This is a genomic window from Nostoc sp. CMAA1605 (assembly GCF_021596505.1).
GTDB lineage: Bacteria > Cyanobacteriota > Cyanobacteriia > Cyanobacteriales > Nostocaceae > Trichormus.
Genome location: NZ_PJIZ01000074.1, coordinates 1 through 53,142, shown reverse-complemented (window position 1 = coordinate 53,142; position 53,142 = coordinate 1). Strand labels below are relative to the sequence as shown.

Sequence of the window (53,142 nt, the reverse complement as noted above, 5' to 3'; positions counted from 1 at the left end):
CACCTAAAATTACACCCCAAGTAAATATCAATTCTCAGATACACTTAGCCTTAAAAAAAAATGCTCAAAATTTATTTGGCCGACAGATAAACCCAAACAGGAAATAGTTTTTCCTCATTTAATTAATATCTCCCATACATCGATTGCCACACTCTGGCTGATGTTACCAACTCCAGCAATTCAAAAACGTCTACATCCTCAAATACATAACCGATTTATCTTTCTTTCATCACCCCATCCGATGCTGTTGTGGGTGACACTACTTTACACTCCAGAAATAGAACCTAAGTGGCTACCCTGCTATTTAGATATGCAAAGTTCTCACAATCGTCAGATAGTGACATCCCTAGTCAACAATAAAAGCTATCCCCTCATTATTTTCACTTTAGAACCACCCCATTCTTGCATTCACATCCTCAATAGTGAGATTGATCCTAATCAACAACAAAAGCTGAAATTATCTGTAGAACAAAGCCAAAAATTACCCCTATGAATCAAGCACATTTAAGTAAAAATTTGCTGAAGCAACAATATAAACAATTGCAGTCACAAATCCTCAAAGAAATAGCCTCCATGTCACATATTGTTGCTTCAGCTAATCTTAAACATAATCAAGCTTGCTAAATCAGGGAACAAGGAACGGGGAACAGGTTCATTTCCTAAACCCCTACACCCCTATACCCTCATACCCCTACACCCATTTTTACGCGCCTTCCCGTAATTTATCCAAAACGCTTCTATCTTCTAGTGTGGAAGTATCACCAGTCACATCTTGTCCGGCGGCGAGATTTCGCAGCAACCGCCGCATGATTTTACCTGATCGCGTTTTGGGTAATGCGTCAGTAAAGCGAATTTCACCAGGACGGGCGATCGCACCAATTTCTGCGACTACGTGCTTTTTCAGTTCTTTACTCAAGTCTTCACTAGCTTGATAAGTCCCTTCTAAAGTGACAAAAGCTACCACTTCCTCACCTTTGAGTTCATCGGGCTTACCAACTACCGCCGCCTCAGCTACGGCTGGGTGAGACACTAAGGCTGATTCAATTTCCATTGTTCCCAGGCGGTGTCCTGAAACATTCAGCACATCATCTACACGTCCCATTACCCAAAAATAACCGTCTTCGTCTTTTCTCGCCCCATCACCAGCAAAATAAGTATACTGCCCATCTTTGGGGGGGATATGTTCCCAGTAGGTGCGGCGGAAGCGTTCAGGATCACCGTAGACAGTCCGCATCATTCCCGGCCAAGGATGGCGTACTGCTAAGTAACCGCCTGCATTTTCACCAACGGAGTTACCATCCAAATCGACGATATCAGCAAAAATTCCAGGGAAAGGTAAAGTTGCTGACCCTGGTTTAGTGGGAATTGCCCCAGGAAGGGGTGTAATCATAATTCCGCCGGTTTCAGTTTGCCACCAAGTATCAACAATCGGGCAACGTTCCCCGCCAATTACACGGTAATACCACATCCAAGCTTCGGGGTTAATGGGTTCACCCACAGTTCCCAACAGGCGCAAGGAAGACAAATTACGGGATTTGGGATGGTGTTCACCCATTTTGATGAATGCCCGAATTGCTGTAGGTGCAGTGTAGAAAATATTTACACCGTATTTTTCAATTACATCCCAAAAACAACCAGGATTAGAAGCACGGGGCGCGCCTTCATACATTAATGTTGTGGCACCATTGGATAAAGGCCCGTAGACAATGTAGCTGTGTCCAGTAATCCAACCCACATCGGCAGTACACCAATAGACATCTGTATCTTGTAAATCGAAAATCCATTTGGTGGTCATATGGCTGTATAAGTTGTAACCGCCAGTAGTATGAACTACACCCTTGGGTTTGCCCGTACTGCCGGAAGTGTACAGAACAAACAGCATATCCTCACTGTCCATCGGTTCGGCGGGACAATCTGCCGATACGCCTTTTTGTAAATCGTGCCACCAATGGTCACGTCCGGGTTCCATGTGAGTTTTTTGTCCGGTGCGTTGTACTACCAAAACATGGTTGACACTGGGAACAAGACCATTAGTAATAGCTTTGTCTACCTGTTCCTTGAGGGGAACGATCGCATCTTTACGCCAACCCCCATCGGCGGTAATCACTAACTTCGCTTCGGCATCATTTAAGCGATCGCGCAACGCCTCAGCACTAAAACCACCAAATACTACACTATGGGGTGCGCCAATTCTGGCACAAGCCAACATAGCGATCGCCGCTTCTGGAATCATCGGCATATAAATGCCCACGCGATCGCCTTTTTGTACACCCAGTTGCTTCAACACATTGGCAAACTGACAGACTTCCCGATGGAGTTGGGCATAGGTAAGGGTACGGGAATCCCCTGGTTCACCTTCCCAAATCAAAGCGGCTTTATTTTTGCGCCAAGTAGTCAAATGTCTGTCAAGACAGTTGTAAGAAATATTGATTTTTCCGCCCACAAACCACTTTGCAAAAGGTGGTTGCCAATCTAGGACTGTGTGCCATTTTTCAAACCAATGCAATTCTGATTCCGCCAAATCTGCCCAAAATTTTTGCGGATCAGCCTTAGCTTGGTCATAAAGACGCTGATAATCCTCCAAACTTTTGATATGTGCCGTCTGCGAAAATTCGCCAGGCGGATGAAATAAACGCCTCTCTTGTAAGATTGATTCTATGGTTGATTCAGACATAATGATTGCTGGTAATAACATTGTGACTGACAACTATTCTGTACTCAAAGTTAGACAAAATTGCTTTGATTTTTCTTAAGCAAATTTTAGGAGGGTGGGGGTATAGGGGTATAGGGGTGTAAGGGTGTGGGGGTGTAAGGGTTTAGGAGTGTAAGAGTGTGGGGTTTAGGAGTGTAAGGGTGTGGGGGTGAGAAAGATTAGCCGTAAGGAAATCTACGTATAGAAAAAAGAACCTAAATAATGACGCTGCCCCTATATGCCTTCTGGAATATCACCCTAGTAGGATGATGTTGTTTAAAACACTTTTATAAGTTTATAGAACAATACAGTTCAGATCATCCAATTTTTGCTGTTCCCAATCCCCAGTCCCCAATCCCCAGTCCCCAGTCCCCAATCCCCAATCCCAATTCAGCCTTTTCCCCGTTTCCGTTCTGTGTTCTGTGCTGTATAACATTTGATACATATTCACCCTAGCGATCGCCAGAGGGTGGATGATGGGTTCGTTATTTTCCGATTCAGTATGTCTAACCATCCCCGGCCGCGTGTGAGAGTGAAATTAATTAGAAAACAGTTTTTGACTCATCCCCTGAATCTATTTATAGAGATAACTTTGTCGATTTTGCCTTTTGGCTTCTGGCTTCTTCAACCAGCCCAAGCACAAGTCACGGAATATTGTCGCATTTCACCAACTGCGGTCAAAACTAAAGAAAACTTGCGCTTATTAGCCCTCAAAGGCGATAAAGACGCTAACAGACGCTATCAGCAATTAATTCAAAAACACGCCAAAGAAGTCCAGCAATGTCGTAACCGCACTTGGCCGCAAGTCCAGGCTGTGTGGTTACGTTTATACGCTTGTGATCTCAGGTCAGGGGCTATAGATCAGATTATGGATCGAGTGATTAATGATGGCTATAACCAAGTTTATCTAGAAGCATTTTATGATGGACGCGTCTTGTTACCCGCAGCCAATAACCCGACAGTTTGGCCTTCAGTAATTCGCAATCCTGGCGCAGAAAAAGCCGATTTACTCGCTACAGCCATTAAAAAAGGCAAACAAAGGGGATTGAAAGTTTATACTTGGCTGTATACTGCCAACTTCGGCTATAGCTACGCACTCAGAAAAGATCGAGAAAGTGCGATCGCCCGTAACGGTAAGGGTCAAACTAGCTTATATGTTGTCAATGATGGCAATCAAGTATTTATCGACCCCTACAACGAACAAGCCAAACGCGACTATTACCGCATGGTGCAAGAAATCCTCCGCCGTCGTCCCGATGGAGTGTTGTTTGACTACATCCGCTATCCCCGTCAAGCTGGTAGTGATTCCATTGCCACCAAAGTCACAGATTTATGGTTATTTACTAAAGCAACTCAAGAAGCTTTGTTTCGTCGCGCCCAAAATAATAAAGGACTAGAGTTAATTCGGCGTTTTTTAGGCAAAGGATACATCACAGCCGGAGATATTAGCGAAGTTGATCAACTCTATCCCCAAGAAAGTGAACCGTTATGGCAAGGACGCACTCCCCCAACCCAAGAAAAATCACTCCTGTCAGCCAACGAAAGACAACCCCTACTGCAAACAGAATTGTGGTTATTGACTGTAGCCCATGCCATGCAAGGCATTATAGATTTTGTCACCTTAGCTAGTCTCCCAGCCAAACAACTCGGTATTCCCTCCGGTGCGGTATTTTTTCCAGAAGGTAATCAAGTTGTAGGACAAGGCTATGACTCCCGCTTGCAACCCTGGGATCAGTTTCCTAGTTCCTTACAGTGGCATCCCATGTCCTATGCAAACTGCGGTAACGTTAACTGTATTGTGGAACAAGTGCAACGGGTAATCAGTTTCGCCAAGCCAGGAACACAGATTATTCCAGCGTTAGCAGGTAAATGGGGAGAACCAATCAGTAATCGTCCCTCATTAGAAGACCAAATGCAAGCATTGCAGCAATTAGCCCCCAAACTCAAGGGAGTGAGTCACTTTGCCTATTCTTGGCAGTATCCTGATCATGATAGCGATCGTAAGTTCTGCCGTTAGGGACTTCCAGATAAAAAATCTCCAAACTGTAGGGTGCGTCAGTATGAATAATCTCTTGGTATAGTCAGGTTTTCTCGCACTGGCGCACCCTACTAAGCTACTAAGCTACTAAGCTAACTCACTTCTTGCACCTGGAAAAATGGATGTCAAAACCATGACTACGTGCAAGTGGAGCTAGCCGTTCAATATTAAGTAAAAGTAGATACACAACTATATGAGGAAAAATAGACTCAAGGGCAGTTTGTGCAGCCTGACCCCAATCAGGTGGCGATGCAGACGTGATATGGAGATAAGTCCAATGGGCAATGAGATAAGCAGTCAGCGAAAGGATAAGCCAGCGATACACACCCAAAAGAGTTCCTTGCCCAAAGCGATGCAAACCAAAACGATGCTTCGCGGTTTTGAACCATCCCTCAATCTGCCATCGACGCTTGCCCCACCCTTCGGGTTCGGCAGTCGCTCATGGGGGAAACCCCCAAGACCGCGCTGCCTCACCACTTAAGAGTAGAAGCTTTAATTGGACGAGTAGACAAAACAAAGCGTTTTTCTAGTTTGCCATTATCGCGTTTTAAGTAATACCAAGAAACTGTAACAGGGAAATTTAAACCGAATAAATAAACTTGTTGACCCTGTTGATGTAAACGTCTTAAAAGTCTACCATCAGCTAATTTGCGACTAATAGCTACACCTGTAACAGCATGATATTTAAGCTGACGTATACCCTCCAGAAATTCGACACTACCAAAAGCTGTATCAGCTAAAATAATTGTCTGGAAGTGTTGAGTTAAAGATTGCGGTAAACGTTTCACTAGTTTTAATCCGAGTTGTGGAGGGGAGGGCGTTCCCTTACCTCTCCAAACGCGAAAATTCCAAGGAATACGACATCTTCCAATTACTAAATAAACTACGACTAGATGCAGACCACGCTTACCATTGTAAACTCTGATTAAATCACTAAACTCTTGGAATTTACCCCGTTTCTCCAAAGTTGTCAGGTCAATGATTACTTGTAAAAATGGTTTTCGTCCTTTGCCAGATGACTCTAATACCTTAAAAACCGTTTGTAATGCCCAAGAGCGAACCATCCGAATCATCTCCCTGGTTGACCAAGGATTGACATTCAAAAATCGGCTAATTGCACTTGGGGATTTTGTTTGACTGTGTTCGGGTAATGGGTGTCCTTGTGCCTCTAAAAATAACGCTAACATCGCATCTAGGTTATCTTTTTGGTACTGTGTCGGCATCAACGCTTTCAGGCTGTAAACTAATTCTTGGGCGTGGGCAAGCATTTTTCTTGCTTTATAACAATTCAATCTTTCACGCCTTTTCTCTCATGTTTTGAAAGACAAATGCAATTATATCTATGCCTTTTGTTCAACAGCCTCTGCATTCAGTTATCTCGCATTTTCTGTATTAATCGCCGTGTTTAAGTGATTTTTGAAACTAAAGTTACTAAGTAACTTCTATCCTTCTGTTGTTACATTTGAACACTCTCTTATCTGACCTGTACGGGTGAATACGGTTGGTGCAAGAAATGAGCTAACCCTCCCCTTGTTCATGGGCTACGGTGTACACACAAGTGATCAAATCACTATCAGTCCTCTGTTTACCCCACCCTAACCCTCTTTTAAGGGTAGGGGTTTAAAAATCAGGCAGTAGAGAGAGTGATTTTCAAGACATGAAGTTGTGGAGTCAAGTTAGGCCAAGGTTGAGGGAAAAAGCTACCGATGGGTAAAGGTTCTCGATTAAGAACAGCAGCTTTAATGACTAAAAATCCACGCCGAAAACAACTCAAGCAACGATGGAAAACACTATGTTTGAAATTGCGTCGAGCAACATGAGTGGGTGGTAGCTCATCTAAACTACTAATGGGTAGATTGGCATCAACTTCTCCACCGACGCTAACTTGCCACAGAGTAGCAACAGCCATCGCCAACCAATGCCTCTCGGCGCGTTTGGGGTGAGTAATTTTGGTGCGATGCCAACCAAAACCGCCGCGTTTGCCATCTTTAAACAGACACTCAATCCAACAGCGCATGGTATACCAGCAAGCATCCGCAATTTCCGGTGGTAAATCGGTGAGAATTAACCAAGGGTCAGCATAACCCTCATCATGGCGAGCTACCAAAGTACATTTGACAGAGTTAGTTTTGAAACAAGTAACTAAACCAGAGAACGACTGACCAACTTCCGAGACCAAAGTATTTAAAGGTTGCCAAGATTCAGTTCCTTGAGGTTTGAACTGTCCAATTTGGTTAATTCGCATAAATGGATGCCAACCCAGGGATTGAATTTGTTGATATAGCCAGTCGGCATACAGTCCACGGTCTGTTGTCACTATGACAAACCAATCTGCTGGTACAGTCTCACTGATGTCGCTTAATAATTTTTGCCAGTGCGGTTTCCAACTTCCTGGTTTAGTTGCCTCCACTATTTTCCAGGCTATGGGAATTCCACAACCCCTATAAACAACACTAATCGCTAAGACTGTAAATCTATCACTCAATGTTGTGGCATCAGCTGCTAATGCCAACCGTTTTTCCTCTTGTGGCCACAGACTCAGAATCCATAACAACAAAGGTCTAAAACACAATGTCACATCTAGTGTTGCCCGTCCTGTTGTTGCTTTTGTTTTATCTTCCCCATCTCTTAACCATTCTCTGAGTTGCTGACGTACTGTATTTTCCTTTTTTCCCAATAACTCTGCTAAGAACACTGACACTGTTGTCAGTCCACATGATTGGGTCATCACTATCCCAAAACTCCACATTGCTAGTATCAATGCTTGCGACTTGGACAGATGGGGCATCTTTTCTATCACTGTTCTAGTCCATTGCCTTAATTCCTCATTTTTTCCTAACAGCATTCTCCCTGACACCCTCAATTCTTCGCTTTATCTGACTTGCGGATTTTTGCGGTTTGATAACAGTTGTATATTTTACCTGCTTTTCTGCCCCTTTCTTAAACCCCTACCCTTGAAAGACCCTAACCCTCCCCTTGTTCATGGGCTACGGTGTACGCTCAAACATCCGTCCGGCAATTTCGTCCTCCTTGAGACGTTTCCACTCGCTCTCAATCGGATTCATCTGGGAACAATATTTGGCTAGGTAAAAGATGTATAGCCCTTGGGCTTCCCATTCGGCTAATTTGGCTTGTACGGCACGACTGGTGTGAATGGAACTACAATCTTGAGCAATGACTCGAATTCGTCCAGTCAACTCCAAAGTTTGTGCTGCTTGTTGAGCTGGTGCATCCATCAACTGAATATAACTCTGACTGGTAAACCCACCTACGGCTAATCCAAAATAGTAAAAGTGGTTGGATAATGAGACGTAGATTATTTAAAGTATTCTTCCATCCAGATTCGTGGTTCCATTGTGGATGATTAGAAAAATCAACATCCTTATTTTCTGGTGTCTCAGTTTCAAATTGACAAGGTTTATGTAAACCTAAGAAGGCTGGAGAATTTAAACTAATCATCGTATAAACACTAAAAATAATCTCCCACCATCTCTCAATATGTTGAAAATTAGTGAAACGGTAATCTGTCCAGCCTAGTTCCTGCTTACACTGTCGAAACCCATATTCAACCCAGGTTCTTAATCCATATAAATCGCCTAAAGTCTTCTTCAAATTCCCTTGAAGGTTAGTCATCACGAAGGAGGTAGAATTTTCTGGCATGGTTTCTGGGTCAGTAGTTATTTCCCAGTAAGTTATAGCTCTTTTTTTACCATAGATTATTTCTCTAATGTATCCAGTCTCTGATTTTTGATTGCTAAATGTTCTTTTAAATTTACACCACTTATTCGCTCTAACGCTTTGCCATGAAGGCAACCAGACTCCATGATTACTTCTAATTGATACTACATAGCCTAAGTTATATTCAGCTATTTTTCTAATAAATTGGCTACTTTCACCATACAAACTATCAGCCAATACTAATTCAATATTGAAGCCTGATTCCATTAATTCTGTAATTATTTCTGATGCTAACTCTATTTTAGTTTTATATTTATCTGACTCCTTTAGTGTTCCTTTTGGTTTAAATACTTTAAATATTAAGGGAAAAGTTATGTTAGCGTAAACTCCATAGGCGTTCACTGAAACTATCCCATTATCTACTTTCCCCACGCTTCCTAAATATTGTCTAGCTACATAATCTGTCTTTTTACCTTTTTTTCTGTCTCCTGTTTCATCTATTACTACCGTAATTGCTTTACCATTTAATTCTCTTTTTATTTTCTCTAATCTTCGCCTCTTCAACTCATTTACTGACCAGTCTGAATTGGCTATAAAATGATGTAATGATTGGGTTGAGTTTATACTTACTACTTTCGCTATCTCTGGTAATGATTTTCTTTTAATAGGAGAAATTATCCCTAAGTGTAAATATTTAAAACATTCATAATTTCTTACTTCTTTGAACAGGCCTTTGTACTCTGCACAATATTCATCTACGAGCGTAACTGTGGGCTGTGCATCTCTTGCCAAATGTTTCAGGATTTGTAATTCTACATCCATTGCCCTGCTTACCTGAAGAGAGTTTTTTCTTTTAATCCTTTTATTTAGATTACTCGGAAAGTGACATAAGAGGGATATTCTGCTTTCACTTCATCGAGTAATTCTTTCTCAGGATCACTTAAATCTGGTAAATCCTGCTGCCACTCTAGGAAAAATTCTTTTTCCTGTGCAAGTTCTAGCCCAAATTCATCAATCAATTGGGCTAGGGTAATATCTTTTCCTTGAACAACCTGAACCATTTGCCCATCCCTTTTAGTCAAATAGTAATTGAAAATCCAGGCTTTGCGCTTGCACCGTTAACTTTATACGTTCCTCAAAAAGTCGTAACTTTTATCACTATTATTTTAAAATTTGTCCTGAATAACACCAAATTGTTTCGTTAAAAGAAATAACGGTGTTAGTCAAACGATATACAATGAGTGACATAAGTCTACTGATGGCTGGTGTGTTGACTGGCAAGCCACCATCTTTGACTGATCAAGTACCTGCACAGTCTCCAGTTCAGTCAAATCAAGTAGAGCAGAAATCAACCCAGGAATCATCTCAGGGATTTTCCGCAACTGACATCACACCACCTGAATTTTTACAGGTGGAACATAGTATTATTACTCAATCTTTAGGCGATAAACCAAAGTATCAAAATAAACTGATTAAGCAAGTAAACGGAGAGCAGGAAAAAAGAACTTTAGAATCTCAAACTAACGCAAACACACATCAGCAAAATGTAGAAGAAACATTTTTTTCTTCCCTACACCCCCACACCCTAGATCCAGAAACATCAGATATCAAAGTAGAATTCTCTCCTTATCCTGCTATCGCTCAATCCCCAGAGGTAGCTGCGCCTGAATCAGATGAGGCGATGACTCAAGTTCTTCCTGTATCACAATTGGATGATGTGCAGCCAACAGATTGGGCTTTTGATGCTTTGCAATCTATCGGGGAGCGTTACGGTTGTACTGATTATCCTGGGAAAACGTATGATGGCGATCGCCCTATTAGTCGTTATGAATTTGCCGTTGGTTTAGAAACTTGTCTCCAGCAAATTGAAGAGTTACTGACTAGCAATCGAGATAACACTATTGAGCAAGAAGACTTAATCATATTGCAACGTTTGCAATATGAGGTCAAGGAAGAGTTAGCGCAATTACAACAACGTGTAGATTTAGGCGATCGCAAAACTAACAATATCGCAGCACAGCAATTTTCCACAACTACTAAGTTATTTGGCCAAGCCATTTTCAGCATCCAAGGAACAAATACTAACGACATAGATTTATTTCCCAGGGATGGCGTACCAGAACGTCAAGGTAAAGCCCATCTAACTTTCAGTAACAGTGTGCAGTTAACGTTAGCAACTTCGTTTACTGGTAGAGATTTATTACTAACGGGACTAGCGGCGGGAAATTTGGGTTCTAGTGCGCCATCTGTATTTACGAATATGGGACGTTTGGGTTTTGAATCCAGCACAGATAATAATTTATCAATTAACGATTTATCCTATCGATTTTTACTAGGGGATAACTTAGGGGTGGTGGTGGGAACAGCAGGTGTTAACCCGATTAACACCTTTCGCGGGATCAATCCCTTAGAAGGTTCTGGTGATGGTGCAATTTCTCTTTTCGGTCAGCGTAACCCGATTTTAGCGATTGGTAATGGTGTGGGTGGTATAGGATTTGATTGGCAAATTAGCGATCGCATCAGTCTACAAGGAGTATACAGCAGTGAAATCCCTGGTTTTCCTGGGGATAGCAACGCAGGTGGACTGTTCGGCGGTAGATTCACCACAGGCGCGCAGCTAACTTTAGCACCTACCGACAATCTTGATATCGGCTTACATTATCTTTATTCTCACTCTCCCGATGATTTATTGGGAACAGGTATCGGTGATGCTCAATTAATGTCACCCTTTGCTGATAGCACCCCTTTTAATACCCATGCTATGGGTGCAACTGTAGCTTGGCGTGTCAATCCAGATTTTCAATTGGGTGCTTGGGGTGGTTACTCTATCTCTAACCCAGAAAATCTGTCAGGAAGTGTGGAAATTAGCAACTGGATGGCGTTTGCCGCCTTTCCTAATCTCCTACGTCCTGGGAATTTGGGGGGAATTCTAGTCGGACAGCCACCCAAAATTACATCCAGCACTTTACCCGATGGGTTTAACTTTCCTAACTTCTCCGATGGTGGGACACCAGGGGGACGGCGTGATACATCAATTCATGTAGAAATGTTTTATCGCGCACAAGTAAATGAGCATTTATCTATTACACCTGGTTTCTTTGTAGTTTTCCATCCCGATCATAATGCTGCCAATGAGACATTATTTGTTGGCACATTGCGAGCTACTTTCCGGTTTTAATTTTAATTACCTGTAAATGTAATTACTAAGTGGTTTTGAGCTACTTAGGGTTGTAATTCTGTTGAAGTTTGAGAAACAACTAGCGTGTAATCTACCATCGCAGGGATAAATCAGCTTAAAAAACTACATTTAACCTCATGGCAGTTACATCTCCCACGTTTAATCACGCATGAGACGAGTTTCCTGAATCTCGTCTGTGCGTGTTTTTTCATTGAACTATTAACCAGGAGCAAATTTACTATGCGATCGCGCTCATCAACTACTAAATTGGGTTATGGGATTCTTAGCAGTAGCAGTTTAGCAGTGATGTTGTTAGGAATGGGGGGGAACAGTGCTTCAGCACAATTAACAATTCAAAGCACTGGAACCTTATCAGGAAATATTCAACTTCCCAACTTTAACCCCAACTTCAACAATCGAGTGACGCGGATTGATACTGACTCTAATGGTACTTACTACCGCAATGGTAATCCCATTTATCAGTCTAATTATGTGAAGATGGAAACAGCCGCAGATGGAAGTTTGCGCTATTTTGTGGACTTTAAAGGTATCCCTGTAATTTCCTTAGATGGTGTCCTCAGTTCACCTGTACTTTCCAAGGGTGAATTGACTGGTTTCACCTACCAAGGAAAAATCGCAGATACAAAATTTCAAGGTGTAGTTCAAGATGAATTCGGATTAACTAAAGCTTTTTACACTGGCATTGTTACCGATCCTAGCACTGGTAAACAGTACCAAGGAACATTTCAAGTTAGTGGACAAGGCCCAAGATACAGCGATCGCAACGGCGGCGAAAGTCCCACAGTTTTTGACTTCAAATCCGATCTACCAGGTCAGCCAACTGTGACATCATTGCAGATGAAAAATTCACCTTTGGTGAGATTAACCATCACAGTTCCGGCTGATGCTACTTTAGTCACTCCCAACACTAACACTAATACAACAAATCCTACCCCCAACACCAGCACCACAAATTCAACTCCCAACACTAACACCAGCACATCTCAACCCAGCACCAACGTCAGTACACCCACGCCTATTACTAGTGTCACCAATTCCCAACCCAGCACCAACGTTAATACATCCACGCTTATTACTAGCGTCACTAATTCCCAACCCAGCACCAACGTTAATACATCCCAACAACCCAGTCAAAATATCACAACTACTAACCTAGCTTCCAATGTTGATATTGGAACACCCAATATCATCTCCAGTGATGCTCAATTTAGCGCAACAGGATCACCAGGATTAGTCACACCTACGCCTTTTGCAGAAGCCAATATAGAATTCAGCAGTGGTAATCCCTCTGTCTCTGCTTTAGAAACTGTGACTCCTCAATCTCAAGTTAAAATCGGGCCTCGCAGTCGAATCATGGTGCGCTAACCATTAGACAATTTTTAATTAATTCGCTGTGAAATAATTCAGGAATCGCAACTAGGCAAATTGTAGTTTATTTCAGAGCTAGGACAAGAGCGAGATTCAGGTGTATAAACTTACCTCAAGTTCTTAGTAGTTGTTTTTACTGCTACTGAGAACTTGTTTTTGTCAACTGATAAAAGATGAAAACCAAATTTTCAACTACATACATAAGTTTAAAAAATCCTGTAATTCTCACAAAATTCATGAGGATGAATGATGTTTTATATGTGATTTTATGTATATACTAGCTACTTAGAGTCAACTCGGTTAAATAATGTAATTTGTTTGATTTAGTTGCAGTGATGCACAATTAATATATTTATCCCCAACAATCGGCTAGTTAATATTACAAATCTCATCTAATTCAATTAATATTTTGTGAGTGAAAGCTATGCCAGAAAAATTAATAGTGAATATCTTACAGGTTTTAAGCATAAATATGCGGTGGATGACTTGGAATTTATTCCTAGCCTTTATTCCTGTAGTATTAAGTATTTGGTTATTTCGCCATAAAAAGGGGCGTTCTTGGGTTTGGTGGTTAGGATTTTTAGTTTTCTATGCCTTTTTACCAAATGCGCCTTATTTATTAACTGATATTATTCACTTAATTCATGACATTCGTACAATTCAATCAGTATGGATGATTATATTGGTACTCATTCCTGTTTATTTTGTAGTCATCTTCGCTGGTTTTGAAGCGTATGTTATTTCCTTAATTAACCTCGGTTATTATCTCCACCGCGTCGGTAAAAGCCAATGGATTTTAGGGATGGAGTTGATTACTCATGCTCTTTGTGCGGTAGGTGTTTACTGGGGGCGGTTTTTACGTTTTAATAGTTGGGATTTTGTGACTCAACCCGATGCTTTATTAACTAAAGGAGTTGAGGAACTTCTAGGCAAACAACCCTTGTTTATTGTATTTATAACTTTTGTGCTTCTCTCTGTTCTGCACTGGTTGATGAAGCGAGTTACCCTTGGTTTTGTAAATCAACGTAATTCTAGAGTTGAAATCACATCATAGTTACACTAATTCTCTATGCGATTGCACCAAATATAAAGATGTAGAGACGTTGCATGAAACGTCTCTACTACATCAAGAAACTGTATTACACACATTCATGTGATTTTAATATTTAATTTTCAGTATCTTGATGAATGGTAAATGTTGACATGAAATCACCTGAATTAGCACTGTTGAGTGCGTCAAAAGTACCCTTAATTGTACCAGCGATAGGAACAGCTACCAGAGTTCCCAATAAACCTGCAATTTCATAACCCATCAAAATAGAGACAAAAATCCAAATGGGATTTAGTCCGATGAAATTGCCAAGTAATTTGGGAGCTAATAAATTATCTTTAATTTGCTGCATAAATATCGTGGCTATGGCAACTTGTACAGCTAACCACCCATTTTGCAATAAGACTAAAATAACTACTGTCCCAATACCAAGGGCTGCACCGATAAAAGGAATCAATTCAGAAATACCGATGAGAATGGCAAACAGTAAAGCAAATGGAACTTTGAGAATCAAATAGATTGGGGTAAGGACTACTGTCATAAATAGTCCTAATAACAACTGACTGAGAAAAAAGTTTTGAAAATTCAGTTGCAAAGCCTTCGTGAAGGGAATTCTGAATTTAGATGGTAGAAGATTGATCAGACCATACCAGACGCGATCGCCATACACTAGCATATAAAATGCTAACACCACCACCAAAACAAAATTCAGCAATCCTGAAAGCAATGTTCCTGCTAAACCCACCGCGCCTGAAGCTAACTGCTGAACTAAATTTTGAATACTGGCGTTGATTTGACTAGTCAACACTCTTAAATCAATAGGTAAACGTCGCTGTTTAGCAAACGCCTCTAACTGTATGAAATTATCTTGACTAGCACTTAACCAATCAGGAATTTTATTTAATAATTGAATAGTTTGGTCAATCAGCAACGGTACTAGAGTCACCCCCACAATCACAAACAGAGTTAATGTAACCAGCAGAACAATGATTACAGCTAAAGTTCGAGAAATTTTAGCCCTTTCAAAAAATTTCACTGGATAATTCAGTAAAAAAGCTAAAATCGCCGCAAAACTCAAAATAGTAATAGGGTTTTGGAAATAACGAAAGAGTACAGATAACAGCCAAACGTTCAGAGCGACAATTGGGCCACCCAGACCGTAGAATAGTAAACTTTGAAGGGATGCCGAACGGCGTATCTGACGCAATCGATACTCCTTAGTAATAGTCAATAGTCAATAGTCATTAGTCATTAGTCATTAGTCATTAAACATCAATACTTCGTCTTCCTTTTCTCCCTTACACCCCTAAACCCCTATACCCTTACACCCCCATACCCTTACACCCTAATCTCATAAGGAAATACATTAACGATGGACAGAACAATAGCTGATCTTCGGAAAGATTATTCTTTAGAAGGTTTGAGTAAAAACGAAGTTGACCCCAATCCTTTTATACAATTTAAAAAGTGGTTTGAGCAGGCATTAGCTGCCCAACTTCCCGAACCTAATGCTATGACTCTGGCCACAACTACACCAGATGGTAAACCATCGGCGAGAATGGTGTTGTTAAAAGATTTTGATGAGAGGGGTTTTGTCCTCTTCACCAACTATAACAGTCGTAAAGGACAAGAATTAACGATCAATCCCCAAGCGGCTTTAGTTTTTTGGTGGGCAGAATTGGAACGTCAAGTCAGAATTTTAGGGCGTGTTGAGCAAGTTTCTGAAGCGGAATCAGATTATTATTTTGAGACTCGCCCCGCGAAAAGTCGTTTAGGTGCATGGGCTTCAGAACAAAGTCAAGTCATCCCTAACCGAGAATTTTTAGAACAGAGAATGCAGGAATTGCAGTCTAAATACGAAAATCAAGAGGTTCCCCGTCCCCCTCATTGGGGGGGATTTCGGGTGATCCCCAGCGAAATTGAATTTTGGCAAGGACGCTCTAGCCGTTTACACGATCGCTTGCTTTATACTCTTACAGAGAATGGCAATTGGCAAATTGAGCGTTTATCTCCATGAGTGCTTGATTACTCAGCACTCAACTTTAATCGGGGATCAGGCATATAGTTATATCTTAGGTATATGCCTCCCCAAACGAACAAGATAATTAATAAGCCACCAATTCCTAAAGGACTAGGTAGCCAGAATACTACTTCAATGTGATTCAGTTCACCAGGTTGGAGTTGCCATACTAATTGCTGACCTTTTTTTTCTGGTTCAATGGCGGTTTCTGAGACTGGTATACTTTTAGCACCCCAAGGAGTATTGAGGGCAAATTCTAAATTGAGAATAGAACCAGTATCAGCCATAACGTTGCCTTTACTGCCAATTAAAGCCAGCGATCGCAAGTCTAAATCATAAATTAATTTATTTCTGACTGCTAAGATAAAGTTGTTTTGGAATAACAATAAATTAGACTCTACTTTGGGTATATCTGAGCCAGATTCTGTACTTTCAGGTTCAGCATCTTGTTGATTTTGTGAAGTGAAAAATTCATTAAATTTAGTCTGCAATTCCTGCCCATTACTAAAAGGAATTGTTACCACAACTTCTTCCCTAGAAATGCGTTTAGCTTTACCATCTAGTTTACGGGCGCGGTTTTCGATACTATTTAACCATTCATAAACATAATCACCGCTAAAACTAGTTAGCTTTTGCTCTAACCTAATATGCTGTACGAGTTCACCGCTATTAGAATTATGAAAATTCACGCCAATGTCATACTGAACACAACCCGATAACAGCAGTGATATAGACAATACTAAAGGCAAAATTTTACGACTATTAAATCTAAATAACTGAAATGTTCTAACTAACGACATTAACAATTTTAAAAACCTAGAATAATTCATTAAATATACTCCTCCTGAAAACTACATAAAAATCCAACCTCTTCCCCATACCCAATGCCCAATGCCCCATGCCCCATGCCCAACTCCCTAAATTCCCTGCCAAACCAAATAAGAAATTGTTAACCCAATAGCAACTAATGCCACCCAAATAAAGCGATTATCTTTAGTATTGACCTGACTTAGATCAACAAACTCTTTTTCCGGTGGTTTACGTTGAGTAGATGGGCGCGGTTTGGGTGCTATGCGAATTTTGGCTTCATTATCTGATATTGCCGCCAAATCGGGAATTTCCGTCATCCAATTACTCGGTCTTTTCAGTTTTGGTGCTTGCAGGATGTAAACTAACCTGCGTGCTTGATCGCGGGTTTCCGAGTGGGGATGACGACGGAGTTGTTGACACAGTGCGATCGCATCTTCTGTACGTCCGGCTGCTTCATAGGCTGTGACTAACCAAATATCTACTTCACCCCCTAAGCGGGAATTACGTTCTAATAAATCCCTGGCTTTCTCTAGATTTTCTACAGATTCCCGATATTTGCCATTTTCAAACGCAATTTTACCGGCTTGGTATCTAGTTTTAGCTAGTTCTAAACTTTCTGTATTCACCACGATTTACCCACCAATCAGCACTGCTTTTATTTTGCCAAGTGTCCTAATCTTCTTGGAATCTTTATTAAACCTCGGCAATTTTCCACTCGATAAACTTTTAAAATTCTATCTAAGTAAATGCCGTTATTTTCTTAATAAAAATTGAGATTATCAAAATTAGGTCAGTAAATATGCTGAAATTTAAGCATTCTCTCGGTTGTTTGGGTACAGGGTTGGCTTTAGCACTGCTTAACGCCACAATTAGCCCAGCATCGGCGCAACAAGTATTTGTGATTGATGGGAATAACTCTTTTGGGTATAGCCAAACAACTTCAGATGGTTATTTCACCTATGGCAATCCCTTAAACAATCGGATACCTGTACATCCCAGAACAATAAACGTGCATCCTCGAACAATCAATGTACAGCCTAGAAGTATCGGCAATTATCACCCTTATCCTCCAGTCAGACATCAAGTAATTAATGATACTACGCTGTTTAATCCCACCTTGGTAAATCCCATCATCAATAATTCCACACTGATAAATCCAGTGATCATTAATAACTCTTGGCAACGGACACCAATCAGGCGATCGCGTGTGATTATCTATCCAGGATGGAAAAGATAGGGTATGGGGCATTGGGCATTGGGCATTGGGCATTGGGCATTGGGCATGGGGAATAGGTGTAAATATCTCTCTACACCCTTACACCCCTACACCCTTACACCCTTACACCCCTTTCTAAATCAACGAACCTAAAATCATCGTCCCAATCCCGACATCGGTGAAGATTTCCAGTAGTAGGGCGTGGGGGATGCGGCCGTCGATGATGTGGGCGGCGCGGACACCTTGGGCTAGCGATCGCACACAACAATTGACTTTGGGGATCATCCCACCACTTACCACACCACTAGCAATTAAATCTCGCGCCTCCCGAATATCAACTTTGGGAATTAACGTCGAGGGGTCTTTGTAATCTTTCAAAATCCCCCTGGTATCAGTCAATAAAATCAATTTTTCTGCCCCTAGTGCAGCAGCGATTTCTCCGGCTACTGTATCCGCATTAATGTTATATGCTTGTCCCGTTTCATCCGCCGCCACGCTAGAGACTACAGGGATATAACCATTACTAGCTAGGGTGTCTAAAATTTTGATATTAACGTTACTAACCTCACCAACAAAGCCAATGCCTTCTTGACCTTGGGGACGGGCAGTAATTAAGTTACCATCTTTACCACATAGCCCTACAGCTAAACCGCCAGCTTGGTTAATTAACGCGACAATTTCTTTATTAACGCGCCCCACCAACACCATTTCCACAACATCCATTGTGGGGGCATCAGTGACACGTAGACCATTTTTAAATTGTGCTTCAATACCCAGTTTATCTAACCAGCTGTTAATTTCCGGGCCGCCACCGTGGACTAAAATTGGTCGCAAGCCAACACAGGATAAAAAGACAATATCCCGGATCACTTGGTCTTTAAGGGTACTGTCTTTCATTGCCGCACCACCATATTTAACAACAACAGTGCGACCGGCGAATTGTTGAATATAAGGTAGTGCTTCGCTGAGAACACGCACCCGTGTGGCTTCAGTTTGCCTGATGTACTCAGTATCGTTGACCATCGTGAATAGATGTTGAGACTTACATATTTATGCAAGTCAGTGTAGAAGACTTTTTACCCAGCCACAATCTCTTATTACATATCTTTTTTAATGGGGCATGGGATATTTGGGCATGGGGCATTGGGCATGGGGCATTGGGCATGAATATTAATCTGTTACCCGTTCTCTAATGAGTAATGAGTAATGAGTAATGAGTAATGAGTAATGAGTAATGAGTAATGAGTAATGAGTGCTGAGTGCTGAGTGCTGACTGATGACTAATGACTAATGACTGATGACTAATGACTATTGACTATTGACTATTGACTATTTCTCAACACACTAGGAATCGCCGCCATGATTTTGTCTACTATTTGTTCTGGTGTTTCTTCCTCGGTGATGGTAATTCTGAGGTCAGCTTGACTGTAAAGGGGTGTACGCTGTTCTAGGAGCGATCGCAGTTTACCTTGGGGATCAGGGTCTTGTAGTAGTGGTCTTGTGCTATCCTCAGCTAAACGAGTATAAAGTAACTCTACTGGCGCATCTAACCACACAATTAAGCCGTGGTGTAAGTAACTCCAATTTTCTCGCTTGAGAACAATACCCCCGCCTGTAGCGACAGTCAATTTGGTATAAGCGCAAACTTGCCCTAACACATCACTTTCCAGTTGACGAAACGCTGCTTCTCCTTCCTCTGCAAATATCTGATTAATCGATTTTTTGGCAGACTGGGCAATCACATTATCAGTATCAATAAATCCATAACCTAGTTGTTTGGCGAGTAATTGCCCGACGGTGCTTTTCCCAGCCCCCATCATGCCAATTAAGTACAGACTAACTCCTTGTAACAAACTACTCACGCTAATTTAAAACTCCAGTTTCAGACGGCTTTTTCCTGTATGGTTTTGGTTATGTGCTGTCAAAAGCGTCTGCATTAATAAGCAATCTTCTTTTGCGGCACGTAATTTCAAATTCTCCTCTATTAACCGTTCAGTTGTATACTCAATTAAGGCTGGAGTTGGTGAAAATCTGCCTGCGTGCTGTTCAATTAAGGAACGTTTTTGCAATAAATCTACAGCATCCAAAATTAATCTCTGGGAGATTCTCGGTGATAATCCTGGTATGATGTTTCCTTGTAACTCACTGAGTGAAACCCAATCTTGATTGATTGCTAACCAATACAGAACATTTTTTTCTATTTGCGACAAACGATTAAATTGCTGTTCTAGAATTAAACGCAAGTCTCCAAAAATAACGGTATTTTGGCTGATGAACTCATTGATGTCACCACCAAATAAGTCTTGAATGGCTCTGGCTACCAATTGTAAAAATAACGGATTACCTGCATACCAATCAGCTAGTATTTGAGATTCTTTCTCTGTTAGTTGACTCAATCCTTTAGATTGGAGGATTGAAAAGCTGGCTTTTTTACCCAATCCTGTCAGTTTCCAGGAACGCACGGGTAAATTCTGCCCCTCCAAAGCTGTGATTTCTGGTGTTTTCTCGCGACTAGTTAAGATGACACAACTTTGATGTTGCGATTCTCCTAAGCGTTGCATTAATTCCTGATAAATCTCATACTCTGGATGATATTTGATGGGGGATATTAAAGAAGTAAAATCAGTGTTTTCTGAATTGGAGTTACTGTCTTTGTTGTATTGATGATTACTAACTAATATTGAGTCAAAACTATCTAAAACGATTAAACAACGGGTAGAACGTAAACAATCTATCAATAGAGATATTTTCTCATCTACTGTGTCAGCATTTTTATCCTGTTGTTCGGGAGATAAAAGCGTAATCAGTTGCTCTAATATCTTCTCTAGGGTAGGTGCAAGACGTAGCGATCGCCAGATAATATACTCAAAGTCTGATTGTAGCTCTTGTGCTAGCTTCACGGAAAAAGCAGTTTTCCCAATACCAGCCATGCCCAAGAGTAGCACTAGCCGACAATTATCTTCTAAAACCCACTGTTTGATTTTTCCTAGTTCTGTCGTTCTACCTTGAAAATTACTGACATCAACAGCAGCACCCCAATCAATAAGGGCTGTAGATTTAAATTTAACTAAGTTATTTTCTGGTTCTTTGATAGTTTTTCCATTGCCATTAATGGATTGTAATTGCAACTTATCTTTTTTATACCCTGCTTTTTCCAGTAAATAAGTTACACGACTCCAATTTTTGACTTTGACGGAGTTTCCAGCTTGATTACTTAACATTTCTTCTATATATTTGTAGAGTCCGTTAGATAAATAAACTCTCACGGTGCTACTACTACGACTTTGATACACCACACTAGCAATTTCTGCCGGACTACATCCACAAAGTAAGCCTCTGAGAAATTTTTTTTCTACAGGAGTTAATGCTTTACCTTTAGTTGATGCTAAATCGATGTATAGTTTTTCTAACTCCCAATTCTTTCCCGCTTCTAGAAATACTTCTATTTGATTGGCATCAAATGTTGTCATTACTGTTCGCTATGTATTTAATATAACCTTGGCAATATATTAGCGACTCTTCCATAAAGCCAGAATAAATCAGAGATAAATTTCTAACGAATTTCCTAACTTTTGTTAGGTGACTAAGCAGTTACTTATTAGGTATGGTTGGCTTAATAGAAAATTTATAAAGTTTATTTGAAACTTTAAGTGAAACACTGCCGTCATACTTAATTACCGTTGCTCTATCTTTTCACAGAATGTTTCACTGGTACATTTTACTGAGTTACTTACAGTACAAAATCAAGAAGTTACACCCAAGTGAAAAAGCATGATTCCTAAATGGTAAAAATCCCAGGATTTATCAGTGGAATCCTTCCGCAATTTCAGGTCTACCAAGGAAAGTTCTGAATCAGACTTTCGATAAAATCTCTGACTATTTTACAGTCTGTAATTAGTGATATTTGCCATTACAAGGTGTAAAAAATGACAGTTTTACTCAAAACATCAAATAAGTCTATTCATTAGTTTGAGGTTTAGAGAATACTGCATATTTTCCAGTTATTAGACCGAATGTATTAATGTGGTGTGAATGAGGCATCAACCATGACTCGAATTCGTGATGTTGTGCAACAAGCTTTAGTAACTGGCTATCTGACGGTTGAGGCAGAAAATCAACTACGCTATCTATTAACTACTAGGTATGACATCGAAGATTTAAATGCCTTTATGACTTTGCAAGAGGCTGCCATGAACGGTAATGTTAAGCAAGAATCTCGCGAACTTTGCCAAAAAGGTATGAGGCTTGAATATTGAAGAGATTAAAGCCTATTACCGTGATTTGTTCAAATTGCCTCATTTACGCGGTTGATCGTTTTCCCAGTTATCATCTTCAAAGAAACTCCAATCATCATCCTCTTCACTGTCGATTTCATCGTTAGTGGGTTGTGTATAAGGGGGAATGATGACTCGGTAATCAGCATCATAAACTGATTCAGCTTTCCCTGCGGCGGTGTTTTTGGGTTCGCGGTAACTATAGGAGTAGGTAGAACCAGAGCGAGAAACTTGGTTGGGTTGCTGGGGACGTTCGTAACTAGTGGAGTTGCGTTTTGGTTCGTTGGCAGAATTCGCTTGAGGTGCAGGGTTTGGTTGCTCATCAAAATCCCAATCATCATTAGCACCCTCATTTGTCCAGTCATCAAATTCTTCGTCAAATCTCTCCCTGCGGCTAGACTCTGGCTGGCTTTTAGGTGGAGGGGGTGTTGATGGTTCAGATGTAAATTGTTCGCGCTTGTTAGTTGTGTTACGTCTAGCTGTTGTTGTTGAGGGAATTTTTTGACTAGGCGCAAAATAATTAGACAGCCTAAACAAACTAGTAATCAATAGAGATGTGCCAGCACCAGCAGTCATACTAAACAAAATCCACAACGCCAAAGGTAACGACTGGCTTCGCATACCCAAAAAAACTAGCGATAGCACAGGCGACCAATTTTGAACTAACAACAGCGTTAGTCCTCCCATGATTGCTATTAATAGAATTAAACGAATTACAGCCATAAATCTGGGGATTGGGGACTGGGGATTGGGGATTGGGGACTGGGGATTGGGGACTGGGGACTGGGGATTGGGGACTGGGGATTGGGGACTGGGGATTGGGGACAAGGTAGACAAGGTAGAATTTGTTTCCCAATTCAGCACTAACCATTAATTACTAACTACTAACCACTCATTAACTCATTAACTTATTACTCATTACTTATTACTCATTACTTATTACTCATTACTTATTACTTATTACTCATTACTTATTACTTATTACTCAGCACTCAGCACTCAGCACTCAGCACTCATTACTCAGCACTCTTTTACTTTTAACTCATTTATTCCCTTCCCAGCGTTGTATAGGTATGCAATCGATGTCTAATTGATCTAAGGCACGCGCTACGACAAAATCAACTAAGTCTTCAACGCTTTGTGGGTTGTGATACCAGGCGGGAATTGCTGGGACAATGCGAACTCCGGTTTCTGCTAAGGTAGTTAAATTTCGTAGGTGAATCAGGCTAAATGGGGTTTCACGGGGAACAACAACTAATTTGCGTCCCTCTTTGATGTGAACGTCGGCGGCTCTTTCTAGTAAGTCGGAACTTAAACCTACGGCTAATTTAGCAACGGTACTCATACTGCAAGGAATGACAATCATTCCTAAAGTACGGAAAGAACCACTGGCGATGTTGGCTCCGACGTTACTCCAAGGGTGACAACGCAAGTTACCTGCTTGGGGAACTCCGGCTTGTTCGCGCCAGAATTGCTCCTGTTGATTTGGTTCTGAGGGCATCCTAATATCCTGTTCGGCTTGCCAAACCATGTAACTTGATTTAGAGGCGACTAATTCGACTTCATAGTCGGCTGCTAGAAGATATTTGAGGGTACGAACGGCGTAAATCAGACCAGATGCACCTGATACGCCGATAATTAGGGGTTTGCTATGATTTGTCACCGTTAGTTTATGAGAGTGCTGTTAGTGCAAGCGCGGCGTTTAGCCGGTGCTGAGTGCTGAGTTTTGTTAGCGGTAGCGCGGCGTTTAGCCGGTGTTGGGTGAGTTTAGAAGTTAGTTAGTAATTTGGTAGATGCTTTGTTGCTTGTGGATGTTCAATTTCTCCACAAGATGCTTTTTGAATAGCCGATTTACTCAACACTTTCAACTCAGCACTTAGCACTTGTTGACTATTCCTCAGCATAAGGGTCTAAATCATCGGCTTCAAGGTCGTTGGCTAGGTAGATATCCGAAATATCACCATTTACACCACCAACTCCTAAGCCTTTGACTAGTCCGTCGCTACCTACGGTAACTAAATCTATTTGCTGACGGTAGTAATCGACGCTTTTAACTTGGACGGAGACGCGATCGCCTAATCTATAGGAAGCGCGATTTTTTCTACCAAATAGGGCTTGCTGTCTGGCGCGGTATTCATACCAGTCATCTTTGAGGGAACTAACATGAACTAGTCCTTCTACCCGTAACGGTACGCCAGGATTAGTCTTCACTTCCGCATCTCCAGAGGGAACTTCAATTTCCACAAAGAAACCATAGGATTGCACGCCGGTAATTACACCTTGAAAAACTTGCCCGATGCGCTGTTTCATCAGTTGGGCTTTTTGCAGTCCGGCTAAGTCGGCTTCGGCTTCTTGGACTTCTTTTTCTCTGTCGTTGATTTGGACAATTACCCTGGTTAAATCGCTTTGCAGTTCTTGCTGCAATTCTGGGGGGAGGACGTTCCAGTTAATTTCTGTGTGGCTGGAGGAGTGGCGCAGGTTCACCCGTTCTTTAACACGGGTATTGCGGCGATCGCGTCCGTGTTCTAGTAGTTGATAATACACTCTCTGGATGAGTAAATCGGGGTAACGACGCAGGGGTGCAGTACAGTGAATGTATTGGGGGAGTGCTAGCCCAAAGTGACTTCCTTGAGTGGTGCTGTATACCGATGGTTTAAGGGTATCTTGCAATAGATAAGTCAACACTTGCTCTGAGGGGGAGTCAGCAAAGGCTCTAGTCAGGTGTTGGTAATCTAAGGGTTCAATTTCGACTTCTGGGTCTAGTGCTAATTCCACGCCCAAGTTAATGGCTAATTTGAGCATTTCCTGCACGTCTTCGGCATCGGGTGTACCTTGAGTCCGCCAGATAGAGGGAACACCCAAAGCATTTAAATGCACAGCCATTAATTCATTCACCAGTAGCACAAACTCGGTGAAGAGCGATCGCACTGGGGAATCATCCACCACTACAGCCCCTAATATCCCTTCATCGAAGTAGGGGTTTTGAGTGGAGGGAAGATTTAACTGCAAGCTACCACGGGCGAGGCGGGCTTGTCTCACACTTTGGGAAATGCTGACTAAGTTGTGTAATAGTTCGATGACATCGGGAGATTCTTTTTTCACTTCTCCCGCTAACACCCCTTCAGCTTTGGCTTTGGTCAAGGCTGTGTCTACATGAATCACACTCGGTTGGATTTCCCATTCCAAGACTGCACCAGATTGGGCAGAGAAGGTAATTAAAAAGGAGATAGCCAGGCGATCGCTTTTCGGGACTAGGGAACAACGCTCCGCCACAGCATCGGGTAACATGGGCAACACTAAATCACCCAAATATACTGAACGACCCCGTTTTACTGCTTCCCTATCTAAAGCTTCGTCAGGTTGGATATAGTGGGAAACATCGGCGATGTGAAAACCTAATTGCCAGTTTCCTGCCACCGTTTTTTCTAGACTGAAGGCATTTTCTACTACCTTCTGGTCATTATTTACTTCCGTAATAGCAAGCGTAAATAAATTACGTAAATCCAGTTTATTTTTCAGGTCAGCCTTGAGCAGCCGTTTGGATAACTTAGAAGCTGCATCGAGGATTGCGTCTGAAAAAGTCCGAGATAAATCGTGTTTACAGGTAACTAAATCTATATCAGCTGCGGCTTCTGCGTCACTACCGAGAATTTGTACTACCCGACCGACAGGGGGATATTGGGCTAAAGGATAACGCAGCACTTCCACATGAGCGAGGTGGTCGAGGGCTTCCTCTAATTTCATGCCGTTAGTTAAGATTTTTAACTCAAACAGCAAACGGTCATCTAGGGGAACAGCTCGAAACCCACCGTCTACTTGTTTAATCCTGGCAAGTAGAGTGTGATTAGAACGTTCTAAAATTAACTTAACTTCCCCTTCTGGGGAACGGCGACGACTACCTTCTTTCAGGACTCTGACTAAAACGCGATCGCCATTCCAAGCGTTACTCAAATGACTTTCACGGATATAAATATCCTCAGCCCCTTCGACATCTTGAATCGCGAAGCAAAAGCCCTTACTAGAACAACGTAGTTTAGCTTCAATTAGACCTTCTTCTGAAATGCGGCGATACTTACCCCGTTCCTTTGCCAATAGACCGATTTTCTCCAATACCTCCAAGGTGATGTGGAGTTTTTCTAAACTTTCTTCGTCCTCGCAACCGAGTTTTTTTTCCAAAACTTTGCGAGCTACCAATTTATCATCGGTGAAATTGGCAAGGAGTGTAGCGATTGAAAATTCCATGCAGTGAACCGACCTTTGGTCAAAACATCATGTTGGCGTAATCTGGTTCTTTGCCGTATGCCCTCACGGACTACAGTATATTAGCTGGAAACGAATTGCCTCAAGGGCGTGTTCCCGACGTTCTCATCAAGGTTCATCTACCCAGAAGGGAAGATGGGTTTTAGCTACTCAGTGCTGAGTTGTGTTAACGGTAGCAGGGCGGTTAGCAGATGCTGATTTTGAGTTGAAGTAGAAAGCATTCAACAGTGTCACACTTAGTGAATGCTTGGCCTTTGGAGGAAAAATCCTCTTACGGAGAGAAGATTTTTTTCATCAGTGGCTTTTCTACTCAGCCCTCAGCACTCGATACTCAGCACTATTCATCAGATGATCCGTGTAGCTGGCTTTCCTGGAGAGTACGCTCTCAAAGCACTTCTCACTGCATAACCATTTCAGAGTTAATCTAGGTTTAGGTACCGTCATCGAACCAAACTTATATTAAGTAAAGCTGACAAAAAGTTTTCCCGTTAGTGTTAATTACGCAACTGATTTTGAGTCTAGTGTGGTAATGAGTCGCCGCATCACCCAAAAAAGTGCCACATAGGGGAAACTACAGGTGTTTTGTGGTCGAGGTTGAGGGTACTTTTGCGTGATTTGCCTCTGATTTTTTACTGAAAAAAACTGCCGAATTACCCAACTTGTCCGTATGAAGAATCAGTAACAATCAGGTACTAGGCTAAGTAGCAGTGAGGAAGAACCATTACTCCATTATTGTAGATTTAGAGCGTACTTCCAGAAAATAGTTCTGGATCTCGAATTGGGTAATTAGTATAGCATTAATAGTCAAGGCACTGAGAATAAATGAACTATGATCATCCCATACACTAGCAAATGCTACAGCTAGATCAATCTGAGTAGAGCGATCGCCTCTAGAATACCAAGTTGTTACTCATGATTTAGCAAATAATCCTCCCTCAGCTTCTCCACCACTAAAATAGAAATATTAGCAACACCAAGATATAGTGGTCTAATTGTATTCATCATATTTTCCACCCACTCAAAAATTAGTGGCTGTAAAGTTAAAATACATTTACTAAACCATCCAAGATAAAATTAATCCCACTCACTCAGATTTATTTTCTGAAGAGAATAATTTACTTTCTGGCAGTGCTAAAAAGTCGGGTTGTGTAAATTCCATGAGTTTTCACTCCATAATTTTCTAGAATTTAGATTTTGGTAGCAGTATTATGTTGGCTCAATTCCAGAGCTTGTATCCCAACGGCAGTTTAGTTTCTGAATTAGTAGAAATTTTTCAGGGAAAATTTATTGTTCGCGCCAGTGTGCAGATAGAAGGTGTTACCCGTGCTACAGGTATGGCAGCCGCCGAAACCATAGAAGCGGCTGAAGACCAAGCCAGAACGCGCGCCTTAATGGTGTTAAGAATGACCAATACACCACAAACATCAGTAGAAATTGTCTCAACACCTACTCCACAATCAACAGCACAGTTTCAGCCTGTCGACTCTCCCATTCAGGAATCTACAGTTCCCTCAGTTACAGAAAATCACACCAGTAATAATCACTGGTCACTCACTCATCATGAAACTGCGGTGAAAGTTGATACACCTATTCCCAGTTACAACCCAGAGATTAGTTTCCCAGCATTAGAACTCAGTGCCATCATGGAAGACACACCACCAATGTCTATTCCAGATGCAGAAAATTTACCTTTAACGGATCTTCCTCCCAGCAACGTTACCCCCTTTACACCACGTAATTCTCATCCCCCAGAAAACGTTGCGCCAATATCTGGAACTGGGAAGAAAAAGAAAAAAGCCGAACCCGTAGATTTATCTGATGTCATAGCTAAAACCGATGTAGAGTTGCAGCGACTAGGCTGGACACCAGAACAAGGAAGAGAGTATTTAATTAAAACCTACGGTAAACGCGGACGCACTTTACTAACAGAAGAAGAATTACACAGTTTTCTCAAATACCTAGAATCGCAACCTGATCCCATTGCGGGATTCTAATCTCTTAGTCAGTAACTTAGGAAAGTCAGGTTTTTTACACTTAGATCCAAAAATACTGGTTTCAAGGTATAGGGGTGTAAGGGTATGAGGGTGTAGGGGTGTAAGGGTTCATGAAATGATGATTTTCTCTTTAGTAGTCTGCCAAGAGAACTTTGCAAAGTTAATAGCAGCAAAAAAAATCTCTTTCTCCCCCTGCTCCCTCTGCTTCCCCTGCTCCCCCTGCTCCCCCTGCTTGCCTGAGCCTAGCAATTTTGGGTTGGTGAACTATTAGTCTGAATCAGTCTGAGAATTCAAAAGGGAGGGGAAAATTAAATTTTCCCCTCCCCTTTTGCAGTAAAAGCAGTTAACTGTTCAGGACTTAATATTACGCACAGAGGTGATTTGTTCAGAAGGGTTGTAAGGGTTTTGAACCCCTACACCCCCACACCCCTATACCCCTATACCCTCACCCAAACCCTTGATTCTTCCTATCAGTGCGTAAGTCCTACAGTTAACTGACAACAGCTACCGGACGACTACCGCCGAATGACGGTCAATTACTTGGTCAATCAAGCCGTATTCTTTGGCTTCCTGTGGTGACATAAAGAAGTCGCGTTCGGTATCGTCTGCAATGCGCTCAAGTGGCTGACCGGTATGTGCGGCTAAATACTCATTGAGTTTTTTCTTGTGGTAGAGAATTTCCCGCGCCTGAATTTCAATATCAGTAGCTTGACCTTGTGCGCCGCCTAAAGGTTGGTGAATCATAATCCGGGAGTGGGGTAGACTCATGCGCTTACCTTTCGCGCCAGCACTCAAGAGAAAAGCACCCATACTTGCAGCCAGTCCAGTACAAATAGTACAGACATCAGGGCGAATCTGGTTCATAGTATCGAAAATCCCCATGCCAGCTGTCACCGAACCGCCAGGAGAATTTATATACAAATAAATGTCTTTTTCTGGGTCTTCCGCATCCAGGAACAGTAATTGAGCCACAATCAAGTTAGCTATGTTGTTGTCAACCTGTTGACCCAAAAAGATAATTCGCTCACGCAACAGGCGTGAGTAAATGTCAAAGGCGCGTTCACCGCGACCTGATTGTTCAATGACGATAGGAATAGTCATGCAGCGTACTTGTAGCTATTTTAAATTCCATTTTATCGATGACAACGGCTGATTGTGGTCTTGAATCAGGGCGTAGAGGTATGGATATCCGTCTGAAGCTACAGATTTTTTCGCCTATCCACTAACGCGCTTATGTGCTGGGGTAGATGCTAATCATCTTTACAGGCACTTTTTATAGTGAGAGTACGTCCAGGGAAATGTGCTGATAAATCATGATTTTGTGGGGTCAAATATCTCATATTTAAGATTTTTTTAGCTTTTTATCAGCAAAGATACTGTTTATTTTGTGTAAATCCGGTAAAACAAGGTGACAGGGTGTAGTTAAATTCGCCGAGCCTAATCGCAATGTTGTCAACTGAGGGAGACCTGCCATGCCGACAAAACTTGTGCAAGCCGCCATCATCACTTTCTTGCTGTATGTGATTGCAGGACTTAACAATAGTCCCAAAATGCAAAATAGAGCTGTTTCGCCCTCAACAGAAACGCCTGTGCAGATTATTAGTATGCTGTTCCGTTCTTGGCATTAATAATTCAAGGTTTGTAGTGAGAACTCAAGTTTTTAAGAAAAGGACTAAAGTCCTGACTACGAACTGAATTATAGTGTTTTTGTGAGTTTTGCCAACCAGTGACGGAAGTGGGAATGATAGAGACGTAATCAGTTATTTGGGTATTGTTTTGTGTTTGCAAGAACTCTAGCGAGTTTTTTAGCACTTCCTCCACTTTAAATTCACCGGTGTTAAGAATATCCGCAATTTCGGCTGCTGAGATTGGTTGTTGCTGTTTGACTAATTCTTGCGACACTTTCAGGGCAAATTCTGATGCTTGTGTAGGTGGGATCATTGTCTGTAAGTGTTGCTGATCATATTTAGAGTTTTGTGTGTCCAAACAGATGATGCGATCGCTCTACAATAACCCCCGATAGCGAATAAAAATTAACACCACAGCCCAAGAACCCAAGGCTACTTTGATGGCAACGATGATGTTTAATATGGGGAGAATACCACCACTGAATAATTCTCCTAATTGTCCGTGTGGTAACTCGTAGCCTGCTAGGGTAATTACTGAGAGGACTATAAAAATTAAGACTGAAACTTTCTCCCAGGTGGCGGCGTGCCAACGTTGGTAAATTTCCTGCATCCAGGGGTAAGAAGAGGTGATTGCTACAAGTCCGATCGCAGTTCCTCCGGCTACACCAGCCGCAAAACCACCACCAGGGCTGAGATGTCCGCGAATCGCTAGTTCAATCCCTACTAAGGCGGTAATTGTTGCACCTAAACGGGCTAAAACAATTGAAGGTTGGTCTTTAAACTGATAGATAGTACAAGATGGATTTTCGTTAGATAAAAGGTAATTTGAGCCTAAGATGGCGATAGTAAAAACGATTACCTCAAAGATGGTGTCGTATAAGCGATTGCGGAAGATAATCCCTGACACGGCGTTGGGAACACCACTATCTTGAACCACCATGTCTACAATTGCAGCGTGTGCTGAACTGAGGGCGGGATTTGGTATAACTAGCATTTTGACGTACAGTGCTATCCCCGCAATGATGTAGATCCATTTCATGAATGCTGCTCCTGTAAGTCGGAAACGTTTACGTAAGATAGGCTAGTCGCTGGTGTGGGGAGTTCGGTTTTGATGATGTCGTAAAGGCGTTGGATTCTAATGGTGGTGTGATATTCTCTATCCCCAGGGACGCAGGTAGCGTGAATTTCTTTGTCTATCAACGCTCTTTGTAAAGCTTGGGTATTGGTGTAGGGAACGATTTCCAGGCGGAGATAGTGTTTTTTGACAACATTGCGTAAAGTCTCAATCACTTTCCCCGAATCTTCGTCTTGTGTCTTAGTTGACTCATCTTGAATTACCCCTAGACGCATCACCATCGAGGAACGTACCGCCACGGCGTAGAGGGTAATTGCCAACATTGTACCCATCAAGGCTTCGGTTAAAGCGACATCGACCGCACCTAAAACTGCATCTACCATTGCGGCTATAGCACCTAATACGCCACGAATAATTAAAGCGTGGTAGGGGTTGGCTTGAGTGACAACCATTCCCGCCGCTAATGGTAGGAGGGCAATAATTATATATAGATAGCTATCAGTCATTTTTATCCTCTGGAGTAGAGCAGTAAGCCAATACGTAACCCAGCATGGTATTCCACATGGCTAGACAGATAAATCCGAGCAGGAGTAGCGGCCATTCTCTGGGGATTTTGAGCAGCAAACCCACAATCATCAGCATTGAGCCAAGGGTGTCTGAGACGGAAAGACCATGTAGTTTAAAGAGGACTGAGCGATCGCTCACTAAATGAGCTGTTCCCCAAAACCAGAAAATGAGACCGATGAAGATACAGGTATAACTAAAAAAGTTGATCATACTTCGTTCAAACGTTTGAGAATTTGGGCTAGAAGCATCAAAGCAGCATTACCGATACTCAAAATAATCACCGCTACCACGCCAATCATCCAATCGTCGCGGAGGACGGAAACGAACAAAATCATGATGGCGACTTTGCTGGAAATGCTGGCTAAAGCCAACATTTTTTGCCAGACATCATCAGTCTTCCAGGCTTCATAAATGGGGATGAGCAAAGCCACAAGCATAGCTATGATGGCGATTTCCAAATTCATGCTTTTTTCCTCGGTTGAATCTGGTGGACTTCGTACCAACCCTCTTCGCGGTACTTGGTGACAATGGTTTTGGGTGTAAAGGTGATGATGAAGATATCGAGAAAGACGAGGCGGGGCGATCGCTTGGGTTTGACGTGTTCGAGAATGATTTCTTCGTGTTGATGGGGACGGAAAATAATCTCAAAGGCTTCGAGATAAGCGACGGGAATGGCGACTAGGGTTTTGATAATTACCTGTACCCAGTCTTTTAATTTATCTGGGGATGCGACACCGCGCGGTAGTAATAGAGAAATGATCACACCGATGAGAATATTGATCCAACTGACATTGGCTGTGAGTAGTAGCCAAATCACCATGCGTAGTATGAAATGCCCAATCATGCTAATGCCATCCAAAACAGTAGGATTAAAATCAGACTCATCGCCCCAATTAAATGGTCAAATTCTTCCAATACACGGGGGAGATAGACAGCCAGTTGTTTAAAAATGAAGATGTAAGCTAACCAACCTATGCCAATTGTGGCTAGGGCTTTGATGATGTCGGTAATGTTATATGCCTGGAGATAGATGACATTACCTGCAAAAAGTCCACCGATTAACAGGGTGACGGCTAGCCAAAAACCTGGTTTAACTGTGTATCCCGCTTGGGGTGCGTGGGGGAGAAAAATAAATTTAGCAAAAGATATGGCTGTACCCACGGCGGCGATATTCATGGCGATCGCTTGCCAAGGGAGCATATTTTTCATACTCAACACCTTCGCTCCAAACCCAGATAGTAGGGGAAAGCCGGAAATGGAGAGGCTGGCTATGACTAAAACTATCCAGATTTTGGTATCGATCTGCTTTTGTTGCAGTTCCTTGAAGTTACGGCTGGGTAATGCACCTGCACTGAAGAATAGGGATGATTTCACTAGTCCATGTGCGAGGGTATAGAATCCCCCCACCTCTGGGGCGGCGAGAATAAAACCTAACTGAGAAATGGTGTGAAAGGCGAGCATCCGCTTGCTATCTTTTTCTAAGACAGCACAAGATACACCCATCAACGCCGTCCCCACACCGAAAGCTCTGACGATGAAATCCAGTTCTGGGGAAAGAGGCGCGCAACGCAACAGGGGTAAGACGCTGGCTTTGACGACGATTCCAGACAGTAAAGCCGAGACGGGGGTTTCTGATTCGGAGTGAGTCAGAGGTAGCCACAAACCTGTAACAAAGATTCCCGCTTTCCCTAATAGTCCTAAGAAAATCAGGGCGATCGCTTCTGGTGGAGAGCCTTTTAAACCAGCATAAGCAAAGGAATGATGGGTTTGATAAACTAGTACCGCGCCTACTAGATAAAACAGCATCGCTGTATTGCTGACAAACAAATAACGCAAACCTACCCAAATTGAGCGATCGCTACGGGGATAGGCGATTAATAAAAACGCCGCAATCCCACTTACTTCTAAGCCCACATACAAACTAATAAAATCTGCACAGACAAAAGCCGCGTTTAAGCTGCCATGTACAATAATTGTCTGGGCGTAGAAAAAAGCGTTTTTATCGCTGTACCAGCAGTAGATAATGACCGCAGCTGTGACTAGGGCGTTGGTTAAGATAAAGTAGCCGCTTAATTGATCAGCTTGTAAGGTTACGCCGAAATTATCGAGTAAGTTGAGTTGAATCGGCGATGGTTGGAAAAATAACTGTAAGCCGAAAGCAAAGGAGGCGATCGCACCCCACAAAGTGAGATGGCGATTGAGTTTGGGGAAGATGAAAATCAAGAACCCCAGAAAAAATGGTAGTGCAATCCAGGCGATCGTTATGGTGTTCATCATGGCGTGTTGTTCTTCTCAATCTCACTGGTTTCCAAGGTGGGATTATCTCTTGAAAGTTTCATCACACCGACTAACATTAATGCTTGAATCGAAAAACCAATCACAATCGCTGTCAAAATTACCGCTTGGGGAACGGGATCAGAGTAAGCGGGATTGTCCACTTTGCCCACAATCGGTGAAAATAAACCATCCCGTGATGCAATCAGCACGTAATAGGCAATCACCCCTGTACTCATCACATCCATAGAGACGATTTTCATCAACAGATTTTTTTTCAGAATGATGCCGAAAAAGCCGCACAATATAGTGGCAAATACACAGGCTTCTAACACAGGAATTATCGCTTGGGTAAGGGTAGGCTGTAGAATCTAGGGAGGAAAGCTAGTTGCTTATTTCAGATTTATTTGAGTTAGCTTAATAGATATTTTTTCAGTAAATATTTTGGGCTTTAGACATTGGGAAAACTTATGAATTGACAATTTACTCATGCTCATCAGTTGCATGAGTTATCCAAACTCAAAGGTTTGGTCTATGGTAAAAATGTTAAAAGAATCTAAACATTACCTAATTTTACTATCAATGAGTATATTTGCTATCATCAAAATAGCTGATGAAAATCATTGAATATTGCCATAAATCGGCAAATTGTCCGGCTATGATGAATCCGGCAAAGTCACATTTTCTAAATTTACAGAATATTTCCTGGCTCTTTCTCAATAGCCACTAGCTAGTAAATAAATTTTATTTCTTGAGAAAATATAAAAGTTATGTTTATTCCTAGTATCTTCTCCTTTTTCTCAGGAGCAGGGTTTTTAGATTTAGGTTTTGCCACCAGTGGTTTTAATATTGTTTATGTCAATGAAATCTTCCCGCCATTTATGGCAGCATACCGTTATTCAAGAGAGATGATGAAACTGCCATTGCCAGAATATGGATATCATCATGGAGAAAGCGGTGATGTAACTCAACTATTTGAGGGCGCGCAAGCACAGCAACTATGTGAACTAGTTGAAAGTTGTCGCCAATCAAATCACCTTGTTGGGTTTATTGGTGGGCCACCCTGTCCTGATTTTTCAGTTGGGGGCAAAAATAGAGGATATGCAGGAGATCAGGGGAAACTCACAGCCGCCTATATAGAATTAATCTGCCGTAATTTACCAGATTTCTTTTTGTTTGAAAATGTCAAAGGTTTGTGGCGGACTAAAAAACATCGGCTCTTTTTTGAATCCATCAAACAACAATTAAAACAGGCAGGTTATATATTAACGGAAAGGTTAATTAATGCCATTGAGTATGGTGTCCCTCAAGATAGGGAAAGAATTATTTTATTAGGGTTTAAAAAAAAATATTAACAGATATAGGCATCATAATTCATCAGAATTCTGAGTTCAATGAAGTGCGTTTCCCTTGGTTTCGTCACCTTCTTTATCCTAGAGAAGACACTTTCTCTTACCCTTGGAGTCAATGTGAGCCATTTCAAGAAGATTCCATCATTCCTTGTCCTGATGGAATCATTCCAGAATTAACAGTTGAATATTGGTTCAGAAAAAATCATGTCTTAGATCATCCTCATGCTCATCATTATTTTCAACCGAGAGCAGGTATAAAAAAATTTACCAGTATTGCAGAAGGAGATGATTCTAAAAAATCCTTTAAACGCCTACATCGATGGCGTTATTCACCCACAGCTTGTTACGGTAATAATGAAGTACATCTACACCCATACAAAGCACGACGGATTTCTGTAGCGGAAGCTTTAGCGATACAATCTTTACCCGAAAATTTTGTTTTGCCAGCAAATATGTCACTGACTAATATGTTTAAAACTATTGGAAATGGCGTGCCATATCTAGCATCAAAAGCATTAGCTCAAACAATTCTTGATTTTTTAGTTAGTGGTCAAATTTACTACTAAGGCTACAAAAATCACTTGTTTTCCCTGGAATTTTATTTATTGAAATAAATAAAGACTCGTTAAGGCTCTAAGATTCAAACCGGAATATTTCAGCAATTAAATGTAGGTCTTATTAAATACAAAAATAAAAACTTTCGGGGATAAAATTTTATGTCGTTACAACAGGTTCATGCTTTTTATGAAGTTTTGATGTTAGATTCATCCATTTATGAAGCATACTTTAATAATTGTTCTAACAGAGGTCTGTTAGGTAGTTGGCATTGGGACACAAACAAAATAGTGAATTTTGCAGCTACTTTTGGTTATGAATTTACAGAGCATGAATTAACTCATGTATGGTTTGAGAGTGAGTCTATTTATACTCATAACTCTTTGAGTGAAGCACCACACAGTCAACTCAAGGAATTAGTTACAGTTTAGGTTGGATGGAATTTTAACTAGGATATAGAGATATTCAGAGTTAATCCTGGCGAGTTTAAGGACTAAAGTCCTTACTACTAACTTTATCAAAAGCAAAAAGCGTCCCTCACTGAGAGGAACGCTTTTTATTTAGCTAAAAGCTGGAAGAATTAGCCGTTGATAGCGGGTGCTGTTAATGCAACAGGAGCAGCTTCATCAGATGCTAAGTCTAAGGGGAAGTTGTGAGCGTTACGCTCGTGCATTACTTCCATACCCAAGTTAGCGCGGTTGATGACATCAGCCCAGGTAGCAATAACGCGACCTTGGGAGTCAATCACTGATTGGTTGAAGTTGAAACCGTTGAGGTTGAACGCCATTGTGCTTACGCCCAACGCGGTGAACCAAATGCCTACTACTGGCCAAGCAGCCAAGAAGAAGTGCAAGGAACGGCTGTTGTTGAAAGAAGCGTATTGGAAGATTAAGCGACCGAAGTAACCGTGTGCAGCAACGATGTTGTAGGTTTCTTCTTCTTGACCGAACTTGTAACCGTAGTTTTGAGATTCGGTTTCGGTGGTTTCACGCACCAAGGAGGAAGTTACCAAAGAACCGTGCATTGCAGAGAACAGAGAACCGCCGAATACACCAGCCACACCTAACATATGGAAGGGGTGCATCAGGATGTTGTGTTCTGCTTGGAACACGATCATGAAGTTGAAGGTACCGGAGATACCCAAGGGCATACCGTCAGAGAAGGAACCTTGACCGATGGGGTAGATCAAGAATACTGCGGTAGCAGATGCCAAAGGAGCAGAGTAAGCTACGCAGATCCAAGGACGCATACCTAAGCGGTAGGACAATTCCCACTGACGACCCATGTAGCAAGCACATCCGATCAAGAAGTGGAATACTACCAATTGGTAAGGGCCACCGTTGTACAACCACTCATCTAAGGAAGCAGCTTCCCAGATGGGGTAGAAGTGTAAACCTATCGCGTTAGAAGAAGGAACAACTGCACCGGAGATTATGTTGTTTCCGTAAATCAATGAACCTGCAACGGGTTCACGGATACCATCGATGTCTACAGGAGGTGCTGCAATGAAAGCGATGGTGAAGCAAACGGTAGCGGCTAGCAAGGTGGGTATCATTAATACACCGAACCAACCGACATATATGCGGTTTTCGGTGCTGGTGATCCAGTTGCAGAACCGTCCCCATACGCTTGCGCTTTGACGCTGTTGTAAGGTTGTGGTCATGTGTTTATGATTGCTTGAATTTCTATCAATTTGACTGGGCGTGTAAATTTATGCCCGTCGAATTAAAGTCTACATGAATTTACGTTATTTTGTTGATTAAGTTTGCAGTATTTTTATTAACAAATAATAAGCTTATTGCGATCGCTTCACACTCTCAAAAGTATATATTTCCTTTAAATAGTTAACTTCTAGACTTTGATACTAATAAAGAAGATTAATGTACTTTTATTAAGATAGAAAGCGAATATTTTTCTGTAATATTTCTCAATAATTTGCAGAACGAAAACCCTTATGGAATCAGGGTTTTTCAGGATCAACCCGTTTACATAGGGTTTGAGAAATAGTTAATTACTTTATAAAAGTACACAATGTTTGTCAGTGCTTACTACAATTAATTTTTAGCGGTATTGCAGTTAAAAACTGAAGTAAACAAAGGGAATGCTACCTTCAGGCGCGAACAACCACACGGCATAGACACACAGAGGTACGAACACCAACTTGAGAGGCCAACTAATGTCTAGTTTGAGGTGACGTTTGAAGACATAAGTAAAACCCATAAAAGCAAATAGAATCCCCATAATCCAGGTTAGTTGATGAGGGCTGGTGTTGAGGGCTTCAATATAAACCTTTTGATAGAATTGCGAATCCGCAGGATGATTCCACAAATGCTGAAATACCCAAACAGAATCTTGCAGATTAGGTAGACGGAACCAAATCCATGAAGTAAATACCATGATTTGGGTAATGAACCAAGCTAAAACTAAGCCGAGAGGATTTTGCCAGAACTGCTCTAGTTTCTCATAGCGATCGCTCATTGCATCCATGAGTCGATGTATCACCAAAGCTAAACCGTGATAAACACCCCAAACCACAAAAGTCCAAATAGAACCATGCCAAATCCCGGCAATCAGCATGACAATAAATAAATTCCAGCAGGTGCGAGTTAAGCCTTGACGAGAACCACCCAAAGGAAAGTAAACATAATTCCGTAACCAATCACCCAAGGTCATGTGCCAACGCCGCCAAAATTCCGCAATACTGGTACTGAAATAGGGGAAATCAAAATTTTCTGGTAGCACAAACCCAAACAGTAAAGCACTACCACGGGCGATATCTACGTAGCCACTAAAATCTAAATACAAATGCAGTCCATAGGCAAAAGTTGCCAACCACAAATCGTTACTACCAGCCCTTTGCAGATTCCCAAAACACAAATCAACAAAAATGCTGAGACGGTCTGCTAAAATGCCTTTTTTCACAGCACCTCTAGCAATTAACCAGAGAGATTCTGCGATTCTATTAGTAGTAGGAAATTCTAGTGAATTAAATTGCGTAATAAAGTTATGATAGCGAGTAATTGGCCCTGAGACGAGCTTGGGAAAAAATAATTTATAGGCGGCAAATTTCAGCAGTTGATTACTTGCAGGCGCACCACGATATACATCAACCAAATAAGCAATACATTCAAACGTAAAAAAAGATATTCCCAACGGTGCCACAACTTTAAACAGATTGCCTGATGTGCTAGCTGGATTATTAAAAAATATTGCAACTGCACTATTTATATATTTAAATGCTAAGAGAATTAAGACATTTAAGCTAACTCCTAGCCACAAAAGTTTTAATCGTCTTTGATTCCAGTCTACATTAGCAAATTGCCATTCCTCATTAGAGATTTGCCAATCTAAGTTATGTTGTCCTGGCGAAGTATTTTTCCCTATTTCTCGACCAAACTGGAAATTGATAAAGGTTAGGGCTAATAACAGAGGTATATGTTGAGTATTTAAAGAAGAGTAGGCAAAAATACTGCCGATTAATATTGCCATTAGGCGCATTTGCGGTTTCTCTAAAGCCCAATAAATCCCCAATACACTCAGGATAAACAGCCAATAAACGATAGATAATAATTCCATATTTTAGTTAATAGTCAATAGTTAATAGTCAATAGTCAATAGTCATTAGTCATTAGTCATTCATTAGTTATAAAATTCCTTTGCTATGTCTGATACCCGATGCCCGATGCCCAATTACCGATGCCCAATGCCCAATGCCCGATTACCAATTCCATTTATTTCACAGGCCAGGGAATCATCGGATCATTGGCTAGTTTTTGTGAGACTTCGTAAGCACCAAAGCGATTTAGGTGGCTGGGGTCGGAAAAGTTGTCATTGTTTTGGGGGAAAAGCTGACTTAAATCTCTAGAAATAAAGTCAGGGTTAGTCGCTAATCGCAACATATATGTCTGAAATTCTTGTTCTTTTTGGCGGCGGAATTCGTCTAAATATTCATCTGTTAAGGGTAAGTTAATGAAGACTAGGGGGATATTTTGCGATTGGGTAAATTGCAAAACATCCTGAAAGGCCGCGTCTTGTTCTCCTCCTAATTGGAAATTTTTATAGTCGTTGTCGTAATTACCTGTAACTCTGGAATGTTTTTGATAGTACCTAGCAGGATGAAAGCGGATAGATAATGGTAGAAAACCATCAAAATCTACTGCTTGTGTCAAAGTGCTATCATCTTCAGGATTATTGCTTGTGATATCAGCAGGTAATGAAGTTTTTGGGGATTGTTTCAGGAGTGGGAGAGATTTTATTTGTTCGTGGAATAGACCTTGAATTTGCTCACGGTGTTGATAGCTGACGGAAAGTTTGGCTAGGTTTTGGTTTAACCATTTATTAATGACTTGATAATTATTAATCTCTTTTTGGGGTGTTTTTTGGGCAACTGGTGGGGATTTTTCGGGGTTACTTGACGATTCATCATTGTTTTCGGAGGTTTTTGCTTGTTTTAACACATATTCATAACCTGGAGAATTGGCGATCGCTTTAAATGTGAGATCATCACGACCACTATTAAAGGCGCGAGAACCATCAGCCCACAAAATTAATTTGGGTAGTTCGGAAGGTTGCAAAACTTGACGAAGGACAAAATCGACGACTTGGGAAGTTGCCCCGTTAATGCCAAAGTTAAATACATCCACATTGGGATAACCTTGACGCGCTAAGGCTTTGGATAATGCGGCGGGATCTACTCCCCTTAATGCACGGGAAGAACCAATAATTAACACATCGGCGGGTTTACCATTTTTGGCGATGCGTTGTCTGTAGAGGGCTAATTGTTCATCTAATTGTCTGACATTAAAACTAGGCATGGAAGACCGCGCCGCCAATAAAATCGCTGTGGCGTTGGCTTTATTTTTTGCAGGGGTGGCGGTGACATCTTCTTCCGCTTGAGTAAAACCAGAGGAATTAAAACCTTGACTTGATTGCTGGGAATTGGTGGTGAAAAATGCGGTTCTGGGGTTGGAAGTTTCTCTGGTACTAACAGGTGACTTTGGCTGGGGTGATGGAATATTTTTCACCTGGGATGAACTGGGTATGGTGCGAGAAACTATGTAACCTAGCACCCAATCGGTTTGCAAGGTGAGTAACAATCCTAAAGTCCCCCAAACTAAGGCGACTTTCACACCTTGAGCATCAGGAATGGGGTTACTTGATTGGTCGCTTTCTGTGAATAACTGACTAACTAAAAACCATTTTCTAACGGTGTTAGTTGTAGTTGTCACCCAATCGCGTGCTACTTCACTAACGAAACTTTGAACTTCTTCTGTAGTTAAGTCAGGACGTAAAATCGGTTCGTCATTTTCCTGGTTAATTAATTCGCCGACATATTCAGCCGTGGCGGCGAATTCTGGGGTAGCTTCTGGGACTAATCTTTGACGTTGGGCTAAATCTACACCATGATGCCAAAACGGTTCTTTATTTCCTGAACGCCTACCATAAACGCGCACTCCCGCAATCCCAGAAATTTTGAGTTGGCGAATCAATTGGGTAACTTTCGGGGCGACTTGTTTACGGCTGGGACAGATGGGTGCATCACACATGATGTGAAATAAATCATCTTTTCTTAGGAGTAGCACCCGCAAGCCGCCGGTTTTTAACTTGCGATCTAAATTGGGATTCAGTAAGCGTTCGAGGAGGAAAATAATTGCTGGTTCATCACCTTCAGCCGCCAATTCTAAAGCGGGAGTCGCCAAAGCTGGATATTCCTTGGCGGGTAGAGTTAGCCAATCAATCCAGTCTGGTTGTGTGTCATCATGGGTTTTTTGTCCGTAAACCGTAGCCGCAAGAATACCTTGGGGTGCGATCGCATCTAATTGCTGTGATATTTTTTCTAGACAAAAAGCTTTATTTGGGACTGTGGCATCAGCATTAGGTAAACAAAAGATGTGTAGGGTTGATTCTTGTAGCGAAACCTGCACAGACACCGCAAACTCTGATAATACCGCCATCAATAGCCGCGCGATCGCCTGCACATCACCCCAACGCGCCCATTCCTTCAGCATCACCTCTGGCGGTGTTAAATCGATGCGTAACCGCCATTCGTGCTTAGTTTCGCCGCTAATTTGGGAAACAATTACCGCGTCCTTGTAGCCAGATAGCTTTAACTGGCGTAACTTGTGGGCTATGGGTTCAGCCAACAAGGAAGGATCAGGACTGTAACTTGACTGACATAAAATCCATAAACGTTCTGAAGCCGCTTGATGATCCTCACCGCTTTCAGACTGTTTGACCTTTACCTGTACCGCCACACCCATTGCACTCAGAGTTTCACTGAGATAACGGGCGATCGCATTGGGATCTCCCCGCCGTGCCAAACTTTCATTAGAGAGAATCAACGCCCCACCAGGGGCTTTCGCCGCATCTTCTAACATGGCCTTTTCGACCTGTTCTAGATGACGGTCTAGTTGATTGAGGTAAACTTTATGACACCATTCGGGACGATATTCCCCTTTCTTTCGTCCGTAGACAAATACTTGGTATATTGAGGGTTGTTCGTAACTGGTCAGGGCATCTAAATCTGTCTGCTGGAGTGCGTGCAGCAAATCATACAAAGTCCGCCAGCGTCGGGGACACTCAGAACCTTCACACAAAATATGGAGGTCATTTCCCCGTAATCGGACTTTTACCCCTAAAGTATTAATCCCCGTTGCTTGGCTGACCCATTGCAATAAGGATTGCTGACTATCTGATAGTAATGTTTTCATGGGCAGTTAACTATAAAGGAACACAGGGATTGGGGATTGGGGAATAGGGAATAGGGAATAGGGAATAGGGAATGGGGCATCGAGTATAGCAAGAAAATTTAATAACTAATGACTAATGACTAATGACTAATGACTAATGACTATTGACTCCACCTGTAAACTAAAACCATAGGTCTATCACATTTTGGAGTTTCTTGTTAACACATTTGTTACCTTCTTGGCTGGCTAAGTGGGACAAAATAGTCTTATAAGGTTGTCAGTCATACAGATTTTGAGTTTTGCGTTTTATTCTACTCTTTGAATAATCATTCACAACAAACCATGCCTCCTACTACTCAACAGTCCACCGTAGCCAATACCGGATTGAATTTGGTTCTGTTTACCATTCCCCAATCTCTCCTGGTGCAAATGGGTTCAGCGTCTATACTAATGCTCCTCACCGCAGGTAAAGTTTCAGTACAAGCCCTAGAATCTATAGGGCAAGCCAGTGAAGAATTATTTCGCGGCGATCGCTTGCCAATTCTTCCTTTTCCTGATGACACAGAATAAAAGAGGTGGAGGGTATGGGGTATGGGGCATGGGGCATTGGGCATTGAGAGAAGGAGAAAATACATTGACTCACTACTCAGCACCCAGCACCGGCTAAACGCCGAACAACACTCACTACTCCAAAATTAAAAAATATACTTACCAAACATTGCTCAACGCGATATCCACAAAATCATGATTCAAGATACCCAAAAATGCTTCCTAAATTAAGATTTTTGAATTTTGAATTTTGAATTACACGCAAGCGATCGGCTTCACAAGAGAAACAATATGAGTTCTGTTTTATACTCTTTATCTGAATCTGCCAATTCGTACCCTACCTCAGAATTATTTTTGCGTCACCGTCTGCAAATTGTAGAAGAATTGTGGGAGTCCGTACTCCGGCAAGAATGTGGGCAAAATATGGTGGATTTGTTGCGTCAGTTACGCGATTTGTGTTCACCAGAGGGACAAGCTACAAAAGACCAAGCTGTTTCTGCTGTCAAGTTGATTGAACAGTTAAATATTAATGAAGCAATCCGCGCAGCAAGGGGTTTTGCTTTGTATTTTCAGTTGATCAACATCATAGAGCAGGAATATGAACAACGGCAGCAGTTAACTCGCTATTCTGAAGCCGAACAAGAATTACCCCAACAGGAAAATTCTCACAATATCAACTACTCCTCTAACCAAAATGAAGATGATGTCATCTTCAATGGTGGCGGTAGTATGGACTGGCTAGCGAAAAATGGTTCTTCTAGAGAACAGAACAGACAAAGAGGGACTTTTGCTGCCCTGTTTCCTTTACTGCAAAAGTTGAATGTTCCACCCCAACAAATTCAACGCCTCATTTCCCAATTAGATGTCCGTCTAGTCTTCACAGCCCACCCCACGGAAATTGTCCGCCACACTATCCGCGATAAACAACGCCAAGTAGTGAAGCTATTACAGCAGCTTGACTCAGTAGAAACACGTAATGATAATGGCGGTGGCTATCCTTGGGAAGCTGGAGAAATTCGGGAAAAACTCCTCGAAGAAATCCGCCTCTGGTGGCGGACTGATGAATTACACCAGTTTAAACCCACGGTGTTAGATGAAGTAGATTATGCCCTGCACTACTTCCAAGAGGTTTTATTTGATGGAATTCCCCAACTATATAAACGCTTCAAGTACGCCTTGGGGAAAACATTTCCTTGGTTAGAACCACCCAGCACAGATTTTTGTTCCTTTGGTTCTTGGGTGGGTTCAGATAGGGATGGAAATCCCTCGGTGACACCGGAAGTTACCTGGCAAACAGCCTGTTATCAGCGCAAAATGGTGCTAGAGAGATATATCAAGTCAGTCAAGCAATTGATTGAGTTACTGAGTATTTCCATGCACTGGAGTGATGTGTTACCAGATTTGCTGGAATCTTTGGAGTTAGATCAGTCCCAGTTAAGCGAAGTTTACGACGCATTGGCTTTAAGATATCGCCAAGAACCCTATCGCCTCAAACTATCTTATGTGTTGAAGCGATTGGAAAATACCTGCGATCGCAATTTGGCTTTATATAAGGGCGAAACTCCCACTAATGAAGATAGCCCTATGTATCGTTCTGGGGCAGAGTTTTTGGCGGAACTGCGGTTAATTCAGCGTAACTTGACGGAAACGGGACTAAGTTGTCGGGAATTAGATAATCTCATCTGCCAAGTTGAAATTTTTGACTTTAATCTCACCCAATTAGATATCCGCCAAGAATCTTCCCGACACTCAGACGCGTTAAATGAGATTCTAGAATACCTGCAAATTCTGCCCCAATCTTACAACGACCTGACAGAAGAACAGCGTGTACAGTGGTTAACCAGTGAACTGCAAACTCGTCGCCCTCTAATTTCCGCCGAATTGCCATTTTCCGACAAAACTAATGATGTCATTAAAACCTTCCGCATAGTGCGATCGCTACAGCAGGAATTTGGGGTGAACATCTGCAAAACCTACATTATTAGTATGTGTCGCCAAGTCAGCGACGTACTAGAAGTTTTGCTGTTAGCCAAAGAAGCCAGATTATTTGACCCTGCGATCGCCGTGGGGACAATTCAAGTTGTACCATTATTTGAAACAGTGGAAGACTTGCAACGTTCACGCAGCATTATGCGGCAATTATTTGAACTACCTTTGTATCGTGCTTTATTAGCAGGTGGTTACGCCGCCCTCAACGGTAGTCAAGAAGCCCTTCCCCCCTCTCCCCATCTCCCTCTCCCCACTGAAGCGTTTTCCCTCACTCCCGACTTACAGGAAGTGATGCTGGGTTATTCTGACAGCAACAAAGACTCTGGCTTTTTAAGTAGTAACTGGGAAATTCACAAAGCCCAAAAATCCCTCCAGAAAATTGCTGAAGAATACGGCGTAAACCTGCGGATTTTCCACGGGCGTGGCGGTTCTGTAGGTAGAGGTGGTGGCCCAGCCCACGAAGCGATTTTGGCACAACCAGGCCACAGCATTAACGGGCGCATCAAAATTACTGAACAAGGAGAAGTTTTAGCTTCCAAATACTCCTTACTGGACTTGGCTTTATACAACCTAGAAACCATCACCACGGCGGTAATTCAAGCCAGCTTATTACGGACAGGGTTTGATGATATCGAACCTTGGAACGAAATTATGGAAGAATTAGCAGCACGCTCCAGACAGCATTATCGTGCTTTAATCTACGAACAACCAGATTTTATTGATTTCTTCCACCAAGTCACCCCCATCGAAGAAATCAGCCAACTCCAAATCAGTTCCCGTCCCGCCCGTCGCCCCTCCGGTAAAAAAGACTTAAGCAGTCTCCGCGCTATCCCCTGGGTATTTAGCTGGACACAAACCCGCTTTTTGCTACCTTCTTGGTATGGTGTCGGGACAGCCTTACAAGAGTTCTTGAGTGAAGAACCAGAAGAACACCTCAAACTCCTCCGCTACTTTTACGTGAAATGGCCATTCTTCAAAATGGTGATTTCCAAAGCCGAAATGACTTTGGCAAAAGTAGATATGCAAATGGCGCGTCACTACGTGCAGGAGTTAGCTAACCCAGAAGATAAAGCCAGATTTGAGATAGTATTTGAGCAAATCGCCAGTGAATTCTACCTCACTAGAGATTTAGTCTTGAAAATCACTGAACATGGTCGATTATTAGACGGTGATCCTGTACTGCAACGTTCCGTACAATTACGTAACGGTACAATCGTCCCCCTGGGATTTATCCAAGTTTCCCTCCTCAAACGCCTGCGCCAGTCGAAAAATATTGCTACCCCTGGTGTAATTCATTCACGTTACAGCAAAGGCGAATTACTTAGAGGCGCACTCTTAACCATCAACGGTATTGCGGCGGGAATGAGAAATACGGGTTGATGTATAGTCAATAGTCATTAGTCCATAGTCATTAGTCATTAGTCAAAAGCAATTACTGTTGACTGTTGACTGTTGACTATTGACTATTAACTCTCCCCAATCCCTAAGTCAGCATCACTGGTAATATATACCTATAAATTTCAGGAAAAATTACCATGACTGCTGACACTACAGGAGTTAACGCTACTACCAAAGGTGCTGATGCTATTGATGAAGCGATCGCTAAAGGCATCGATTTTGATGGTACACCCATTCCCACTGCCAAGCTAGAACTTTACACCAAAGTTATGGCACTAGAAGCCAATAGACAACGTAGTGGTGTATCTAATACTATGCGATCGCGCATTATCCGTATTGGTGCAAAACATATTCCTCAAGCAGAACTTGATCAATTGCTGATAGAAGCAGGCTTTGCACCCCTGAAAGAAAAAGATATCGCTTTTTTCTACGGCGGTAAGTAAATTCGTGCGTAGGCATAGCCTACGCATCATAATTTTAAGAATATTTTTATAGCAATGTTTCATGCGCCGAGATTCAATTTTTTACAAAATATTTCAACAATCGCCGAGTTTATTATTTCAGCTATTGACAAATCCGCCAGAAAATGCAGACAAATATAAATTTGACTCGGTAGCTGTTAAAGAACCTAAATTTGAAATTGATGGGGTTTTTTTACCACCAGAAAATGAAACTCCTGGGACTGTTTATTTTTGTGAAGTCCAATTCCAAAAAGATGAAAAGCTTTATGAAAGGGTATTTGCCGAATCTTCACTCTATTTTTACCGCAACCGCGATCGATTTAGCGATTGGCAAGCCGTAATTATTTATCCATCAAGGAGTATTGAACAAAGTGATACTCGTCCTCATCGCACATTACTTAACGGCGACCAAGTACATCGGATATACTTAGATGAGTTGGGAGATATTCGTTCTTTACCTTTATGGGTGGCGGTGATGGTATTAACTACAGTAGAGGAAGAACAAGCTCCATCACAAGCGCGGTATTTATTGACTAGAAGTCGTCAAGAAACTGCTGCACCAGTCAGCAATGCGATAATTGAAATAATTACCACGATCATCGCTTATCGGTTTGAGCAACTAAGTCGAAGGGAGGTGGAGTCAATGTTAGACATCACACTGAAGGAAACAAGAGTTTATCGAGAAATCAAAGAGGAAGGACGAGAGGAAGGGCGAGAAGCAATGGCTAACATGATTAGCCGACAGTTAACGAAGCGGTTGGGAGAAATTCCCCAAGATGTGCTTTCTGTAGTAGGAAGTTTGCAATTACCAATGCTGGAAGAGTTGGGGGAAGCGTTGCTAGATTTTAGCAGTGTGGCTGATTTGCAGGCTTGGTTGCAGGCGCGAATTAGTTAAGCTGATTGAACCCAGACATCTCCTGCAATGATGATCATAGTCGTAGGCATCGCTTCTCATATTGTACTGAAAGTGATGCTTCCTTCAGGCTATGGCTACTCCTGCAACCATCAAACTAGGCTAACCCAGCATTATTGAGATATATTTCCAACCCCATCTTTCATGCGTCGAGATTCGATTTTTTACAAAATATTTCAACAATCGCCTAGTTTATTATTTGAATTATTGACAAATCCGCCAGAAAATGCAGACAAATATAAATTCGACTCGGTAGCTGTTAAAGAACCCAAGTTTGAAATCGACGGTGTATTTTTACCGCCAGAAAATGCAACTCCTGGGACTGTTTATTTTTGTGAAGTCCAATTCCAAAAAGACGAAAAGCTTTATGAAAGAGTATTTGCAGAGTCTTCACTCTATTTTTACCGCAACCGCGATCGATTTAGCGATTGGCAAGCAGTAATTATCTACCCCTCACAAAGTATTGAACAGAGTGATACTCGTCCCCATCGTGCATTACTCAACGGCGACCAAGTACATCGCATATATTTGGATGAGTTGGGAGATATTCGTTCTTTACCTTTATGGTTGGCGGTGATGGTATTAACTACAGTAGAGGAAGAACAAGCCCCATCACAAGCGCGGTATTTATTAACTAGAACTCGTCAAGAAGCTTCTGCACCAGTCAGCAATGCGATAATTGAAATAATTACCACGATCATCGCTTATCGGTTTGAGCAACTAAGTCGAAAGGAGGTGGAGTCAATGTTAGACATTACATTGAAGGAAACACGAGTTTATCGAGAAATCAAGGAAGAAGGACTAGAGGAAGGACGAAAAGAAGGACGAGAAGAAGGACGAGAAGAAGGACGAAAAGAAGGACGAGAAGAAGGACGAGAGGCTCTCACTCATATTGTTAGCCGACTATTAACGAAGCGATTGGGAGAAATTCCCCAAGATGTGCTTTCTGTGGTAGGGGGTTTGCAATTACCAATGCTGGAAGAGTTGGGGGAAGCGTTGCTAGATTTTAGTAGTGTCGCTGATTTGCAGGCTTGGTTGCAGGCGCGAATTAATTAAATTGAACCTAGACATTTGCTGCAATGATGAGTATAGGCGTAGGCGCAGCCAGCCGTAGGCATCGCTTGTCATATTTTACTAGGGAGGGGCGATCGCGCCTAGCTGAAAAATTTATTTGTATGCAACGTCTCTGTAGTGCCGAATCAAGTGCATCTTAATCAAGAATCTTACTTATAATGTTCGTACCGTTAACACATGGGGTGGTGTAGAATCAGGCGGATAAATCACGTCTATCTGCACATTCCTTCTAGTAGCAGGTGGCATGACAAACTGTACTAGTGGCTCTAAAACTTGACCTGTTCTGTGCCAGAGATGAACATAGCGCGTTTGTTGCTTTCCTTGGTCATCAAAATAACTCAGCTTTACCGTACCTCTAAAAAAGGGAAAATCTTGGGATGGTTTGCGAAAACGCACGCCACCTTGAGATAATTTGTCTTCTTTTAAAGGTGTTTCTAAAGTAACTGTTACTTTTTGAGTTTGATTGGTATTGTTCTTTAAAGGCAAACTGAGATTATATTCCACGCCATAATTACCATGCGCTTCATAGGCTGTATCAGGATACCGTACCAGCAATTGGGCGGTTTGGTTTTGTCCAGTACCCAATCGACCACCCCGCAAAGTCACTAAAGGATAAGAAATCCCTTTCCCTGGTTGTGGAATGGAAAGAGTAGTGGCTTGGGGGTTATCTACTAAGTTTGCTTTCCATTGCGAACCTTGAGAAACACCAGCCACCCGTCCATAAATTAACGCCCCGCTAGTAGCGTCGGGAGGAGTAGGAGTTTTATCCCTTGGCCCGGCAAAGTTACCGTTATTAAGTAAAGCTTGCCATTCCGCCAGTGTTGGGGCGCGGTCAGAACCATCAGCGTTTTTCTTGGCAAACATGGCTAAACTCGCTGCATACACTTTGCCATTACTTCGTAAGCGCAGAAAGCTAGACCGACCATTGATAGGCTTTTCTAGATTTCGTACCGGAATGGGATGATTCAACAACATCCGGCTTTGTCCTGGTGGAATGACTATCTTAGAAGGAAAGTCAGCTTGGCGCACACCCCGCAGCACATCAGCCACAGCCCTCGCCCCTGGCCCGGAGTAGACTTTACCATCATTGTTTTCTCGGTAAGGGGGTAAGGTGACAAAGGGTGCATCTTGCATTAAGTAGCTGGCTGCTTGTAGAGTATCAACAGTTACAGGTTGTTTCCCAGGGTTCTGAATAATAATGCCTATATATAGAGTTTGTAAATCTTTGGGGGTGTGAGTATAGTGGTGAGCAAAGACATCAAACCGTCCCTGAAAAGGGAAATTTAGGTGTGCGCCTGGGGTTTTTTTATTAGTTGTAGGGAAGGTAGAAAGTAAAATGCCCTCAGTTTTAATCCATTCTGGGCTGTTGCTATTAAATACAGGAATGTTATCTAATTTCCCAGGTAAAGGGCGCACTTCTCCAGGTTGGACGATGATTTGGGGTTCTGGTTTGGGTGAATTTTGAGCAACGGCTGAATTTATCGCCTTGGAACATCCAGAAATCGTAGTTAGACCTAGCCCTAATAAAATGATGAATAAAGGTGGTGCTAATTTAGTTGGCATAAGAAAGTGAGTGCTACAGATAAACTATCCTAAATACAAGGGTATTTAAGCTCATTTCCGAAAGCGATCGCCATATATAATTTACTTACCAAACTTAACTATAGTCGCAAATCTATAAATGTCATTGATATCGTCGATGAATATACTTTAAATACTTCTAAAAACTCTAGTTATACGTTAAATTTGAGATTGGTGAAAGATTTCAATTCTGGAATCAGTTAAATGGACACACTTATCGAATCGACTAAGGATTTTGAGCGAGATTTAGAGAGATTTAATAATAAAGAAAAGTTTAAAATTGTTAAGAAATTAAATCGCTACGTTGAAATACTATCAAAAAATAAAACATTTTTAGATAAACAAGCTTTTAAATTGAAGGAAATTAAGCTTAGTGATGATTATGATTCTTCACTTTATGCCTTAATCATTGATAAAGACATCAGATTAATTGTGACTATTGATGATGATCCAATTTTTGACACTACAGTAGTTACATTATTCCGAGTCGTTAATACTGAAGATGCTTCCAAAGCCTATAATTCTGTAGCCGAGTCTCTTTACCAAGACTTTAGCGTCAAACATCAAGAAATTGAGGTTAGTTCTAGCTAATGTCACAGATTAAACCCCTTCTAGATGAGCATGGTGTCATTCATGAAGCGATGGAGATTTTACCGGATAATCTCAAAATAGATTTTCTAGAAGCTTTGGCTGAATTGGAAGATAATGAATGTCATCGAACTAGAACTTTTCCTAAAACTAGACTGCGTAAAGTGAAGGGAATTAAACAGGCAATTTACCGTGCTGATATCGATAAGTTATCAGGATGGCGCATACATTTACAATATATTGATGGCAAAATTCATTTGAATGACATCATCGAAGGTCAGCGTCATGATGATGTCATTGAAGTGATTAAGTCTAGAAAATATAGATATGAATAGATCAGAATTTATGAAAGTGTCACAAAGAATAGAAACATTTGGCTTGTAGTAAGGGCTTAAGCCCTTATTCTGAGGACTGAAGTCCTCACTACAAACTTAATACAAACTTAAAATAATACGACATCACTAAACATCACTAATACCCATAGCTGTACCTGCTAAATAAGCTGTTGTCCAAGCACTTTGAAAGTTAAATCCTCCAGTTACGCCATCAATATCGAGAATTTCCCCAGCAAAATACAGCCCAGAAACTACCTTACTTTCCATAGTTTTAAAGTTAATTTCCGACAGATTTATACCGCCACAAGTAACAAACTCCTCTTTAAAGACACCTTTACCATTAATAAAGTATTTGCCTTGAGTCAGTTCTTGTACTAACAAGTTTAAAGTTTTATTGGGTAATTCTGCCCAACGGTCATTTGTGGTGATACCTACACGGTTAATTATGTATTGCCAGAGACGATGGGGCAAATCAACACCACGGTGCAACGCGATCGCTTTTTTTCCCCACTCGTTCTTGATAGCCAGGACTTTTTGTTTGACTTGTTCTTGTGTGAGTTCCGGCAACCAATTTACTATTAAGGTGGCTTGATATTGGCGTTCGTGCAGGAGTCTGGCACCCCAGGCGGAAAGCTTCAGCACAGCCGGGCCACTGACACCCCAATGGGTAATCAGTAAAGCCCCTGTCTGTTCCAGTGCTGGCTGTTCTTCCACATATAACCGCAAGCGTACAGGGTTAACACTAATCCCCGCCAAGGCTTGGAGTTTGGCTTCAGCAATATTAAATGTAAATAACGATGGAACTGGCGCAACGATGTGATGTCCCAACTCTTGAGCAATTTTATAACCAATGTGACTGCTACCGGTCGCTAATAACAGGCGATCGCATTTCATCACTTCCCCTGATCTCAAAAGTACCTCAAACTCATCACCAGCTTTTTTCACCCCTGCTACAGCCGCACCAGTCCAAATTTCCACACCTTCAGCCTGAGCAGTATCCATTAAACATTCGACAATAGTTTCAGAATTATCTGTAATAGGAAAAATTCTGCCATCAGCTTCCGTTTTAAGTTTGACTCCGTGGGCTGTAAACCAAGCTACAGTATCTTGAGCTTGAAAACGGCTAAAAGCACCCCGTAACGCCTTACCACCTCTGGGATAATTCTGTACTAGGGCTTGCGGTTCAAAACAAGCATGAGTCACATTACAGCGTCCTCCCCCAGAAATACGGACTTTAGCCAAGGGTTGACGACTGGCTTCTAATAGAGTGACTTGGGCTTGGGGATTAGCTTCCGCACAGGCGATCGCCCCAAAAAACCCTGCGGCCCCGCCGCCAATAACTACAATTTTTGCAGGTAGCAATTTTTCCAACATTTCTAGATGATCATCTACATCTAGGCTAGTACAGAATCAACATCCCAATTCACAATTTCAAATCTAAAACTCTAAATTGCTAGAATTCATCAATCTATGTGGTTGTATATTAAAAACGCCACCAAGTTTTTTGAGCATAA

48 protein-coding genes and 3 pseudogenes are annotated in these 53,142 nt (G+C 41.8%); 21 read left to right on the top strand and 30 right to left on the bottom strand.

Annotated elements, in window-relative coordinates; translation table 11 throughout:
* The first annotated feature begins 160 nt into the window (after window positions 1-160).
* Window positions 161-493 (top strand): hypothetical protein, encoded by a 333-nt coding sequence (locus CV014_RS21635; RefSeq protein ID WP_236143915.1) that lies wholly within the window; start codon window positions 161-163, stop codon window positions 491-493.
* 210 nt (window positions 494-703) lie between these two features.
* Here the strand turns inward: CV014_RS21635 and acs are convergent, their stop codons facing one another.
* Together acs and CV014_RS21625 are read right to left on the bottom strand one after the other, a co-directional pair.
* On the bottom strand, window positions 704-2,674 hold the full coding sequence (acs, locus tag CV014_RS21630; protein WP_236143914.1) for an acetate--CoA ligase: 1,971 nt from the start codon (window positions 2,672-2,674) through the stop codon (window positions 704-706).
* A 313-nt stretch (window positions 2,675-2,987) separates the two neighbouring features.
* Window positions 2,988-3,206 carry a cullin gene (locus tag CV014_RS21625; protein WP_236143913.1) on the bottom strand — a complete coding sequence of 73 codons (219 nt, stop codon included), beginning with the start codon at window positions 3,204-3,206 and terminating at the stop codon, window positions 2,988-2,990.
* Here CV014_RS21625 and CV014_RS21620 point away from each other — a divergent pair.
* A complete protein-coding gene (locus CV014_RS21620) occupies window positions 3,195-4,709 on the top strand; it encodes a family 10 glycosylhydrolase (protein ID WP_236143912.1) in 1,515 nt (504 codons plus the stop codon). The genes CV014_RS21625 and CV014_RS21620 overlap by 12 nt on opposite strands.
* Before the next feature lie 175 nt (window positions 4,710-4,884).
* On the opposite strand, the pseudogene CV014_RS21615 reads toward CV014_RS21620, so the two are convergent.
* From CV014_RS21615 to CV014_RS21595, 5 genes and pseudogenes are all read right to left on the bottom strand, one after another.
* Window positions 4,885-5,998 (bottom strand): annotated as a pseudogene (locus tag CV014_RS21615) (transposase); the annotation flags it as partial.
* A gap of 359 nt (window positions 5,999-6,357) precedes the next feature.
* Complete coding sequence (locus CV014_RS21610; RefSeq protein ID WP_236141400.1) at window positions 6,358-7,431, bottom strand: transposase; 1,074 nt, start codon at window positions 7,429-7,431, stop codon at window positions 6,358-6,360.
* Between the two features lie 286 nt (window positions 7,432-7,717).
* Complete coding sequence (locus CV014_RS21605) at window positions 7,718-7,966, bottom strand: transposase (RefSeq protein WP_329608416.1); 249 nt, start codon at window positions 7,964-7,966, stop codon at window positions 7,718-7,720.
* Window positions 7,890-9,230, bottom strand: coding sequence for an IS701 family transposase (locus CV014_RS21600; protein WP_442946929.1), 1,341 nt, complete (start codon window positions 9,228-9,230; stop codon window positions 7,890-7,892). Before CV014_RS21600 ends, CV014_RS21605 begins: the two co-directional genes overlap by 77 nt.
* Window positions 9,231-9,274: 44 nt before the next feature.
* Window positions 9,275-9,469: a hypothetical protein gene (locus tag CV014_RS21595; RefSeq protein WP_236143910.1), complete on the bottom strand. Its 195-nt coding sequence runs from the start codon at window positions 9,467-9,469 to the stop codon at window positions 9,275-9,277.
* A gap of 176 nt (window positions 9,470-9,645) precedes the next feature.
* Between CV014_RS21595 and CV014_RS21590 the strand changes: the two genes are divergently transcribed.
* From CV014_RS21590 to CV014_RS21580, 3 genes are all read left to right on the top strand, one after another.
* Window positions 9,646-11,586, top strand: coding sequence for an iron uptake porin (locus CV014_RS21590; RefSeq protein ID WP_236143909.1), 1,941 nt, complete (start codon window positions 9,646-9,648; stop codon window positions 11,584-11,586).
* Window positions 11,587-11,826: 240 nt separating this feature from the next.
* Window positions 11,827-12,972, top strand: coding sequence for a hypothetical protein (locus CV014_RS21585; RefSeq protein ID WP_236143908.1), 1,146 nt, complete (start codon window positions 11,827-11,829; stop codon window positions 12,970-12,972).
* Between the two features lie 427 nt (window positions 12,973-13,399).
* Window positions 13,400-14,029, top strand: coding sequence for a DUF1361 domain-containing protein (locus tag CV014_RS21580; protein ID WP_268964851.1), 630 nt, complete (start codon window positions 13,400-13,402; stop codon window positions 14,027-14,029).
* Window positions 14,030-14,141: 112 nt separating this feature from the next.
* On the opposite strand, the gene CV014_RS21575 is transcribed toward CV014_RS21580, so the two are convergent.
* On the bottom strand, window positions 14,142-15,224 hold the full coding sequence (locus CV014_RS21575; RefSeq protein WP_236143919.1) for an AI-2E family transporter: 1,083 nt from the start codon (window positions 15,222-15,224) through the stop codon (window positions 14,142-14,144).
* Between the two features lie 174 nt (window positions 15,225-15,398).
* On the opposite strand from CV014_RS21575, the gene pdxH reads away from it, so the two are divergent.
* A complete protein-coding gene (gene pdxH, locus CV014_RS21570; RefSeq protein WP_236143906.1) occupies window positions 15,399-16,043 on the top strand; it encodes a pyridoxamine 5'-phosphate oxidase in 645 nt (214 codons plus the stop codon).
* 8 nt (window positions 16,044-16,051) lie between these two features.
* Here the strand turns inward: pdxH and CV014_RS21565 are convergent, their stop codons facing one another.
* On the bottom strand, window positions 16,052-16,876 hold the full coding sequence (locus tag CV014_RS21565; RefSeq protein ID WP_236143905.1) for a DUF3153 domain-containing protein: 825 nt from the start codon (window positions 16,874-16,876) through the stop codon (window positions 16,052-16,054).
* Between the two features lie 87 nt (window positions 16,877-16,963).
* Complete coding sequence (locus CV014_RS21560) at window positions 16,964-17,482, bottom strand: tetratricopeptide repeat protein (protein WP_236143918.1); 519 nt, start codon at window positions 17,480-17,482, stop codon at window positions 16,964-16,966.
* Between the two features lie 173 nt (window positions 17,483-17,655).
* Between CV014_RS21560 and CV014_RS21555 the strand changes: the two genes are divergently transcribed.
* Window positions 17,656-18,093, top strand: a complete 438-nt coding sequence (locus CV014_RS21555) for a hypothetical protein (RefSeq protein ID WP_236143904.1) — start codon at window positions 17,656-17,658, stop codon at window positions 18,091-18,093.
* 114 nt (window positions 18,094-18,207) lie between these two features.
* Here CV014_RS21555 and argB read toward each other — a convergent pair whose 3' ends face one another.
* Window positions 18,208-19,095 (bottom strand): acetylglutamate kinase, encoded by an 888-nt coding sequence (gene argB, locus CV014_RS21550; RefSeq protein ID WP_236143903.1) that lies wholly within the window; start codon window positions 19,093-19,095, stop codon window positions 18,208-18,210.
* 29 nt (window positions 19,096-19,124) lie between these two features.
* On the opposite strand from argB, the gene CV014_RS21545 reads away from it, so the two are divergent.
* Entirely contained in the window at window positions 19,125-19,265 is a 141-nt protein-coding gene (locus tag CV014_RS21545) for a hypothetical protein (protein ID WP_236143902.1), read from the top strand.
* 129 nt (window positions 19,266-19,394) lie between these two features.
* Here the strand turns inward: CV014_RS21545 and CV014_RS21540 are convergent, their stop codons facing one another.
* Window positions 19,395-19,934 carry a shikimate kinase gene (locus CV014_RS21540; protein WP_236143901.1) on the bottom strand — a complete coding sequence of 180 codons (540 nt, stop codon included), beginning with the start codon at window positions 19,932-19,934 and terminating at the stop codon, window positions 19,395-19,397.
* Between the two features lie 6 nt (window positions 19,935-19,940).
* The gene (locus tag CV014_RS21535) at window positions 19,941-21,542 is read right to left on the bottom strand and encodes an NB-ARC domain-containing protein (RefSeq protein WP_236143900.1); all 1,602 of its coding nucleotides are present in this window, start codon (window positions 21,540-21,542) and stop codon (window positions 19,941-19,943) included.
* A 576-nt stretch (window positions 21,543-22,118) separates the two neighbouring features.
* On the opposite strand from CV014_RS21535, the gene CV014_RS21530 reads away from it, so the two are divergent.
* Complete coding sequence (locus CV014_RS21530; protein WP_236143899.1) at window positions 22,119-22,328, top strand: hypothetical protein; 210 nt, start codon at window positions 22,119-22,121, stop codon at window positions 22,326-22,328.
* A gap of 39 nt (window positions 22,329-22,367) precedes the next feature.
* On the opposite strand, the gene CV014_RS21525 is transcribed toward CV014_RS21530, so the two are convergent.
* Window positions 22,368-23,069 (bottom strand): LapA family protein, encoded by a 702-nt coding sequence (locus tag CV014_RS21525; protein WP_236143898.1) that lies wholly within the window; start codon window positions 23,067-23,069, stop codon window positions 22,368-22,370.
* Here CV014_RS21525 and CV014_RS21520 point away from each other — a divergent pair.
* Window positions 23,032-23,220, top strand: a complete 189-nt coding sequence (locus CV014_RS21520; protein ID WP_236143897.1) for a hypothetical protein — start codon at window positions 23,032-23,034, stop codon at window positions 23,218-23,220. The genes CV014_RS21525 and CV014_RS21520 overlap by 38 nt on opposite strands.
* Window positions 23,221-23,388: 168 nt before the next feature.
* Here CV014_RS21520 and CV014_RS21515 read toward each other — a convergent pair whose 3' ends face one another.
* Window positions 23,389-24,009, bottom strand: a complete 621-nt coding sequence (locus CV014_RS21515; RefSeq protein WP_236143896.1) for a flavin prenyltransferase UbiX — start codon at window positions 24,007-24,009, stop codon at window positions 23,389-23,391.
* A gap of 227 nt (window positions 24,010-24,236) precedes the next feature.
* Entirely contained in the window at window positions 24,237-26,588 is a 2,352-nt protein-coding gene (locus CV014_RS21510) for a ribonuclease R family protein (RefSeq protein WP_236143895.1), read from the bottom strand.
* Between the two features lie 1,226 nt (window positions 26,589-27,814).
* Here CV014_RS21510 and CV014_RS21505 point away from each other — a divergent pair.
* Window positions 27,815-28,600, top strand: coding sequence for a hypothetical protein (locus tag CV014_RS21505; RefSeq protein WP_236143894.1), 786 nt, complete (start codon window positions 27,815-27,817; stop codon window positions 28,598-28,600).
* A 490-nt stretch (window positions 28,601-29,090) separates the two neighbouring features.
* Here CV014_RS21505 and clpP read toward each other — a convergent pair.
* Window positions 29,091-29,701 (bottom strand): annotated as a pseudogene (gene clpP, locus CV014_RS21500) (ATP-dependent Clp endopeptidase proteolytic subunit ClpP).
* Window positions 29,702-30,072: 371 nt separating this feature from the next.
* Between clpP and CV014_RS21495 the strand changes: the two are divergent.
* Complete coding sequence (locus tag CV014_RS21495; RefSeq protein ID WP_236143892.1) at window positions 30,073-30,228, top strand: hypothetical protein; 156 nt, start codon at window positions 30,073-30,075, stop codon at window positions 30,226-30,228.
* Between the two features lie 4 nt (window positions 30,229-30,232).
* Here CV014_RS21495 and CV014_RS21490 read toward each other — a convergent pair whose 3' ends face one another.
* The 8 genes from CV014_RS21490 to CV014_RS21455 are packed head-to-tail and all read right to left on the bottom strand — an operon-like array spanning window position 30,233 to window position 34,479.
* Window positions 30,233-30,586 (bottom strand): hypothetical protein, encoded by a 354-nt coding sequence (locus CV014_RS21490; protein WP_236143891.1) that lies wholly within the window; start codon window positions 30,584-30,586, stop codon window positions 30,233-30,235.
* An 18-nt stretch (window positions 30,587-30,604) separates the two neighbouring features.
* The gene (locus CV014_RS21485) at window positions 30,605-31,267 is read right to left on the bottom strand and encodes a Na(+)/H(+) antiporter subunit B (RefSeq protein WP_236143890.1); all 663 of its coding nucleotides are present in this window, start codon (window positions 31,265-31,267) and stop codon (window positions 30,605-30,607) included.
* The gene (locus tag CV014_RS21480) at window positions 31,264-31,809 is read right to left on the bottom strand and encodes a DUF4040 domain-containing protein (protein ID WP_236143889.1); all 546 of its coding nucleotides are present in this window, start codon (window positions 31,807-31,809) and stop codon (window positions 31,264-31,266) included. The genes CV014_RS21485 and CV014_RS21480 overlap by 4 nt, the downstream gene beginning before the upstream one ends.
* Window positions 31,802-32,080, bottom strand: coding sequence for a monovalent cation/H(+) antiporter subunit G (locus CV014_RS21475; protein WP_236143888.1), 279 nt, complete (start codon window positions 32,078-32,080; stop codon window positions 31,802-31,804). The genes CV014_RS21480 and CV014_RS21475 overlap by 8 nt, the downstream gene beginning before the upstream one ends.
* Window positions 32,077-32,334, bottom strand: a complete 258-nt coding sequence (locus CV014_RS21470) for a hypothetical protein (protein WP_236143887.1) — start codon at window positions 32,332-32,334, stop codon at window positions 32,077-32,079. Before CV014_RS21470 ends, CV014_RS21475 begins: the two co-directional genes overlap by 4 nt.
* Complete coding sequence (locus CV014_RS21465; protein WP_236143886.1) at window positions 32,331-32,714, bottom strand: Na+/H+ antiporter subunit E; 384 nt, start codon at window positions 32,712-32,714, stop codon at window positions 32,331-32,333. The genes CV014_RS21470 and CV014_RS21465 overlap by 4 nt, the downstream gene beginning before the upstream one ends.
* Window positions 32,711-34,144: a cation:proton antiporter gene (locus tag CV014_RS21460; protein ID WP_236143917.1), complete on the bottom strand. Its 1,434-nt coding sequence runs from the start codon at window positions 34,142-34,144 to the stop codon at window positions 32,711-32,713. The genes CV014_RS21465 and CV014_RS21460 overlap by 4 nt, the downstream gene beginning before the upstream one ends.
* On the bottom strand, window positions 34,144-34,479 hold the full coding sequence (locus CV014_RS21455; protein WP_236143885.1) for a cation:proton antiporter subunit C: 336 nt from the start codon (window positions 34,477-34,479) through the stop codon (window positions 34,144-34,146). The genes CV014_RS21460 and CV014_RS21455 overlap by 1 nt, the downstream gene beginning before the upstream one ends.
* 435 nt (window positions 34,480-34,914) lie before the next feature.
* Between CV014_RS21455 and CV014_RS21450 the strand changes: the two are divergent.
* Window positions 34,915-36,062: pseudogene (locus tag CV014_RS21450) on the top strand (DNA cytosine methyltransferase).
* 150 nt (window positions 36,063-36,212) lie between these two features.
* Window positions 36,213-36,482 carry a hypothetical protein gene (locus CV014_RS21445; protein WP_236143884.1) on the top strand — a complete coding sequence of 90 codons (270 nt, stop codon included), beginning with the start codon at window positions 36,213-36,215 and terminating at the stop codon, window positions 36,480-36,482.
* 149 nt (window positions 36,483-36,631) lie between these two features.
* Here the strand turns inward: CV014_RS21445 and psbA are convergent, their stop codons facing one another.
* The 3 genes from psbA to CV014_RS21430 form a co-directional block, all read right to left on the bottom strand.
* Complete coding sequence (psbA, locus tag CV014_RS21440) at window positions 36,632-37,714, bottom strand: photosystem II q(b) protein (protein WP_236143883.1); 1,083 nt, start codon at window positions 37,712-37,714, stop codon at window positions 36,632-36,634.
* Between the two features lie 413 nt (window positions 37,715-38,127).
* Window positions 38,128-39,627 carry an MBOAT family O-acyltransferase gene (locus CV014_RS21435; protein ID WP_236143882.1) on the bottom strand — a complete coding sequence of 500 codons (1,500 nt, stop codon included), beginning with the start codon at window positions 39,625-39,627 and terminating at the stop codon, window positions 38,128-38,130.
* Window positions 39,628-39,782: 155 nt separating this feature from the next.
* The gene (locus CV014_RS21430; RefSeq protein ID WP_236143881.1) at window positions 39,783-42,761 is read right to left on the bottom strand and encodes a DUF1574 family protein; all 2,979 of its coding nucleotides are present in this window, start codon (window positions 42,759-42,761) and stop codon (window positions 39,783-39,785) included.
* A 321-nt stretch (window positions 42,762-43,082) separates the two neighbouring features.
* Between CV014_RS21430 and CV014_RS21425 the strand changes: the two genes are divergently transcribed.
* From CV014_RS21425 to CV014_RS21405, 5 genes are all read left to right on the top strand, one after another.
* The gene (locus CV014_RS21425) at window positions 43,083-43,310 is read left to right on the top strand and encodes a hypothetical protein (RefSeq protein ID WP_236143880.1); all 228 of its coding nucleotides are present in this window, start codon (window positions 43,083-43,085) and stop codon (window positions 43,308-43,310) included.
* 270 nt (window positions 43,311-43,580) lie between these two features.
* Window positions 43,581-46,658: a phosphoenolpyruvate carboxylase gene (gene ppc / locus CV014_RS21420; RefSeq protein WP_236143879.1), complete on the top strand. Its 3,078-nt coding sequence runs from the start codon at window positions 43,581-43,583 to the stop codon at window positions 46,656-46,658.
* 155 nt (window positions 46,659-46,813) lie between these two features.
* Window positions 46,814-47,119, top strand: a complete 306-nt coding sequence (locus CV014_RS21415) for a small RNA NsiR4-regulated ssr1528 family protein (RefSeq protein ID WP_236143878.1) — start codon at window positions 46,814-46,816, stop codon at window positions 47,117-47,119.
* A gap of 61 nt (window positions 47,120-47,180) precedes the next feature.
* Window positions 47,181-48,032, top strand: coding sequence for an Rpn family recombination-promoting nuclease/putative transposase (locus CV014_RS21410; RefSeq protein ID WP_236143877.1), 852 nt, complete (start codon window positions 47,181-47,183; stop codon window positions 48,030-48,032).
* 162 nt (window positions 48,033-48,194) lie between these two features.
* Window positions 48,195-49,106 (top strand): Rpn family recombination-promoting nuclease/putative transposase, encoded by a 912-nt coding sequence (locus CV014_RS21405; protein WP_236143876.1) that lies wholly within the window; start codon window positions 48,195-48,197, stop codon window positions 49,104-49,106.
* Window positions 49,107-49,277: 171 nt separating this feature from the next.
* Here CV014_RS21405 and CV014_RS21400 read toward each other — a convergent pair whose 3' ends face one another.
* Entirely contained in the window at window positions 49,278-50,687 is a 1,410-nt protein-coding gene (locus CV014_RS21400) for a DUF3370 domain-containing protein (RefSeq protein WP_236143875.1), read from the bottom strand.
* A 222-nt stretch (window positions 50,688-50,909) separates the two neighbouring features.
* On the opposite strand from CV014_RS21400, the gene CV014_RS21395 reads away from it, so the two are divergent.
* Window positions 50,910-51,296: a hypothetical protein gene (locus CV014_RS21395; protein ID WP_236143874.1), complete on the top strand. Its 387-nt coding sequence runs from the start codon at window positions 50,910-50,912 to the stop codon at window positions 51,294-51,296.
* Entirely contained in the window at window positions 51,296-51,628 is a 333-nt protein-coding gene (locus CV014_RS21390) for a hypothetical protein (protein WP_236143873.1), read from the top strand. The genes CV014_RS21395 and CV014_RS21390 overlap by 1 nt, the downstream gene beginning before the upstream one ends.
* 126 nt (window positions 51,629-51,754) lie before the next feature.
* Here CV014_RS21390 and CV014_RS21385 read toward each other — a convergent pair whose 3' ends face one another.
* Entirely contained in the window at window positions 51,755-52,990 is a 1,236-nt protein-coding gene (locus CV014_RS21385; RefSeq protein ID WP_236143916.1) for an NAD(P)/FAD-dependent oxidoreductase, read from the bottom strand.
* Window positions 52,991-53,142 lie beyond the last annotated feature (152 nt).

Excerpts from the sequence above, each read along its gene's own strand:
- CV014_RS21635 (WP_236143915.1), top strand. The coding sequence starts at position 161 with ATGTTACCAACTCCAGCAATTCAAAAACGTCTACATCCTCAAATACAT.
- acs (WP_236143914.1), bottom strand. The coding sequence starts at position 2,674 with ATGTCTGAATCAACCATAGAATCAATCTTACAAGAGAGGCGTTTATTT.
- CV014_RS21620 (WP_236143912.1), top strand. The coding sequence starts at position 3,195 with ATGTCTAACCATCCCCGGCCGCGTGTGAGAGTGAAATTAATTAGAAAA.
- CV014_RS21625 (WP_236143913.1), bottom strand. The coding sequence starts at position 3,206 with ATGGTTAGACATACTGAATCGGAAAATAACGAACCCATCATCCACCCT.
- CV014_RS21605 (WP_329608416.1), bottom strand. The coding sequence starts at position 7,966 with ATGGATGCACCAGCTCAACAAGCAGCACAAACTTTGGAGTTGACTGGA.
- CV014_RS21600 (WP_442946929.1), bottom strand. The coding sequence starts at position 9,230 with ATGGATGTAGAATTACAAATCCTGAAACATTTGGCAAGAGATGCACAG.
- CV014_RS21595 (WP_236143910.1), bottom strand. The coding sequence starts at position 9,469 with ATGGTTCAGGTTGTTCAAGGAAAAGATATTACCCTAGCCCAATTGATT.
- CV014_RS21590 (WP_236143909.1), top strand. The coding sequence starts at position 9,646 with ATGAGTGACATAAGTCTACTGATGGCTGGTGTGTTGACTGGCAAGCCA.
- CV014_RS21585 (WP_236143908.1), top strand. The coding sequence starts at position 11,827 with ATGCGATCGCGCTCATCAACTACTAAATTGGGTTATGGGATTCTTAGC.
- CV014_RS21580 (WP_268964851.1), top strand. The coding sequence starts at position 13,400 with ATGCCAGAAAAATTAATAGTGAATATCTTACAGGTTTTAAGCATAAAT.
- pdxH (WP_236143906.1), top strand. The coding sequence starts at position 15,399 with ATGGACAGAACAATAGCTGATCTTCGGAAAGATTATTCTTTAGAAGGT.
- CV014_RS21565 (WP_236143905.1), bottom strand. The coding sequence starts at position 16,876 with ATGAATTATTCTAGGTTTTTAAAATTGTTAATGTCGTTAGTTAGAACA.
- CV014_RS21555 (WP_236143904.1), top strand. The coding sequence starts at position 17,656 with ATGCTGAAATTTAAGCATTCTCTCGGTTGTTTGGGTACAGGGTTGGCT.
- argB (WP_236143903.1), bottom strand. The coding sequence starts at position 19,095 with ATGGTCAACGATACTGAGTACATCAGGCAAACTGAAGCCACACGGGTG.
- CV014_RS21545 (WP_236143902.1), top strand. The coding sequence starts at position 19,125 with ATGCAAGTCAGTGTAGAAGACTTTTTACCCAGCCACAATCTCTTATTA.
- CV014_RS21535 (WP_236143900.1), bottom strand. The coding sequence starts at position 21,542 with ATGACAACATTTGATGCCAATCAAATAGAAGTATTTCTAGAAGCGGGA.
- CV014_RS21530 (WP_236143899.1), top strand. The coding sequence starts at position 22,119 with ATGACTCGAATTCGTGATGTTGTGCAACAAGCTTTAGTAACTGGCTAT.
- CV014_RS21520 (WP_236143897.1), top strand. The coding sequence starts at position 23,032 with ATGATTGCTATTAATAGAATTAAACGAATTACAGCCATAAATCTGGGG.
- CV014_RS21525 (WP_236143898.1), bottom strand. The coding sequence starts at position 23,069 with ATGGCTGTAATTCGTTTAATTCTATTAATAGCAATCATGGGAGGACTA.
- CV014_RS21510 (WP_236143895.1), bottom strand. The coding sequence starts at position 26,588 with ATGGAATTTTCAATCGCTACACTCCTTGCCAATTTCACCGATGATAAA.
- CV014_RS21505 (WP_236143894.1), top strand. The coding sequence starts at position 27,815 with ATGTTGGCTCAATTCCAGAGCTTGTATCCCAACGGCAGTTTAGTTTCT.
- CV014_RS21495 (WP_236143892.1), top strand. The coding sequence starts at position 30,073 with ATGCCGACAAAACTTGTGCAAGCCGCCATCATCACTTTCTTGCTGTAT.
- CV014_RS21485 (WP_236143890.1), bottom strand. The coding sequence starts at position 31,267 with ATGAAATGGATCTACATCATTGCGGGGATAGCACTGTACGTCAAAATG.
- CV014_RS21480 (WP_236143889.1), bottom strand. The coding sequence starts at position 31,809 with ATGACTGATAGCTATCTATATATAATTATTGCCCTCCTACCATTAGCG.
- CV014_RS21475 (WP_236143888.1), bottom strand. The coding sequence starts at position 32,080 with ATGATCAACTTTTTTAGTTATACCTGTATCTTCATCGGTCTCATTTTC.
- CV014_RS21470 (WP_236143887.1), bottom strand. The coding sequence starts at position 32,334 with ATGAATTTGGAAATCGCCATCATAGCTATGCTTGTGGCTTTGCTCATC.
- CV014_RS21465 (WP_236143886.1), bottom strand. The coding sequence starts at position 32,714 with ATGATTGGGCATTTCATACTACGCATGGTGATTTGGCTACTACTCACA.
- CV014_RS21460 (WP_236143917.1), bottom strand. The coding sequence starts at position 34,144 with ATGAACACCATAACGATCGCCTGGATTGCACTACCATTTTTTCTGGGG.
- CV014_RS21445 (WP_236143884.1), top strand. The coding sequence starts at position 36,213 with ATGTCGTTACAACAGGTTCATGCTTTTTATGAAGTTTTGATGTTAGAT.
- psbA (WP_236143883.1), bottom strand. The coding sequence starts at position 37,714 with ATGACCACAACCTTACAACAGCGTCAAAGCGCAAGCGTATGGGGACGG.
- CV014_RS21435 (WP_236143882.1), bottom strand. The coding sequence starts at position 39,627 with ATGGAATTATTATCTATCGTTTATTGGCTGTTTATCCTGAGTGTATTG.
- CV014_RS21430 (WP_236143881.1), bottom strand. The coding sequence starts at position 42,761 with ATGAAAACATTACTATCAGATAGTCAGCAATCCTTATTGCAATGGGTC.
- CV014_RS21425 (WP_236143880.1), top strand. The coding sequence starts at position 43,083 with ATGCCTCCTACTACTCAACAGTCCACCGTAGCCAATACCGGATTGAAT.
- ppc (WP_236143879.1), top strand. The coding sequence starts at position 43,581 with ATGAGTTCTGTTTTATACTCTTTATCTGAATCTGCCAATTCGTACCCT.
- CV014_RS21415 (WP_236143878.1), top strand. The coding sequence starts at position 46,814 with ATGACTGCTGACACTACAGGAGTTAACGCTACTACCAAAGGTGCTGAT.
- CV014_RS21410 (WP_236143877.1), top strand. The coding sequence starts at position 47,181 with ATGCGCCGAGATTCAATTTTTTACAAAATATTTCAACAATCGCCGAGT.
- CV014_RS21405 (WP_236143876.1), top strand. The coding sequence starts at position 48,195 with ATGCGTCGAGATTCGATTTTTTACAAAATATTTCAACAATCGCCTAGT.
- CV014_RS21400 (WP_236143875.1), bottom strand. The coding sequence starts at position 50,687 with ATGCCAACTAAATTAGCACCACCTTTATTCATCATTTTATTAGGGCTA.
- CV014_RS21395 (WP_236143874.1), top strand. The coding sequence starts at position 50,910 with ATGGACACACTTATCGAATCGACTAAGGATTTTGAGCGAGATTTAGAG.
- CV014_RS21390 (WP_236143873.1), top strand. The coding sequence starts at position 51,296 with ATGTCACAGATTAAACCCCTTCTAGATGAGCATGGTGTCATTCATGAA.